Annotated in this window: 55 protein-coding genes and 1 tRNA gene (2 of these 56 running past the window's edge); 40 read left to right on the top strand and 16 right to left on the bottom strand. The window is 62.1% G+C overall.

From position 1 onward, the window contains the following. The 3 genes from ACK2VC_RS13490 to ACK2VC_RS13480 form a co-directional block, all read left to right on the top strand. On the top strand, nt 1-686 hold the 3' portion of the coding sequence (locus ACK2VC_RS13490) for a hypothetical protein (protein ID WP_486730877.1). 532 nt of this gene lie to the left of the window's left edge; the window shows 686 of its 1,218 coding nt (coding positions 533-1,218); its start codon lies off the left edge, out of view; the stop codon is at nt 684-686. A 444-nt stretch (nt 687-1,130) separates the two neighbouring features. Continuing rightward, the gene (locus ACK2VC_RS13485; RefSeq protein WP_486730876.1) at nt 1,131-1,460 is read left to right on the top strand and encodes a helix-turn-helix domain-containing protein; all 330 of its coding nucleotides are present in this window, start codon (nt 1,131-1,133) and stop codon (nt 1,458-1,460) included. Continuing rightward, nucleotides 1,370-2,350 carry a tyrosine-type recombinase/integrase gene (locus ACK2VC_RS13480; protein ID WP_486733243.1) on the top strand — a complete coding sequence of 327 codons (981 nt, stop codon included), beginning with the start codon at nt 1,370-1,372 and terminating at the stop codon, nt 2,348-2,350. The genes ACK2VC_RS13485 and ACK2VC_RS13480 overlap by 91 nt, the downstream gene beginning before the upstream one ends. A gap of 37 nt (nt 2,351-2,387) precedes the next feature. Here the strand turns inward: ACK2VC_RS13480 and ACK2VC_RS13475 are convergent. From ACK2VC_RS13475 to pepN, 3 genes are all read right to left on the bottom strand, one after another. Further along, nucleotides 2,388-2,463 (bottom strand) — tRNA-Thr (locus ACK2VC_RS13475). Nucleotides 2,464-2,540: 77 nt separating this feature from the next. After that, nucleotides 2,541-3,554 (bottom strand): class 1 fructose-bisphosphatase, encoded by a 1,014-nt coding sequence (locus ACK2VC_RS13470; protein ID WP_486730875.1) that lies wholly within the window; start codon nt 3,552-3,554, stop codon nt 2,541-2,543. Between the two features lie 23 nt (nt 3,555-3,577). Next, a complete protein-coding gene (gene pepN, locus ACK2VC_RS13465; RefSeq protein WP_486730874.1) occupies nt 3,578-6,247 on the bottom strand; it encodes an aminopeptidase N in 2,670 nt (889 codons plus the stop codon). Nucleotides 6,248-6,339: 92 nt separating this feature from the next. On the opposite strand from pepN, the gene ACK2VC_RS13460 reads away from it, so the two are divergent. Continuing rightward, nucleotides 6,340-6,978: a DUF4136 domain-containing protein gene (locus tag ACK2VC_RS13460; protein WP_486730872.1), complete on the top strand. Its 639-nt coding sequence runs from the start codon at nt 6,340-6,342 to the stop codon at nt 6,976-6,978. 128 nt (nt 6,979-7,106) lie between these two features. On the opposite strand, the gene ACK2VC_RS13455 is transcribed toward ACK2VC_RS13460, so the two are convergent. The 8 genes from ACK2VC_RS13455 to ACK2VC_RS13420 form a co-directional block, all read right to left on the bottom strand. Further along, entirely contained in the window at nt 7,107-7,502 is a 396-nt protein-coding gene (locus tag ACK2VC_RS13455) for a hypothetical protein (protein WP_486730871.1), read from the bottom strand. A gap of 671 nt (nt 7,503-8,173) precedes the next feature. Further along, nucleotides 8,174-10,003 carry an SLC13 family permease gene (locus tag ACK2VC_RS13450; RefSeq protein WP_486730870.1) on the bottom strand — a complete coding sequence of 610 codons (1,830 nt, stop codon included), beginning with the start codon at nt 10,001-10,003 and terminating at the stop codon, nt 8,174-8,176. A 208-nt stretch (nt 10,004-10,211) separates the two neighbouring features. Further along, a complete protein-coding gene (locus ACK2VC_RS13445) occupies nt 10,212-10,370 on the bottom strand; it encodes a hypothetical protein (protein ID WP_486730869.1) in 159 nt (52 codons plus the stop codon). Between the two features lie 13 nt (nt 10,371-10,383). Next, a complete protein-coding gene (locus tag ACK2VC_RS13440; RefSeq protein WP_486730868.1) occupies nt 10,384-11,358 on the bottom strand; it encodes a quinone oxidoreductase family protein in 975 nt (324 codons plus the stop codon). Between the two features lie 56 nt (nt 11,359-11,414). Further along, nucleotides 11,415-12,191, bottom strand: a complete 777-nt coding sequence (locus ACK2VC_RS13435) for an SDR family NAD(P)-dependent oxidoreductase (RefSeq protein ID WP_486730867.1) — start codon at nt 12,189-12,191, stop codon at nt 11,415-11,417. 21 nt (nt 12,192-12,212) lie between these two features. Continuing rightward, entirely contained in the window at nt 12,213-13,124 is a 912-nt protein-coding gene (locus ACK2VC_RS13430) for a DMT family transporter (RefSeq protein ID WP_486730866.1), read from the bottom strand. An 88-nt stretch (nt 13,125-13,212) separates the two neighbouring features. Continuing rightward, the gene (gene ribA / locus ACK2VC_RS13425) at nt 13,213-13,851 is read right to left on the bottom strand and encodes a GTP cyclohydrolase II (RefSeq protein ID WP_486730865.1); all 639 of its coding nucleotides are present in this window, start codon (nt 13,849-13,851) and stop codon (nt 13,213-13,215) included. Nucleotides 13,852-13,965: 114 nt separating this feature from the next. After that, nucleotides 13,966-14,580, bottom strand: coding sequence for an FMN-dependent NADH-azoreductase (locus ACK2VC_RS13420; protein WP_486730864.1), 615 nt, complete (start codon nt 14,578-14,580; stop codon nt 13,966-13,968). 101 nt (nt 14,581-14,681) lie between these two features. Here ACK2VC_RS13420 and ACK2VC_RS13415 point away from each other — a divergent pair, with 101 nt between their 5' ends. Beyond that, a complete protein-coding gene (locus ACK2VC_RS13415) occupies nt 14,682-15,593 on the top strand; it encodes a LysR family transcriptional regulator (RefSeq protein ID WP_486730863.1) in 912 nt (303 codons plus the stop codon). A 403-nt stretch (nt 15,594-15,996) separates the two neighbouring features. Here ACK2VC_RS13415 and ACK2VC_RS13410 read toward each other — a convergent pair whose 3' ends face one another. Then, nucleotides 15,997-17,517: a helicase HerA-like C-terminal domain-containing protein gene (locus ACK2VC_RS13410; RefSeq protein WP_486730862.1), complete on the bottom strand. Its 1,521-nt coding sequence runs from the start codon at nt 17,515-17,517 to the stop codon at nt 15,997-15,999. Between the two features lie 93 nt (nt 17,518-17,610). On the opposite strand from ACK2VC_RS13410, the gene ACK2VC_RS13405 reads away from it, so the two are divergent. The 9 genes from ACK2VC_RS13405 (at nt 17,611) to ACK2VC_RS13365 (ending at nt 25,124) form a co-directional block, all read left to right on the top strand. Then, the gene (locus ACK2VC_RS13405; protein WP_486730860.1) at nt 17,611-18,336 is read left to right on the top strand and encodes a YebC/PmpR family DNA-binding transcriptional regulator; all 726 of its coding nucleotides are present in this window, start codon (nt 17,611-17,613) and stop codon (nt 18,334-18,336) included. A gap of 58 nt (nt 18,337-18,394) precedes the next feature. Beyond that, nucleotides 18,395-19,666 (top strand): phosphoribosylamine--glycine ligase, encoded by a 1,272-nt coding sequence (purD, locus tag ACK2VC_RS13400; protein WP_486730859.1) that lies wholly within the window; start codon nt 18,395-18,397, stop codon nt 19,664-19,666. A gap of 88 nt (nt 19,667-19,754) precedes the next feature. Next, entirely contained in the window at nt 19,755-20,675 is a 921-nt protein-coding gene (gene hemF, locus ACK2VC_RS13395) for an oxygen-dependent coproporphyrinogen oxidase (RefSeq protein ID WP_486730858.1), read from the top strand. Between the two features lie 61 nt (nt 20,676-20,736). Then, nucleotides 20,737-21,345 carry a nicotinate (nicotinamide) nucleotide adenylyltransferase gene (nadD, locus tag ACK2VC_RS13390; protein WP_486730857.1) on the top strand — a complete coding sequence of 203 codons (609 nt, stop codon included), beginning with the start codon at nt 20,737-20,739 and terminating at the stop codon, nt 21,343-21,345. Further along, nucleotides 21,346-22,014, top strand: a complete 669-nt coding sequence (gene rsfS / locus ACK2VC_RS13385) for a ribosome silencing factor (protein WP_486730856.1) — start codon at nt 21,346-21,348, stop codon at nt 22,012-22,014. A gap of 35 nt (nt 22,015-22,049) precedes the next feature. After that, a complete protein-coding gene (gene rlmH, locus ACK2VC_RS13380; RefSeq protein WP_486730854.1) occupies nt 22,050-22,520 on the top strand; it encodes a 23S rRNA (pseudouridine(1915)-N(3))-methyltransferase RlmH in 471 nt (156 codons plus the stop codon). Nucleotides 22,521-22,526: 6 nt separating this feature from the next. Next, nucleotides 22,527-23,147 (top strand): Maf family protein, encoded by a 621-nt coding sequence (locus ACK2VC_RS13375; protein ID WP_486730853.1) that lies wholly within the window; start codon nt 22,527-22,529, stop codon nt 23,145-23,147. Next, nucleotides 23,144-24,604: a ribonuclease G gene (gene rng, locus ACK2VC_RS13370; RefSeq protein WP_486730852.1), complete on the top strand. Its 1,461-nt coding sequence runs from the start codon at nt 23,144-23,146 to the stop codon at nt 24,602-24,604. Before ACK2VC_RS13375 ends, rng begins: the two co-directional genes overlap by 4 nt. A gap of 190 nt (nt 24,605-24,794) precedes the next feature. Continuing rightward, nucleotides 24,795-25,124 (top strand): hypothetical protein, encoded by a 330-nt coding sequence (locus ACK2VC_RS13365; RefSeq protein ID WP_486730851.1) that lies wholly within the window; start codon nt 24,795-24,797, stop codon nt 25,122-25,124. A gap of 85 nt (nt 25,125-25,209) precedes the next feature. On the opposite strand, the gene hutC is transcribed toward ACK2VC_RS13365, so the two are convergent. Further along, nucleotides 25,210-25,923 carry a histidine utilization transcriptional repressor HutC gene (gene hutC, locus ACK2VC_RS13360; RefSeq protein ID WP_486733242.1) on the bottom strand — a complete coding sequence of 238 codons (714 nt, stop codon included), beginning with the start codon at nt 25,921-25,923 and terminating at the stop codon, nt 25,210-25,212. Between the two features lie 289 nt (nt 25,924-26,212). Between hutC and ACK2VC_RS13355 the strand changes: the two genes are divergently transcribed. From ACK2VC_RS13355 to hutI (ACK2VC_RS13255), 21 genes are all read left to right on the top strand, one after another. Beyond that, entirely contained in the window at nt 26,213-27,370 is a 1,158-nt protein-coding gene (locus ACK2VC_RS13355) for an ABC transporter substrate-binding protein (RefSeq protein ID WP_486730849.1), read from the top strand. 107 nt (nt 27,371-27,477) lie between these two features. Next, nucleotides 27,478-28,338: a branched-chain amino acid ABC transporter permease gene (locus ACK2VC_RS13350; RefSeq protein ID WP_486730848.1), complete on the top strand. Its 861-nt coding sequence runs from the start codon at nt 27,478-27,480 to the stop codon at nt 28,336-28,338. Between the two features lie 20 nt (nt 28,339-28,358). Then, nucleotides 28,359-29,234, top strand: coding sequence for a branched-chain amino acid ABC transporter permease (locus tag ACK2VC_RS13345; protein WP_486730847.1), 876 nt, complete (start codon nt 28,359-28,361; stop codon nt 29,232-29,234). After that, the gene (locus tag ACK2VC_RS13340; protein WP_486730846.1) at nt 29,231-30,052 is read left to right on the top strand and encodes an ABC transporter ATP-binding protein; all 822 of its coding nucleotides are present in this window, start codon (nt 29,231-29,233) and stop codon (nt 30,050-30,052) included. Before ACK2VC_RS13345 ends, ACK2VC_RS13340 begins: the two co-directional genes overlap by 4 nt. Further along, nucleotides 30,045-30,749: an ABC transporter ATP-binding protein gene (locus tag ACK2VC_RS13335; RefSeq protein ID WP_486730845.1), complete on the top strand. Its 705-nt coding sequence runs from the start codon at nt 30,045-30,047 to the stop codon at nt 30,747-30,749. Before ACK2VC_RS13340 ends, ACK2VC_RS13335 begins: the two co-directional genes overlap by 8 nt. 547 nt (nt 30,750-31,296) lie before the next feature. Next, entirely contained in the window at nt 31,297-33,057 is a 1,761-nt protein-coding gene (gene hutU / locus ACK2VC_RS13330; RefSeq protein ID WP_486730844.1) for a urocanate hydratase, read from the top strand. Between the two features lie 10 nt (nt 33,058-33,067). Then, nucleotides 33,068-34,297: an imidazolonepropionase gene (gene hutI, locus ACK2VC_RS13325; protein ID WP_486730843.1), complete on the top strand. Its 1,230-nt coding sequence runs from the start codon at nt 33,068-33,070 to the stop codon at nt 34,295-34,297. Between the two features lie 115 nt (nt 34,298-34,412). Further along, a complete protein-coding gene (gene hutH, locus ACK2VC_RS13320; protein ID WP_486730842.1) occupies nt 34,413-35,966 on the top strand; it encodes a histidine ammonia-lyase in 1,554 nt (517 codons plus the stop codon). Then, complete coding sequence (locus tag ACK2VC_RS13315; protein ID WP_486730841.1) at nt 35,963-37,405, top strand: formimidoylglutamate deiminase; 1,443 nt, start codon at nt 35,963-35,965, stop codon at nt 37,403-37,405. Before hutH (ACK2VC_RS13320) ends, ACK2VC_RS13315 begins: the two co-directional genes overlap by 4 nt. A gap of 46 nt (nt 37,406-37,451) precedes the next feature. Further along, nucleotides 37,452-37,565, top strand: a complete 114-nt coding sequence (locus ACK2VC_RS13310; RefSeq protein WP_486730840.1) for a HutD family protein — start codon at nt 37,452-37,454, stop codon at nt 37,563-37,565. 101 nt (nt 37,566-37,666) lie between these two features. Then, nucleotides 37,667-39,385 (top strand): urocanate hydratase, encoded by a 1,719-nt coding sequence (hutU, locus tag ACK2VC_RS13305; protein WP_486730839.1) that lies wholly within the window; start codon nt 37,667-37,669, stop codon nt 39,383-39,385. Nucleotides 39,386-39,462: 77 nt separating this feature from the next. Next, a complete protein-coding gene (locus ACK2VC_RS13300) occupies nt 39,463-40,209 on the top strand; it encodes an IclR family transcriptional regulator (RefSeq protein ID WP_486730838.1) in 747 nt (248 codons plus the stop codon). 31 nt (nt 40,210-40,240) lie between these two features. Further along, nucleotides 40,241-40,987 (top strand): glutamine ABC transporter substrate-binding protein, encoded by a 747-nt coding sequence (locus tag ACK2VC_RS13295; protein ID WP_486730837.1) that lies wholly within the window; start codon nt 40,241-40,243, stop codon nt 40,985-40,987. Nucleotides 40,988-41,006: 19 nt separating this feature from the next. Continuing rightward, nucleotides 41,007-41,675, top strand: a complete 669-nt coding sequence (locus ACK2VC_RS13290; RefSeq protein ID WP_486730835.1) for an amino acid ABC transporter permease — start codon at nt 41,007-41,009, stop codon at nt 41,673-41,675. Continuing rightward, a complete protein-coding gene (locus tag ACK2VC_RS13285) occupies nt 41,672-42,460 on the top strand; it encodes an amino acid ABC transporter ATP-binding protein (RefSeq protein ID WP_486730834.1) in 789 nt (262 codons plus the stop codon). Before ACK2VC_RS13290 ends, ACK2VC_RS13285 begins: the two co-directional genes overlap by 4 nt. Nucleotides 42,461-42,548: 88 nt before the next feature. Beyond that, complete coding sequence (locus ACK2VC_RS13280; protein WP_486730833.1) at nt 42,549-43,424, top strand: phytanoyl-CoA dioxygenase family protein; 876 nt, start codon at nt 42,549-42,551, stop codon at nt 43,422-43,424. A 77-nt stretch (nt 43,425-43,501) separates the two neighbouring features. Next, on the top strand, nt 43,502-45,052 hold the full coding sequence (gene hutH, locus ACK2VC_RS13275) for a histidine ammonia-lyase (protein WP_486730832.1): 1,551 nt from the start codon (nt 43,502-43,504) through the stop codon (nt 45,050-45,052). An 18-nt stretch (nt 45,053-45,070) separates the two neighbouring features. Beyond that, on the top strand, nt 45,071-45,868 hold the full coding sequence (gene hutG / locus ACK2VC_RS13270) for an N-formylglutamate deformylase (protein WP_486730831.1): 798 nt from the start codon (nt 45,071-45,073) through the stop codon (nt 45,866-45,868). A 40-nt stretch (nt 45,869-45,908) separates the two neighbouring features. Further along, nucleotides 45,909-47,276: a formimidoylglutamate deiminase gene (locus ACK2VC_RS13265; RefSeq protein ID WP_486730830.1), complete on the top strand. Its 1,368-nt coding sequence runs from the start codon at nt 45,909-45,911 to the stop codon at nt 47,274-47,276. A 32-nt stretch (nt 47,277-47,308) separates the two neighbouring features. Next, on the top strand, nt 47,309-47,905 hold the full coding sequence (locus tag ACK2VC_RS13260; protein ID WP_486730829.1) for a HutD/Ves family protein: 597 nt from the start codon (nt 47,309-47,311) through the stop codon (nt 47,903-47,905). Further along, nucleotides 47,898-49,148 (top strand): imidazolonepropionase, encoded by a 1,251-nt coding sequence (hutI, locus tag ACK2VC_RS13255; protein ID WP_486730828.1) that lies wholly within the window; start codon nt 47,898-47,900, stop codon nt 49,146-49,148. The genes ACK2VC_RS13260 and hutI (ACK2VC_RS13255) overlap by 8 nt, the downstream gene beginning before the upstream one ends. 21 nt (nt 49,149-49,169) lie before the next feature. Here hutI (ACK2VC_RS13255) and ACK2VC_RS13250 read toward each other — a convergent pair whose 3' ends face one another. Beyond that, nucleotides 49,170-49,757 (bottom strand): peroxidase-related enzyme, encoded by a 588-nt coding sequence (locus ACK2VC_RS13250; protein WP_486730827.1) that lies wholly within the window; start codon nt 49,755-49,757, stop codon nt 49,170-49,172. 367 nt (nt 49,758-50,124) lie between these two features. Between ACK2VC_RS13250 and rfaE1 the strand changes: the two genes are divergently transcribed. From rfaE1 to ACK2VC_RS13225, 5 genes are all read left to right on the top strand, one after another. Further along, nucleotides 50,125-51,087, top strand: a complete 963-nt coding sequence (rfaE1, locus tag ACK2VC_RS13245; protein WP_486730826.1) for a D-glycero-beta-D-manno-heptose-7-phosphate kinase — start codon at nt 50,125-50,127, stop codon at nt 51,085-51,087. A 1-nt stretch (nt 51,088) separates the two neighbouring features. Continuing rightward, nucleotides 51,089-52,087 (top strand): ADP-glyceromanno-heptose 6-epimerase, encoded by a 999-nt coding sequence (rfaD, locus tag ACK2VC_RS13240; RefSeq protein WP_486730825.1) that lies wholly within the window; start codon nt 51,089-51,091, stop codon nt 52,085-52,087. 47 nt (nt 52,088-52,134) lie between these two features. Next, the gene (locus ACK2VC_RS13235; RefSeq protein WP_486730824.1) at nt 52,135-53,268 is read left to right on the top strand and encodes a glycosyltransferase family 9 protein; all 1,134 of its coding nucleotides are present in this window, start codon (nt 52,135-52,137) and stop codon (nt 53,266-53,268) included. Nucleotides 53,269-53,394: 126 nt separating this feature from the next. Next, nucleotides 53,395-54,903, top strand: a complete 1,509-nt coding sequence (locus ACK2VC_RS13230) for an MBOAT family O-acyltransferase (protein WP_486730823.1) — start codon at nt 53,395-53,397, stop codon at nt 54,901-54,903. A 2-nt stretch (nt 54,904-54,905) separates the two neighbouring features. Further along, nucleotides 54,906-55,928: an alginate O-acetyltransferase AlgX-related protein gene (locus ACK2VC_RS13225; RefSeq protein WP_486730822.1), complete on the top strand. Its 1,023-nt coding sequence runs from the start codon at nt 54,906-54,908 to the stop codon at nt 55,926-55,928. A 47-nt stretch (nt 55,929-55,975) separates the two neighbouring features. Here the strand turns inward: ACK2VC_RS13225 and ACK2VC_RS13220 are convergent, their stop codons facing one another. Both ACK2VC_RS13220 and ACK2VC_RS13215 read right to left on the bottom strand, forming a co-directional pair. Beyond that, nucleotides 55,976-56,800, bottom strand: coding sequence for a glycosyltransferase family 2 protein (locus tag ACK2VC_RS13220; RefSeq protein WP_486730821.1), 825 nt, complete (start codon nt 56,798-56,800; stop codon nt 55,976-55,978). Continuing rightward, nucleotides 56,797-56,876, bottom strand: partial view of an O-antigen ligase family protein gene (locus tag ACK2VC_RS13215; protein WP_486730820.1) — the end only. The gene runs 1,180 nt beyond the window's last position; 80 of the gene's 1,260 nt are visible here — the last part of the coding sequence; its start codon lies off the right edge, out of view; the stop codon is at nt 56,797-56,799. The genes ACK2VC_RS13220 and ACK2VC_RS13215 overlap by 4 nt, the downstream gene beginning before the upstream one ends.

Here is a 56,876-nt window from a genome sequence, read left to right as displayed (position 1 = left end):
CCCTTTCCGGTGACGGAAAAATGAAACGGCAGTACCAATCCAAGGCACGCAGTTTGCGCCGCTTGCCGGACAACTGGCGGGAAGCCGTTGCTGAATTGATGCCGACACCATTAAGGATTTGCTGGCTAACGCAATGCTTGACCGGAGCCCGTCCGGCGGAGATTGCGAAAGGCGTGCAGGTCACGGTCAAAGCCGGCAGACTGATACTGCTGGTAGCCGGTGCCAAAGTGAGAAAAGGCCACGCTGGACAAAGAAAGCGCGAACTGGTCTTTGACGCGGATTCTGGTATGGCGCGGGCGCTGTTAGGGTTGCTAGATGCCGAAACTTCGGAAATCGGTGCCGACCGGAATGCCAATGCCTACCGGTCCCTGGTGGCCTATTACTGCAAAAAGGCGTTCCCGAACCGACGCGGTGCGGCTCGTACAAGTGCTTATAGCGCGCGGCACGCTTTCAAGGCTGACCTGAAGGCGGATAAACGTTCGCCGGTGCAAATCGCGATGGCGATGGGCCACGTTTCTACCGAGAGCGCGAGTTATTATGGCGGGGCCGGGAAACGCGCGGGTGCGGTGACGCCGGTTACGGTCAGGGCGACCGATAAAGTGAAAATCAGAAAACCGTATAACGGTGGCCAGACAAAGGCGCCAACGTCACGAGCCGGATTAAAACCGACGCCGTTCGGCCGGTAGAGAATTGCGCCCCCTATTCCAATAATATATATGGACAGTGCCGCGCTGGGCCATATTGGGTAATCCAATACATTATGTCCAACGCCTCAAGCCGACGACGCCAGCATGTCGGGCCGCCGGCCAGTACGTATCCTATGATTTGAGCGTGAGTTCGAGCCCCCTGGAATCAAACCGCTCGGCACCTCCTCTACCTAGGACCAGGCCCCCCCGCAAACGCCTAAGCCCGCGGTCGGTCCTCGGACTCCTCAAGTAGCGGTTTTTTGACGGATCGTGTAGGTTATAAATTAGAGAAGTCGTTGACTTCTCGCGATACTACTCGAAACGAAAGCACTCGATGAGCGCACAACAGACCGAAGCTGACCTTTTGCGCCGGCAGGGCGTACCGAAGCGCCTTGAGCCTTACCAGGACAATCTGGAAGCCATGTCCGACAGGGGGATCGGCCTGTGAAAACACTCGATCTGAAGGAGGCCGCGCAATTCCTAAAACTGCACTTCGAAGAAGTCCGTCGCCGCGCCAAAGCGGGATATCTGCCAGGGGCAAAACTCGGCAAGCGGTGGGCGTTCCTCGAAGACGACCTTGTCGGCTACATGCGTTCGTTATATGCTCAACCTCGGCAAGCGTTGCAAGTGGGGCATAAGGAGATTCAAATATGTCACTCTCGAAACGCGGTAAGACGTGGTGGATCAGTTTCACCACAACAAGCGGCGAGCGAATTAGACGCTCTGCTGAAACAGAAGACAAAATCCAGGCGCAAGAACTCCACGACAAGCTGAAAGCCGAATCGTGGCGCATTGCAAAACTGGGGGACAAGCCGAAGCGTACCTGGGATCAAGCTGCCTATAAATGGTTGATGGAATCCCAGCTTAAAAAGTCACATCGCGAAGATGTGTCAAAAATAAGCTGGCTCCAGCCCTACTTTAGAGGCAAGTATCTCGATGCCCTGACGCGGGACGTGATCGCCAAGGTGGGCGAATTGAAGTTTAACGAAACGAGTCCGGCCACGGCCAACCGTCTACTTGCTTTGATTCGCGCCATCTTGCGCAAGGCAGCCCTTGATTGGGAGTGGCTCGACAAGCCTCCAGTCATCAAGCTGTATCGCGAATCGAAAAGGCGGGTGCGTTACTTGACACCATTACAGGCGAATACGCTTCTCCAGGAGTTGCCGGAACATCTGGCGGACATGGTGAAGTTCTCGCTGGCGACGGGGTTAAGGCGAGCGAATGTAACAAAGCTGGAATGGTCACAAGTGGATATTGCGCGGCGGGTTGCATGGATTCACGGCGACCAGGCCAAGGCGGGAAAGCCGATTCACGTTACGTTGAACGCTACGGCCATCGATGTGCTGACCAAACAGATTGGCAAACACCCGAAGGCGGTTTTTACCTACAAGGGCAAACCGGTCACCCAGGTCAACACCAAGGCTTGGTACAAAGCATTGGAGCGTGCGGGAATCGAAAATTTCCGCTGGCACGACCTGCGGCACACCTGGGCCAGTTGGTTGACGCAAAACGGTGTACCGCTGAACGTAATTCAGGAAATGGGCGCGTGGGAATCTTCGGAGATGGTGAAACGGTATGCTCACCTGGCACCGGAACAATTTGTACAACACGCGTCTGTGGTCGATGGGATGCTAAATGGCACAAATTTGGCACAACCGGAATGAAAAAAGGGTTAGCAGTGATGCTAACCCTTTGATTTCTTGGTGCTGATGGCCGGAATCGAACTGGCGACCTACTGATTACGAATCAGTTGCTCTACCGACTGAGCTACATCAGCGAAAGCGCGTATTCTATCAAAATATTCGTGCTTCCCGCCATATCAACGCGCATTTTCAATGAACTGGCGCGGCTTCCTCAGTCCGCGTGATAAGCGGTCACGCGCTCGACTTCCGATTTCGACCCGAGGAACACCGCCACCCGCTGGTGCAGCTTTTCCGGCTGGATGTCCAGGATGCGCTGGTGGCCATTGGTGGCGCCGCCGCCGGCCTGCTCGACAATGAAGGCCATCGGGTTGGCTTCATACATCAGGCGCAGCTTGCCGGGCTTGCCCGGTTCGCGGGCGTCGGCCGGGTACATGAAAATGCCGCCGCGGTTCAGAATGCGATGTACGTCGGCCACCATCGAAGCGATCCAGCGCATATTGAAATTCGCACCGCGCGGGCCGGTGCTGCCGGCCAGCAGTTCGTTGACATAACGCGTAACCGGCGGCTGCCAGTGACGCGCGTTGGAAGCGTTGATCGCGTATTCGCGCGTCTCCACCGGGATCTGCATGTCGCGCTGGGTCAGCACCCAGGAACCCATCTCGCGATCCAGCGTGAAGCAATGCACGCCGTTGCCGGTGGTCAGCACCAACACGGTTTGCGGGCCATACACCGCATAGCCGGCGGCGACCTGCTTGGTGCCCGGCTGCAGGAAATCCTGTTCGCTCGGCGCGGTCATGCCTTCCGGCGCCTTCAGCACCGAGAAAATGGTGCCGATCGAAACGTTGACGTCGATGTTGCTTGATCCGTCGAGCGGATCGAACAGCAGCATGTATTCACCCTTCGGATAGCGGTTCGGAATCGGATGGATGCTCTCCATTTCCTCCGATGCCATCGCCGCCAGATGGCCGCCCCATTCATTGGCTTCGAGCAGGATTTCGTTCGAGATCACGTCCAGCTTTTTCTGCACTTCGCCCTGCACGTTTTCACTGCCGGCGCTGCCCAGCACTTCGCCCAGCGCGCCCTTGCCGACCGCGTGGCTGATGGTCTTGCAGGCGCGTGCGACCACTTCGATCAAGAGCCGCAATTCGGCCGGGATGCTGTTGTGCAGCCGTTGCTGCTCGACCAGGTGCTGGGTCAGGCTGATGCGCTTGGTGTGATTGCTCATGGATTCCTTCAATAACAAGAAAATTAATTGGCAAGGGATTTGGTGACGACTTCCAGCACATCCTTGGACAACTTGGGTGCGGCGGCGACGCGCTGCAGCGCGGCGCGCATCGCCTGCTGCTGCGGCGGGGCGAATTTGCGCCAGCGGTCGAGGCTGCGCGCCAGCCGCGCGGCAAGCTGCGGGTTCATCGCATTCAGCGCCAGCACCTGCTCAGCCCAGAAGGCATAGCCGCTGCCGTCGTTCGCATGGAAGGCGGACGGGTTGCCATTGCAGAAACTGAAGATCAGGCTGCGCGCGCGGTTCGGGTTGTGCAGCGTGAACGCCGGATGCCGCATCAGCGCGCGCACCGTGGCGACGTCGGTGGTGCGCGCCAGCGCCTGCAGCGTGAACCACTTGTCGATCACCAGCGCTTCCGACTCGAAATCGGCATAGAACTGCGCCAGCGCGGCGGCGCGCCCCGGCGCTGTACTGTTGACCAGCGCCGACAGCGCGGCCAGGCGGTCGCTCATGTTTCCGGCTTGCTCATACTGTGCTTGCGCCAGCGCATGGGATTCGGCGTCGTCGGCCTCGGTCAGATAGGCCAGCGCGCTGTTTTTCAAGGCGCGGCGGCCGGCCGAGGCCGCGTCCGGCCGGTAGGCGCCCGGCGTCTGGTGTTCCTGATACGCGCGCCGGAAATCGGCGCGCAGCGCGGCACCCAGCGTGCGGCGCAGGAACTGGCGCGCGGCGTGGATCGCCTGCGGGTCGATCACCTCGACTTGCTCGGCCAGCATGGTTTCGGACGGCAGCGCCAGCGCCAGTTCACGAAACGCCGGGTCGAGCGCGGCGTCATTCAGGGTGCTGCGCAAGGCCTCGGCCAGCGCACCGGCATGGGCCGCATCGGCGGCATCCAAAGTCGCACCGCTTTGCTCTTTTTTGGTGAGCGCCAGCAATTGCCGCATCGCCAGCCTCTGCCCGGCTTCCCAGCGGTTGAACGGGTCGCTGTCGTGCGCCATCAGGAACGCCAGCTCGGGGTCGCTGTATTCGAATTCCAGGATCACCGGCGCCGAAAAATCGCGCAACAGCGACGGCAGCGGCTTTTCCGCGACTTGCGTGAAGCGGAAGGTCTGTCGCGCCGCGGTCAGCTCCAGCACGCGCGTGGCTGGCGCGCCGCCGCCGGCGGCGCCTTCCAGGTGCAGCGGCAGATCGCGCCCGGCGGCATCCAGCAGGCCAACCGCGACCGGGATATGGAACGGCAGCTTGTTCGGCTGGCCCGGCGTCGGCGGGCAGCTTTGCGTCAGCGTCAGCTCGTAGGTTTGCTGGGCGGCATCATAGTGCGCCGCCACCGCCACCCGCGGCGTGCCGGCCTGGCTATACCAGCGCTCGAACTGGGACAGGTCGCGGCCGTTGGCGTCCGCCATCGCGGCGCGGAAATCGTCGCAGGTGACAGCCTGGCCGTCATGCCGCGCGAAGTACAGATCCAGCCCGCGCCGAAAGCCGTCGCGGCCGAGCAAGGTCTGGTACATCCGCACCACTTCCGCGCCTTTTTCATACACGGTGACGGTGTAGAAATTGTTGATCTCGACGTAGGAATCGGGCCGCACCGGATGCGCCATCGGCCCGCCGTCTTCCGGGAACTGCGCCTGGCGCAGCACGCGCACGTCGTCGATACGCTTGACCGCGCGCCCCGATTCGCTGCCGACCATGTCGGCCGAAAATTCCTGGTCGCGGAACACCGTCAAGCCTTCCTTCAGCGACAGCTGGAACCAGTCGCGGCAGGTGACGCGGTTGCCGGTCCAGTTGTGGAAATACTCGTGGCCCACCACCGATTCGATACCGGCATAATCGGCGTCGGTGGCGATCTTCGAATTGGCCACCACATACTTGGTGTTGAAGATGTTCAGGCCCTTGTTTTCCATCGCGCCCATGTTGAAATCGCTGACGGCGACGATCATGAAGCGATCCAGATCGAGTTCCAGGCCGAAGCGCTGTTCGTCCCAGCGGATGCTGTTCTTCAGCGAATCCATCGCATGCTGGGTCTTGTCCAGGTTACCTTCCTCGACCCACACCTGCAGCAGCACTTCGCGCCCGGACTGCAGGCGGAATTTTTCCTGCTGGCACACCAGGTCGCCGGCCACCAGCGCGAACAAATAGGACGGTTTCTTGAACGGGTCTTCCCACTTGGCGTAGTGGCGGCCGTCGCCCAAGTTACCCTGCTCGACCAGGTTGCCGTTGGCCAGCAGCACCGGGTATTTTTTCTTGTCGGCGCGCAGCATCACCGTGTATTTCGCCATCACGTCCGGGCGGTCGGGGAAATAGGTGATCTTGCGGAAACCCTCGGCCTCGCATTGGGTGAAGAAGTTGCCGTTCGAGACGTACAAGCCCATCAGCGAGGTGTTCTGCCCGGGATGGGTGATGGTCTCGATTTCCAGCGTCACCTGCTCCGGTGCGTCGGCGATGCGCAACGCGCCGGCTGCCAGATGGTAGGCGCGCTTCGGCAAGACCTTGCCGTTCATGCGCAGCGCCACCAGTTCCAGCGCCTCCCCGTACAGCACCAGTTCACCGCCGGCGGCCGCCGGATTGCGTTGCAGCGTCAGGCGGTTGGCGACGCGGGTCGCGGCCGGGTCGAGGTCGAAACCCAGTTCCACGGTCTGCACCAGATAAGCGGGCGCGGTGTAATTCTGGCGATAGATGGCGGGGGCGGTATCGGTGCGCATGGGATCGGAGAAAACCGGATAATAGGTGAAGGCTCATTTTACCAATCCAGCGCCGGCAAGGCGCCCTTGCTGGCGGTATCGCGGAGCACATCATGAGACACCGGATCATCCTGTTGCTGATCGGCGCCAGCTTGTTGCTGGCGGGCTGCGCGACGACGATACGCAACGAAGTCACCGCGTTCCACGAATGGCCGGCCGCGCTGCCGGACAAGAGCTTCATATTCGAGGGTGATGCGGCACAAGACAATGACCTCGAATATCGCCGCTACGAAAACCTGGTGCGCGAGCAATTGCTGCGGCTGGGTTTTGCCGATGCCGAAACACCGCAGGCGGCGCAACTCAAGGTGGCGCTCGCCTATGGCATCGACAGCCGCGAGGTGCGGGTGGTGGAATCGGTGCCGGTCGACCCCGGCCGGTATGGGCCGCCGTTTTACGATCCGTATTTCGGCCGTCCATGGCGCCGCGGCCACTATGGCCCGTTCTACGATCCGTTCTGGTTTTCGCCGCCGCTGGTGGTGCCGCGCGAGACCAATTACGAAGTGTTCACGCGCCACCTGAAGATCACGATGGCACGCGCGGCCGACGGCCGTAAGCTGTACGAGGTCACGGTACGCAGCGAAGGCCGGATCGGTTCGCTGGCCGCCGTCATGCCAACCATGATTCGCGCCGCCTTTGCCGAATTTCCCGGGCCAAACGGCGTACCGCGCCAGATCGATCTGGCATTGCCGTAAGCGCTGCCACCACGCCGAAAGCAGGAGTATTCTCATACTCACGTTTATTTTTAAACGCAAACGGCGCCGGCATGCAAGAGTATGTGAAGGAGGGAAGTTCGCCGCGAATGGCCGCAGGGCCTTCCCGGCTAATTGCCGGGCGCCGTACGTTGCGGCTGCAGATACAGCGTGTGCGAGGCGCGCGCGGCCTGCATGTAGATGGTCGGCAGCGTCAGTTGTCGCGCGGCGAGACGATGCGGCCGCAGCGCGATCTGGAAGTCGACGCTGGCTTCCGGCGGCGGCAGCGGACCGCCGCGGCGCGCCTCTGCCAGCGTGACCAGTGCCTTGCGCGTCACTTGCTCGCCGATACCTTCCGGCGCCGGTACCACCGCCAGCGCGCCGCCGCCGGCAACATAGCTTTCGCGCACCGCGATCGGCAATGGCTTCGAATTGCGCTCGGTCCAGTCGGACAGCACGCGATCGTCGACTGCACGCGCATCGCCGGCATTTTGCGGCAAGCCGTGAAAACTCAGCACCAGCAGCACGTCGGCATCGCGCGCAGCGGCGCGCAGCGGCGCGCACCGCCTCCTGCCAGGCGCCGTAATCCGGCACCAGTTGCACCGCCACCAACTGATGCGGAGCCCAGGCGAAATCCTGGACTTGCTGCCGCTCGGCCTGGCCGGTGGCATCGTCCATCCCGAGCGCGCGGATGCGCAACCCCGGCCGGTTCAGGTGGCGCAGCACTTCGACGATCTGCGCCAGCGGCAACACTTCGCGCACGCCGGTGACGTTATTCGCCGGCGGGTAGCCGAAGCTGGCCGGGTCCTCCCCCATCGCATACACCACGCGCAGATCGCTCCGGTTGACGTAATAGCGGCCGACATAGTCCTGCGCTTCCTCGCCGATCGCCACCAGCACGTCGGGCTGCCAGGCGTCGATCACGCCGCGGCTGTTCTGGCTGGCCGCAGCCCATTGCCGGGCGCCCATCTGGCTCGAGAACGACATGTAATGCCAGCGCGTGGCGATCGGCTGGCGGTTGCGTGCCAGCTCGCGCCGGATGCCGCCGTCAACCGCGGTCTCCCACGGGCCATCCTCGGCGAAGCTGTGCAGGATCATCAGCCGCGGCTTCTGGTGGTTGAAGGCGACCAGCAGCGCCAGCAACAGCAGCACGAAGCTGCCGGCGAAGATGAGCGTGAGGCGGTTTTTCATGATGGCATCAATACAGGCCGAGCCAGCGCCAGTAAGGAATCGACGCATACGCCAGCAGCACCCGCAGCGGGTTCAGCCACCAGGCGTACTGCAGGAACAGCGCTTCGTTGCAGCGTTGCCGCAGGCCGCCGGCGAGCGCTTGCGCATAAGACGAATTCTGGTGCGGGAAGAACCAGATGTCGGAGAACAGCGAGGCCAGGAACACCACCAGCCACGGATGGATGCCCTGCTCCATGCCGATCGGCAACAGCAGCGTGACCGCCAGCACCATGCCGGCGGTGACCGGCAAAATCAGCCGCAGCAGCACCGTCACCAGCAGCGCCAGCAGGATGAACCAGCCGAGTTCGCCGTTGATCCAGTCCAGCCGGTGGCCAATGGCGCCGACCATGACGTCGCGCAGGCCGAGGTAGTTGATCGCTTCGGTGAAGCCGTCCAGCGCCAGCAGGAAGAAAATGATCGGCCAGTCGATCTTGTTCTGGAACGCCTGCTTGTCGAACATGCCCAGCGCCAACAGACTGATCAGCACGAAGGCCGCCAGCCAGCCGATCTGGGTCTGGTGCCATTGCGGCAGCGCCGCCCCCAGCAGGAACACCGCGAAAGCCAGCAAGGCGACCCACTCGCGCGCGCGCAGCGGGCCGAGCAGCGCCAACTGGCCGGCGATGCGCGCGCGCGGCAATGGCCGGGCGCGTTCCGCCCGCAAGAAAAAACCCATCGCCAGCAGGTGAAACAGCAGCACACCGGCGGCCACGACGCCGGCCGCAACCAGCCACCAAGCGCCCTGGAATTCCAGCCGCACCTGGATCGGCAGCATGGTGTAGGCCGCCAGGTTGGCCGATTTCGAGGTCAACAGCAGCGGCGAAAACAGCGTCGCGCCGGTGAAGGTGGCGACCATCAGTGCGGTCGCTTCGCGGCTCTGCGAGCGGGCGCCAAGGCTGCCGTCCATTTCGCGATACAGCGGCAACAGCAGCGCCAGGCGGGCGTTGGAGGATGGCATCACGATCGACAGCACGCCGCCGAACGCGGTCAGCGCGGCGCGGTGCCAGAACGGCTTGTCGGGCGACTTCAGCAGCACCCACAGCATGAAGCGGTAGGCCAGGCCGGAACTGACCAGCACCGCGGACAAGGCGTACACCCCGAGCAGCAGCAGGAAGGCGCGCGAATAGAAGCCGTGCAGCGCTACCCGCGCCGGCACCAGGTCGATGAACAGCATCGCCACGATCGCGATCAGCGGCGGGATGTATTCGTCCACCACCGCGAACAGCCACATCACCGCCGTCATCGTGAACAGGCCGAGATAGATCGCGCTGTGCTGCGGCAGTCCGGCGCCGGCGGCCGCCAGATAGGCCAGCGGCGGCAGCACCAGGGTCGCGATCCAGCCGAGGCGCTGTTTGAGCGGCATCGTCGCCGCCCTGGCTTCCACCGGCGGCGGCGCGGGTGCCTCCAGTCGGCCCATGCGCGCGGCCAAGTCGACCAGGGCGGCCGATTTCAGATCCGGATTGCCGGCCGCCAGTTCGCGTACCGTGGCGCGCGCAATGCGCAGCACCGAGAGCGCCGTCAGCGCGCGCGCGCCGACCAGATAGCGCGCGACGTCGGCGAATGCCTCGGCGCCGAAACCCTGGCCGGGCGCGACCTGCCAGCTCTGGCCGGCGGCGGCCAGCTCGACTTCTCCGGCCAGCAGCCAGTAGTAGTAGTCGGCCGTGCTGCCGGCCTGGAAAATCTCGCTGCCGGCGGCGATCTCGCACTGCACGGTGCCGGACAGCAGGCGCGCCCGCTCCAGCGGCGTACAGTCGGTCAGGAGCGGGTGTTGTCCGAGGGCGGCGGCGATGGAAGCCTGCATGGCGGCACGGCGGCAAGAGCAAGAAGAACGCTTATGGTAATCGAACTATTGCCGTCCAGATACCAAAAAAACGCCGCGCGACACCTGCACCGGCCACCACGCGCGCCCCGCCCTTCCGCCCGGATTCAGGGGTATATTGAAAACACAACCAGATTACTGGCGGATTCATTACCCCATAGCTTGAGTATATGGAGAGGGAGGGCCGCGCTCAGGAATACAGCGCTTGCGAGGCGTAGGTAATCACGCCCACCAGCAGCACCACCAGGATCAGCACCAGCAGCAGGCGGCCGAATTTCGGCGTGCCATCGCTGCCGGACGCTTGCTCGTCGGGGTGCTGCATGTCGGACGAAGTTCGCTGGTCTTTCATCGGTCGCTCCGGGTCAGGGAATCAGGATGGTCGAGCCGGTGGTCTTGCGCGCTTCCAGGTCACGGTGCGCCTGCGCCACGTCCTGCAGGGGATAGCGCTGGTTGATCTCGATCTTGACCTTGCCGCTTTCCACCATGCCGAACAAATCAGCCGCCATGCGCTCCAGGTCGGCGCGCTGGGCGATATGGGTAAACAGCGTCGGCCGCGTAACGTACAGCGAGCCACGCGACGCCAGTTCATACAGGCCGAACGGCGGCACGGGGCCGGAGGCGCTGCCGAAGGAGACCAGCATGCCGAACGGCGCCAGGCAATCCAGCGAGCCGGTGAAGGTGTCCTTGCCGATCGAGTCGTACACCACCGGCACGCCCTTGCCGCCGGTGATTTCCTTGACCCGCTCGACGAAATTTTCCCTGTTGTAGTTGATGGTGTGGGCGCAGCCGTGGGCCTTGGCCAGCGCCGCCTTTTCATCGGAACCGACGGTACCGATCATCGTCACGCCTAGCGCCCTGGCCCACTGGCAGGCGATCAGGCCGACGCCGCCGGCCGCGGCGTGAAACAGGATGGTTTCGCCACCCTGCAACGGAAAGGTGCGGCGGAACAGGTATTGCACGGTCAGCCCCTGCAGCATCATCGCCGCCGCAGTATCGAAGCCGATCGCGTCCGGAAGCCGGACCAGCATCGCCGCCGGCATCACGCGCGCCTCGGCGTAGGCGCCCGGCGGACGGCTGGCATAGGCGACGCGGTCGCCCGGCTGCACGTGGCTGACGCCGGCACCCACCGCTTCCACCACGCCGGCGCCTTCCATGCCCAGCCCGCCCGGCAGCGGCTGCGGATACTCGCCGGTGCGGAAGTAGACGTCGATGTAATTCAGGCCGCAGGCGGCGTGCCGCACGCGCGCCTCGCCGGGGCCGGGTTCGCCGACTTCAACCTCGACGTACTCCATTACTTCCGGGCCGCCGGTACGGAACATCCTGATTGCTTTGGTCATGGTTTTTTCCTTTCAAGGCACTGAAGTCGAATCGGAATACCGCTAAAAAATATTGGTTAGAAGGTGCCGGGGTAGGCGCCGCCGTCGAGCAGCAGATTCTGCCCGGTCAGATAGCCGGCGTGGCTGCTGCAGATGAAGGCGCAGAAGGCGCCGAACTCCGCGGCGCTGCCGAAGCGCCCAGCCGGCGTTTGCGCGAGGCGCGCGGCGCGCACTTCCTGCAGCGTCTTGCCGCTGCTCCTGGCGCCGGCCGCCAGCGTTGCCGCCAGCCGCTCGGTCTCGAAGGCGCCGGGCAGCAGGTTGTTGATGGTGACGTTGTGCCGCACCGTCTGCCGCGCCAGGCCGGCGACGAAGCCGGTCAGCCCCGACCTGGCGCCGTTCGACAGGCCGAGGATGTCAATCGGCGCCTTCACCGCGCCCGAGGTGATGTTGACGATGCGGCCGAAGCGGCGTTCGATCATGCCGTCGACGGTGGCCTTGATCAGCTCGATCGGGGTCAGCATGTTGGCGTCCAGCGCTGCCAGCCACTCGGCGCGTCCCCAGTTGCGGAAGTCGCCGGGCGGCGGGCCGCCGGCATTGGTCACCAGGATGTCCGGCTGCGGGCAGGCCGCCAGCGCCAGCGCGCGCCCTTCTGCGGTCGTGATGTCGGCCGCCACCGCGGTTACCATGCCGCCGCTGCTACGGATTTCAGCCGCCGCCGCCTGCAGCGCATCGGCATGGCGGGCGACGATCGTCACCACGACCCCTTCTGCCGCCAGCGCCTCGGCGCAAGCGCGCCCGAGCCCCTTGCTGGCGCCGCACACCAGCGCCCGTTTGCCTGCAATCCCGAAATCCATGCCCACTCCCCGTATGAATGACTACCTGCGCTTCTTCGACAGCAGGTAGATGCCGAACAACACCAGCGCGGTACCCAGCAACTGGATGCCGGTGACCGGCTCGCCCAGGATCAGCGCCGCCAGGAACAGCGTCGACACCGGACCCACCATGCCGGCCTGCGAGGCGCTGGTGGCGCCGATGCGCTCCACCGCCAGCATCGTCATGTACACCGGCAGCACCGTGCAGAAGATCGCGTTGATGATCGAGTACCAGTATACCGGCGCCGGCTGGATCAGCATCGATGCCGGCCGCAGCAGGAAAAACTGGCCGATGCAGCAGACGCTGGAAACGCACATCGCATACGCCACCAGCCGCATGCTGCCGACGCGGCGCACCAGCTCGCCGGAGAACAGCAGGTACAGCGCGTATGAAATGGCCGAAGCCAGTACCAGCGCGCTGCCGAGGCCGACATCCTCGCCGCCGATCTGGACGTCGTGCAGGAACACCAGCACCGTACCGAGGTAGGAAGTCAGCAGCGCGGCCCATTCGAAGGGGCCGATCTTCTTCTTGTAGAACAGCACCGAAATCAGCAGCACGAAGGACGGCGTCAGGAACAGGATCAGCCGCTCCAGCCCGGCCGTGATGTATTGCAGACCGAGAAAATCGAGAAAACTCGACAGGTAGTAACCGATCACGCCCAGCACCACCAGTTGCAGCCGGTCGGCGTTCGACAGCGGCGCCCCGATCCGCATCTGCCAGAACGCCACTGCGGCGAAGACCGGGAACGAAAACATCATGCGAAAGCCGATTACCGTGACCGCATCGATGTGGTAGCGGTACAGCAGTTTGGCCACGATGGCCTTGAAGGAGAACAGGATGGCGCCGCAAATGGCAATCGCGAGGCCGCCCAGGAACGTCTTGCGGGCGGCGGAATGGGAGGGGGTTGCCGTCATGCCGGAATTGTAAGTGCTGGGAGTGAATCGCACCGGGCGGCGAAAACCTCCGGCTTCTGCGGCGTCCGGTCCGCAGTGCGCCGCGGCCTCACTCAGACGGAAACAAATGTCCCAGCTTGTCAGCCTTGGTGGACAGGTAGCGCGCATTGTGCGGGTTGCGCTTGATGACCAGCGGCAGCCGCTCGACCACCTCGACGCCGAGCTGGCGCATGGCGTCGACCTTGCGCGGGTTATTGGTCATCAGCCGCAGCGAGCGGATGCCCAGGTGGCGCAGGATCGGCTGGCAAAAATGGTAATTGCGCTGATCCGGCAGGAAACCGAGTTCGACATTGGCTTCCACCGTATCGGCGCCGGCGTCCTGCAAGCGGTAGGCCTGCAGCTTGGCCAAGAGGCCGATGCCGCGCCCTTCCTGGCGCAGATACAGCAGCACGCCGCGCCGTTCGGCGGCGATCTTCCGCAGCGCGGCCTCCAGTTGCGGGCCGCAATCGCAGCGCTGCGAAAACAGCGCGTCGCCGGTCAGGCATTCGGAATGGATGCGCGCCAGCACCGGCGCGCCGTCGCCGACGTCGCCCAGCGTCAGCGCCAGATGCTCCTTGCCGCTGGCCGGGTCGAGAAACGCGTGCAGGCGAAACGTCGCCCACGGCGTCGGCAGGTCGCAACTGGTGACGTACTGCAGGGTGTCCGGCTCGACGGCTGCGGTGGAATCGGCGTTCGGGTTCAAGGGCATGAAAAATCTCGGCAATACGGGCAGGCGGTGGCAAAAACGCATACGAAATGTACAAGCGGCATGGGCGGAAACTCCGCCCATGCCGCATTTTACGGCCAACCGGCTGCGAGCAGTTCAGGCCGCGGCCAATTCAATGATCGCATCCCGCGTCTGGCTCAGCGCGGCGCCGACCGCATCCTCGCCCAAGGCCACGCCTTCGGTATGGACGAAGGTGATGTCGGACAGGCCGATGAAGCCGAGCACCGCGCGCAGATAGGTTTCATGGAAATCCATCGCCTTGCCCGGGCCTGAGCTATAGACGCCGCCGCGCGAGGTAAACACATACACTTTCTTCCCGGTGACCAGGCCGACCGGGCCAGCTTCGGTATATTTGAAGGTCAGGCCGGCGCGCGCGACATGGTCGATCCATGCCTTCAGGCCGGAGCTGATCGAAAAGTTGTACATCGGCGCGCCGATCACGATGACGTCGGCGGCGAACAGTTCGGCGATCAGTTGCTCCGACAGTTGCGCGGCCTGGTTCTGCTCCGGCGTACGGTTGGCGGCCGGGGTGAAGAAGGCGCCCAGCAATTCCTCGTCCAGGTGCGGCACCGGCTGCGTCGCCAGGTCGCGTTCGACGATGGTGTCGGCCGGGTGGCTCGCGCGCCACTGGTCGAGGAATTCGGCGCTCAACTGGCGCGACAAAGAGCCCTCGGTACGGACGCTGCTATTGATGTGAAGAACATTGGCCATGATCGTTTCCTTTCATTCGAGATCGGTTGAGGAAATGATAGGCTGCGATTAATATCGACGGAAGCCACATTATTTAACTTGATAGCATCCATTAAATCGATATGAGAGATCCCGGAAACCCGACGCTGGACCAGTTACGCGTGTTCGTCGCCGTCGTCGACGCCGGCAGCTTTTCGCGCGCGGCGCGCCAGTTGCACCGCACGCAATCGGTGGTCAGCTACACCATCGCCAACCTCGAAGCGCAGTTGAACGTAGCCTTGTTCGACCGCGGCAAGCGCAAGCCGGAACTGACCGAAGCCGGCAAGATGTTGCTGGCCGATGCCCGCACCGTGGCGCTGAAGGTGGACGCGATGCGCGCCCGCGCCAAGAGCCTGGCGGAGGGGCTGGAAGCGGAAGTGGCGCTGGCGGTCGACGTGATGTTTCCGGCCTGCACGCTAGTGCGGATTCTCGATGCGTTTCAGCAACAATTCCCGACCGTCGCCCTGCGGCTGCGCATCGAGGCGCTGGGCGGCGTCCTGCAACTGGTGCTGGACCGGAGTTGCGGCATCGGCGTCAGCGGCTGGATCGTCGAAACGCCGGACGCCATCGAACGCCAGCAAATTGGCCACGTGCTGCTGATCCCGGTGGCGGCCCCCGGCCACCCGCTGGCGCAATATGCCGGCCCGATTCCAACCACGGTGCTGCGCGAACAGACGCAACTGGTGCTGACCGACCGCACCGCGCTGACTGCCGACCGCGACTTCGGCGTCTATGCCGTGCGCGACTGGCGCCTGGGCGACCTCGGCGCCAAGCACGCGCTGCTGCGCGCCGGCCTCGGCTGGGGCAACATGCCGGAACCGCTGGTACGCGAAGACTTGGCCAGCGGCCATCTGGTGCGGTTGCGGCTCGCCGAACAAACCGAAACGCCGTTCCCGCTGTACCTGATCCAGCGCACCGACTCCGCGCCGGGCGAAGCCAGCCGCTGGCTGATGCAGCAATTCGCCGACCGGCCGCCGGAGTCGGCGTTTGAATAAGGAAAGCGTCGGAAGGCGCTTTTGAAGTTGCCGTTGTTTTTGACGTGCCCCCGCTTGGACGCTGCCGTTTGCGCGGATTGGAAAATGGATCAGAAACGAAACATGTTTGAGCGCAGCGAGTTGGTTTCGTTTCCCGTTTTCCAATCCGCGCAAACGGGAAGCCGCAGGCCAGCGTCTTGCGGTCGCCTTTCTTTGCTTACTTTCTTTGGCGAGACAAAGAAAGTAAGTAGCCGCCGGGCTACCCCCGGCTAGTCACCACACAGTAGCGACCGCATCACTTAACTACAAACGGCACTGGGTTCCCGCCTACGCGGGAACGACAAAAATGAGAGTATGTTATATTTTTACAATATTTACGCCCGAGATAGGCACTACATGATGGGAGTATATTATCCCCTTACCCCTACTTCTTTTTCAACAACGACCCCAACACCCCCCGAATAATCTCCCTCCCCACCGTCGACCCCATCGTCCGCGCCGCCGACTTCACCATCGCCTCCACCACCGTATCCTTGCGCCGCGCAATCCCGGAACCGCCAAACAATCCGCCCAGCATGTCGCCAAACCCGCCGCCCGATTCGGCGCCCGCCGATCCGTTCGCCGACGCCTTGGCCGCGCCACCATTGCCGGGCGCCGGCTGGGTTGCCGCCACCCGCCCGCTCAGCTTTTCGTATGCGGAATCGCGATCGATGGTCTTTTCGTAAACGCCAGCCACCACCGAACCGGCGATGATGGCGCTGCGCTCGGCATCGGTGATCGGCCCGATCTGCGACGCCGGCGGCAGGATGAAGGCGCGTTCGACCACGTTGGGCCGCCCTTTTTCATCCAGGAACGACACCAGCGCCTCGCCCACCCCGAGCTCCATGATCGCGCTCGCAGTATCCAGCTTCGGATTGGCGCGGAAGGTTTCGGCCGCCGCCTGCACCGCCTTCTGGTCGCGCGGCGTGTAGGCGCGCAAAGCGTGCTGCACGCGATTGCCGAGCTGGCCCAGCACGGTGTCGGGAATATCGAGCGGATTTTGGGTGACGAAATACACGCCGACACCCTTCGAGCGCACCAGCCGCACCACCTGTTCGATCTTCTGCAGCAATTGCTTCGGCGCCTCGTCGAACAGCAGGTGCGCCTCGTCGAAAAAAAACGCCAGCTTCGGCTGGTCCGGATCGCCCACTTCCGGCAGGCGCTCGAACAGTTCGGACAGCAGCCACAAGAGGAAGGTCGAATACAGCTTGGGCGCATTCAGCAGGCGGTCGGCCGCCAGAATATTGATCACGCCCTGCCCGCTGCCGTCGGTCTGCATGAAATCGTCGATGTTCAGCATCGGCTCACCGAAGAATTTGTCGCCGCCCTGCTGCTCGATATTGATCAGGCCGCGCTGGATCGCGCCGATGCTGGCGGCCGAGATATTGCCGTACTGCGTACGGTAGTCGGCCGCACTATCGCCGACCGCTTGCAGCATCGCCCGCAAATCCTTGGTATCGAGCAGCAGCAAGCCGTGGTCGTCGGCGATCTTGAACACCAGTTGCAGCACCCCTTCCTGGGTTTCGTTCAGATTCAGCATGCGCGAGAGCAACAGTGGCCCGAGGTCCGAGATCGTGGCGCGCACCGGATGCCCCTTTTCGCCGTAGACATCCCAGAACGTCACCGGGCAACCAGCCCAGGCCGGTTCCGGTAGCCCCAGGGAATCCAGCCGCGCTTTCAGCTTCGGATTCGGGGCGCCGGCCTTGGCAATGCCGGACAGGTCGCCCTTGACGTCGGCCATGAACACCGGCACGCCAATTCCCGACAGCGCCTGCGCCAGCACCTGCAGGGTCACCGTCTTGCCGGTGCCGGTGGCGCCGGTAATGCAGCCGTGGCGATTTGCCAGCGCCGGCAGGATGGCCAGTTCATGCTCCTGGTTTTTCGCGATCAGCATTGGATTTGCCATGATTGGAAGCCGTTTCTGGAGGGATTTGAGGGGGTGGCGATATGTTAAAATTGCCCGCTTGATTATAGCGAACCCGCAGACGGAAGACTCATCATGGCTGGACACAGTAAATGGGCCAACATCAAGCATAAGAAGGCTGCGACCGACGCCAAGCGCGGCAAAATCTGGACCCGCCTGATCAAGGAAATCACGGTCGGCACCCGTATGGGCGGCGGCGACATCGCCACCAACCCGCGCCTGCGGCTGGCGGTGGAAAAAGCGGCCGACGCCAACATGCCGAAAGAAAATGTTGCGCGCGCGATCGCGCGCGGCACCGGCAGCCTGGAAGGCGCGACCTATGAGGAAGTGCGCTACGAAGGCTACGGCATCAACGGCGCGGCGGTAATCGTCGAGTGCATGACCGACAACCGGGTGCGCACCGTGGCCGAAGTGCGCCACGCATTCTCCAAGTTCGGCGGCAACATGGGCAGCGAAGGCTCGGTAGCTTTCCTGTTCAAGCATTGCGGCCAACTGTTCTTCGCGCCTGGGACCAACGAGGATGCGCTGATGGAAGCAGCGCTGGAGGCCGGCGCCGAAGACGTGATCGCCGACGACGAAGGCGGCTTTGAAGTGATTTGTTCACCGCACGATTTCGCCACGATCAAGGAAACCCTGGAAAAAGCCGGCTTCAAGGCCGAGATGGCGGAAATCGTGATGAAGCCGGCGACTGAAATCGCATTTTCCGGCGATGACGCGCTGAAAATGCAGAAACTGCTGGATGCGCTGGAAAACCTGGACGACGTGCAAGAGGTTTTCACCAACGCCGTCATCAACGACTAATCCCCGGCGCCGCCGTGGCCAAAGCCAGCGCGGCGCCCAACCCATCTCGATACTTTTCATGAAAATTCTGGTCATCGGCTCAGGCGGTCGCGAACACGCGCTAGCCTGGAAAATCGCCCAGTCCGAGCGGGTACAGACGGTATTTGTCGCCCCCGGCAACGGCGGTACCGCGCTTGACACACGGATGCAGAACATCGCGCTGACCGAGCCGGCGGCGCTGGCCGATTTCGCCGCGCAGGAACAGATCGAACTGACCGTGGTCGGCCCGGAGACGCCGCTGGCGGCTGGTATCGTCAACCTGTTTCGCGAACGCGGCCTGAAGATTTTCGGCCCGACGCGGGAGGCGGCGCAACTGGAAAGCTCGAAGGACTTCGCCAAGGCCTTCATGCAGCGCCACGGCATTCCGACCGCGCGCTACCAGACCTTCACCGACAGCCGCGCCGCGCACGACTATATCGACGCCCAGGGTGCGCCGATAGTGATCAAGGCCGACGGCCTGGCGGCCGGCAAGGGCGTGGTGGTGGCGCTGAGCCTCGACGAAGCGCATGCTGCGGTTGACATGATGCTGTCCGACAACAAATTGGGCGACGCCGGCGCGCGCGTGGTGGTCGAGGAATTCCTGACCGGCGAGGAAGCCAGCTTCATCGTCATGGTGGACGGCCGCAACATCCTGGCGCTGGCCACCAGCCAGGATCACAAGCGCCTGAAGAACAACGACGAGGGGCCGAACACCGGCGGCATGGGCGCCTATTCGCCGGCGCCGATCGTGACACCAGCGCTGCACGCGCGTGTCATGCGCGAAATCATCGACCCCACCGTGCGCGGCATGGCCAGCGACGGTATTGCGTTTACCGGCTTTTTGTACGCCGGCCTGATGATCGACGAGCAGGGCAACCCGAAGACGCTGGAATTCAACTGCCGCATGGGCGACCCGGAGACGCAGCCGATCCTGGCGCGCCTGAAAACCGATCTCGCCGACGTGCTGGAACACGCGGTGAATGGCACGCTGGATCAGGTCGAACTGGAATGGGACCGGCGCACCGCGCTGGGCGTGGTGATGGCAGCCGCCGGCTATCCAGATGCACCAAAAAAAGGCGACGTGATTTCCGGCATCCCGGCCGAAAGCGCCGACTGCGTCACCTTCCATGCCGGCACCGCGCTGGCCGACGGCAAGCTGGTCACCGCCGGCGGCCGCGTGCTGTGCGTGGTCGGACTGGGCGACAGCGTCAGGATGGCGCAGAATCGCGCCTATGCCACGGCCGACATGATCCATTTCGATGGCGTCCAATACCGGCGCGACATCGGCTGGCGGGCCCTGAAGCGGCACTAACCCCGGCTGCCCGCGGATGATGCCGGCAGGCACGATCCGCAGGCTACAATTCCCTCGTCCCCTCTCGCCCTTGACCCCATAGAACGCCATGCCCGCCTCCCCCAACCCCGCAGCCGTTAAAGCCTGGTTACTGGAATTGCACGCCCGCATCGTCGCTGGACTGGAAGAGGTCGACGGCAAGCCGTTTTCCAGCGACGCCTGGCAACGCCCGGAAGGCGGCGGCGGCATTTCGCGCCTGTTGGAGGAAGGCCATGTGTTCGAGCGCGGCGGCGTCGGTTTTTCGCACGTTCTGGGCAGCAGCTTGCCACCCTCGGCCGCCGCCAACCGGCCGGAGATCGCCGGCCGCACGTGGCAGGCGATGGGCGTGTCGCTGGTGCTGCATCCGCGTAACCCATATGCGCCGACGGTGCACATGAACGTGCGCTTTTTCACGGCACATGCCGAAGGCCAGGAACCGGTCTGGTGGTTTGGCGGCGGCATGGACCTGACGCCATACTACGGTTTCGTCGAAGACGCGGTACATTTCCATCACACTTGCGATGCCGCGCTGACCCCCTTCGGCGCCGACCTCTACCCCGGCTTCAAGCAGTGGTGCGACGAGTATTTTTACCTGAAGCACCGGAAGGAAGCACGCGGCATCGGCGGCATCTTCTTCGACGACTTCAACCGCCTCGGCTTCGAGCGCAGCTTCGCCATGACCCAAAGCGTCGGCGACCATTTTCTGGATGCCTACCTGCCGATCCTGCGCCGCCGCAAGGATGCTGCCTACGGCGAGCGCGAACGCGATTTCCAGGCTTACCGGCGTGGCCGCTATGTCGAGTTCAACCTGGTCTACGACCGCGGCACCCTGTTCGGGCTGCAGTCGGGCGGGCGCACCGAGTCAATCCTGATGTCGCTGCCGCCGGTCGTCAAATGGCGCTACGACTGGCAACCACCGGCCGGCAGTGCCGAGGCGCTGCTGTATTCCGATTTCCTGCCGCCGCGCGACTGGATCCAGAGTGCGGCCTGAAGTTCGGCTTCAACCCGGGCGCAGGCCTTGTATTGCGCTGCTGGGCGGCAGTTTCGATCCCGTGCATAACGGCCACGTGGCGCTCGCCGAGTACTTCGTCAAGCTGTTCGCGCCTGACCTGTTGCGCATCATCCCGGCCGGCAACCCCTGGCAAAAACACGGATTGCAGGCCTCGGCCGCGCACCGCGTTGAAATGGTGCGGCGCGCCTTCGACCGCCAGGCCGTGCCGGTCCTGATCGACACCCAGGAAATCGAACGAGCCGGCGCTACCTACACCATCGACACCCTGCGCGCGGTGCGCGCCGAGTTGGGCCCGGAAGTCTGCCTGCTGTTCCTGATGGGCGCGGATCAATTGCAGCAACTGGATACCTGGCAGGGCTGGCGCGAGTTGTTCGATTACGCCCATCTGTGCGCGGCTTCCCGTCCCGGCTTCGCGGTCGATGCGGCGCAAGTGCCGGCCGCGGTCGCCGCCGAATTCGCCCGCCGCCGCGCAAGCCCGGAGCAGATTCGCGGCGCCGCCCACGGGCTGGCGTATCTGGCCCCCAACCTGGCGGTGGACATCTCCTCCACCGCCATCCGCACCGCCCTGCAACACGGCGAGCGGCCAACATTACTGGTGCCGGACACAGTGCTAGACTATATTCAACAACATTACCTCTATCGAAACTAAATGGACATCAAAAAACTGCAAAGCACCGTCGTCGCCGCGCTGGAAGACATCAAGGCGCAAGACATTCGCGTGTACGACACCGTCCATCTGACCAGCCTGTTCGACCGCATCGCGATCGCTTCCGGCACCTCGAATCGGCAAACCAAGGCGCTGGCCGCGTCGGTGCGTGACAAGGTCAAGGAACAGGGCGGTGCCGTCCTCAGCGTTGAAGGCGAAGACACCGGGGAATGGGTGCTGGTCGATCTGGGCGACATGATCGTCCACATCATGCAGCCGGCGATCCGCGAGTACTACCGGCTGGAAGAAATCTGGGGCGACAAGGAAGTCAAGCTGGGCGCTGCCAAGCGGCTCGCCAAGCGCAGCGCGGCGCCCGATGGCGCGGCGCCGAAGAAAGCGGGCCGGCATTTGACCGTCACCCAGACTGCGAGCGACGAAGCACCGAAGAAGCGGGTCGCCAAAAAACCGGCGGCCGACAGCGGCGAAGTGGCACCGCGCGCCAGGAAAGCTGTGCCGAAAGCCCCTGCGGCCAAGAAAGCGGCGCCCAAAACCCCCGCCGCCAAAAAACCCGCGGCCGGCAAGAGCGCCGCGGCCAGCACCGGAAGCGCGGCGGGCGCAGCAAAAAAAACACCGGCCAAGCGCGCGCCGGCCAAAGCCAAGCCCACCGAATAAATGCGCTGGTCGGCAACACGCCCCCGAACCTGGCCATGCAACTGATCATCGCCGCCGTCGGCCACCGGATGCCGGCCTGGATTGAAGCCGGCTTCGATGAATACGCGAAGCGCATGCCGCCCGAAAGCCGGATTCACTTGAAGGAAATCAAGCCGATCGAACGCGCCGGCAGCAAGAACGCGGAAACCGTGATGCAGCAGGAACGCAACCGCATCGAGGCGGTGCTGCCCAAAGGCGCGCGTATCGTCGCCCTTGACGAGCGCGGGCGCGACCTCACCAGCATACAACTGGCCGAGTGCCTGGTGCGCTGGCAGCAGGATGGGCGTGATGTCGCCTTCGTAATCGGCGGCGCCGATGGCCTCGACCCCGGCTTCAAGGCCGGCGCCGATACGCTGTTGCGCATTTCCAGCCTGACCCTGCCGCACGGCATGGTGCGCGTGCTGCTGGCCGAACAACTGTACCGGGCCTGGTCGATCACGCACAACCATCCTTACCACCGGGCCTGAGCCGCCATGAAATCACCGTCAAACAAAATCTACCTGGCATCCAAGAGCCCACGCCGGCGCGAGCTGCTGCGTCAGATCGGGGTCGAGTTTTCGCTGCTGATGCTGCGCGAGCGGAGCGCACATGGCCCTGAAGTGACGGAAGCCGAGTTACCGGGTGAAGTTCCGGGGGATTATGTATGGCGCGTGGCCCGCGAAAAAGCGGTTTGCGCGCAACAGACGATGCTGCTGCGCACGCTGCCGATACATCCGATCCTGGCCGCCGACACCACCGTCGCCATCGACGGCAGGATACTCGGCAAGCCGGCCGGCCCGACCGAGGCGGCAGCGATGCTGCAAGCACTATCCGGACGCACGCACCAGGTTCTAACGTCGGTCTGCGTCTGCCATGAGCAGCAAATCTGGCAACTCACGCAAACTTCCGAAGTCGCCTTCTGCAACCTGTCGGAGGACACGATCAGGGCCTATTGCGCCAGCCCCGAGCCATACGACAAGGCGGGCGGCTACGGCATCCAGGGCCTGGCCGCAGTATTCGTTCAGGAAATTTCCGGCAGCTATTCCAGCATCATGGGCCTGCCGCTGTTCGAGACCGCACAATTACTACAACAGGCCGGAGTCCGCATCCTATGAGCGAAGACATCCTGATCAACGTCACGCCGCAGGAAACCCGGGTGGCGCTGATGCTGCAAGGCGCGGTGCAGGAACTGCACATCGAACGCACGCTGTCGCGCGGGCTGGCCGGCAACGTTTACCTGGGCAAGGTAGTGCGCGTGCTGCCCGGCATGCAGTCGGCCTTCATCGACATCGGCCTGGAACGCGCAGCATTCTTGCACGTGGCCGACATCTGGACCGCGCGCACGCACGACAGCTCGGCGCCGGCACTGCCGATCGAGAAACTGCTGTTCGATGGCCAGGCGCTGACGGTGCAGGTGATCAAGGACCCGATCGGCACCAAGGGTGCGCGGCTGTCGACCCAGATCTCGATCGCCGGCCGCATGCTGGTCTACCTGCCGCAGGATCCGCACATCGGCATTTCGCAGCGGATCGAGAATGAAGCCGGGCGCGAACAGCTCAAAAGCCGGGTGCAGCGCCTGCTTCCGGCCGAAGAAAAAGGCGGATTCATCATCCGCACCATGGCCGAAGATGCGTCCGACGCCGACCTGGAAATGGATATCGAATACCTGCGCAAGACCTGGGCCGCAGTCACCCAGCAAGCCAAGCAGAAGCCGGCGCCGACGCTGCTGTACCAGGACCTGAACCTGGCGCAGCGCGTGCTGCGCGACTTCGTCAGCGTCGAGACCGCCAGCATCCAGATCGATTCGCGTGAAAACTTCAACCGGCTGCAGGAGTTCGGCGCGCTGTATACGCCGTCGGTGCTGCCGCGACTGGTGCACTACACCGGCGAGCGCCCGCTGTTCGACCTGTACGGCGTCGAAGAAGAAATCCAGCGCGCGCTGGGGCGTCGTGTCGATCTCAAGTCCGGCGGCTACCTGATCGTCGACCAGACCGAGGCGATGACCACAGTCGACGTCAATACCGGCAGCTTCGTCACCGGCCGCAATTTCGACGACACCATCTTCAAGACCAACCTCGAGGCGGCGCATGCGATCGCGCGCCAACTGCGGCTGCGTAACCTGGGCGGCATCATCATCCTCGATTTCATCGACATGGAGAACGTCGAGCACCAGAATGCGGTGCTGACCGAATTGAACAAGGCGCTGGCGCGCGACCGCACCAAGATTTCCATCTCCGGCTTCTCTGCGCTGGGGCTGGTGGAAATGACGCGCAAGCGCACCCGCGAATCGCTGGCGCACATCCTGTGCGAACCCTGTCCGGCCTGCGCTGGCCGCGGCCAGGTGAAAACCGCGCGCACCATCTGCTACGAAATCCTGCGCGAACTGCTGCGCGAAGCCAAGCAGTTCAACCCGCGCGAATTCCGCATCCTTGCCTCGCAAGTGGTGGTCGACATGTTCCTCGAGGAAGAATCACAGCATCTGGCGATGCTGGGCGACTTCATCGGCAAGCCAATCTCGTTGCAGGTGGAGACGGTTTATCAGCAGGAACAATACGACATCATCTTGATATAAAACGGCGCAACGCCCTGCTGACTATCGTCGGAACTTAGCGTTTTCGCATCGCTCCAACTCCGTGCTGAACCAGTACGGGCACGTCCTTTATTCCTGCTTCAAGCGCCCCGCCGCGCACCTTGCCCGGAGTTGACTTCGGTTCAGTTCCGTCCGTTCATTCACGCAACAATGTTCGCAAAGGAATCTCACCATGATGCAAACCAACGAAATCAGGCAGCGTTTTGACCATATCGAACGCAGCATTCACCAGGCTGCGCAAGCGTGTGCGTCGGATAGCAGCGTTCCGAAGGATTTGAAGCAATGCGTGACGCAGCTCGATCAGGAATCCTCGAAGGCTAAGCAGGTCATGCAATCTCAGGATGAATCCCGGATTCGGCAGTGCATCGATCAAATGGAAGAATTGGGCGACCGCGCCAAGATGGCGTGCCAAAAGTCTGGCAACAATGTGAACGATGAATTGAAGAGCGCAGTGATGCAGGCGCATAGCGAATTGTCATCGCTGAAGCAGCAATTACATTAGGCATTCATCGTTTTGATGCGGGCGGCAATGCCGCCCTTCATGCACCTCGCCCAGGCCTAGGCGCCGAGCTCCTTCGATTGCTGCATCAGAAATTGCCGGCGAACTGATAGCGGTCGCCCGGGTGCCACATGGTGACGATGGACGCGATCTGGCCTTGCGACAGGGTTTTCCGGTGCAGGACCAGGCAGGGTTCGCCGGTGCGCATTTGCAGCATGGCCGCGATTTCGCCTGGCGCATTGAGCGCTTCGATGCGGTAACTCACACCTTGCAGCGGCCCCGCCACCATCAAGTACTCATTTGGTGTCAACGCCGAGAAATCCTGCTGCAGGTAATCCGGTGCAAACGACGAATTGACCCAGCGATCCTCGACCTGGATTGGAAGATTGTTGTCGTAGTGGACAATAATCGAGTGAAACAGCGGGTGACCGGCGCGAACCTCGAATTGACCAGTCAGCGGCTCGTGCGCTTTCTCGCGCTCCAGCAGATGCAGCTTGCTATGATGCCGGTGGCCCCGCGCACGCACCTCGTCGGCGATGCTCTTGAGCGCCACCAGCGTGGTCTGGTATTTCTGTTGCGCGACATAGGTGCCGGAACCCTGGACCCGTTTCAGTATCTGCTCCGCGGTCAGTTCACGCACGGCACGGTTGACCGTCATGCGTGACACGCCAAACTGACGCGCCAGCATGTGCTCGGACGGGATCGCCTCGCCTTCCTTCCAATGCCCGGCATGGATTTCCGCCAGCAGGTAATCCTTGATGCGCTGGTAAATCGGAATTTCGCCCTGTTCCGCTGCATCCAAATTTTCTGCCACACCCAAATCGCTCTCCTCCAGATATCGCCGCCAGCGCACTATTTACGGCGCAAAAATTCACGGAATACGGCCAGCCGACAACCCGCTTGCCAGCAAAAATTTTCTTTGCTAAAGTTGTATATACAGCTTATTATAAGCGAACAAGAACAATTAATCGCACCCGTTGTTTATTGGTTGTCGATCAGCATTTTACGCACCATGCGCGCTTGACGACCGGCCTCGATTTAACGGCCGGCCAGCTGGAGCGCCTGGCCTTTAGATGTAATTAGGAGGAGTCATGATTCAGTTCAATCAGAAAAAATTGGTCGCCGCATTGCTGGTCTGCGGAGCGTTGTCCACTTCGGCTGCTTTTGCCGATATCAAAATCGGTTTCAATGTACCGTTGACCGGCTTTGCTGCCTACGACGGCAGATCGGCGCTGGAGGGCGCCAAGTTGGCGGTCGCCCAGGCCAATGCCAAGGGTGGCGTCAATGGCGAAAAAATCGAACTGGTCGTCTATGACGATCAGGCATCCCCGAAAGAAGCTACCCCGGTAGCGACCAAGCTGGTCGAAAAAGATCAAGTGGTCGGCGCGGTTTCAGGTTCATACTCGGCATCGACGCGGGCTGCAGCAGGTATTTTTCAGAGCGCAAAAACCCCCTACCTGGTGGCATACGCGATCGACCCCAGCATCACACAGACCGGCGACTACATGTTCCGCGTATCCGCAATGGGCGAGGTACAGGGGCGCGGCGGTGCCAAGCTGGTCAGCAATCTGGGCAAAAAACGCGTGGTTATCGTGACGCTGAAAAACGACTTCGGCCAGACCCTTGCGGCCGGCTTCAAGGATGCGGCACCCAAGTTCGGTATCCAGATCGCCAACGAGTATGAGTATGGCTTGCAGGACCGCCAGTTTGGCGCACTCGTCGCCAAGATCAAATCCGACAACCCCGAGCTGATCTATGCGTCCGGCTACTATTTCAATGCCGGTCCCCTGATTTCGCAGTTACGGGCAGCCGGCATCACCGTTCCGGTGATCGGTCAGGAAGGCTACGACGGCGATAAATTCATTGAAATCGCCGGGCCCGCAGCGGAAGGCACACTAATCACGACATCGCTGGACCGCGACTCGACCAATCCTGTGACGCATGCATTCCTGACCGATTTCCGCAAGTCGGCCGGTTTCGGCGCTGACATGGTCGCGGCATCGTCCTTCAGCGCCACCACCATTATGATCGACGGCTTGCGCAAAACCGGCGGCAAAGGCGGCGAAGCCCTGAAAAATGCAATCGCGGCCGGCAGCTATGAAATGCCCATCGGGAAATTAGTCTTCAATGACCTCCACGAGGTGAACAAGGACATCCAGGTACAGGTGGTCAAAGACAAAGCCTGGCACCGGCATTCGGTAATTTCCGATCCGGTCTTGCTAGCTGCCCCCACCAAGGCCAACAAGTAATCCGCAGCTCGAAACACGCCGGCAAATTTGCCGGCGAATAAGGAACCGCAGGCGGCGCAACGCGGCCTGCGCACAGATTCCCTTTTCTGATCGACCAAGGAAACCGCATGCTTTTTCTGGAGCTGATAGCGCAAGGGCTGGTGCAAGGCAGTATCTACGCCTTGATCGCACTGGGCCTGACGCTGGTATACGGGCTGCTGCGCATCCTGCACGTGGCGCATGCGGCACTCTTCACGCTCGGCGGTTACGTCGGCGTGCTGGTCACGAACGCAAGCGGCAGCCTGCCGCTGGCGATGCTGCTGGCGATGCTGGCCGCCGGCGCAATGGGCGTGGCCATGTACCGGCTGTGCTACGAACCCATCCTGAAGCAGCCGCCGTTCGTCGCGCTGATCGCCTCGATCGGCCTGTATATCGCATTTGAAGAATTATTTCGTATCATCTTCGGCGCTTCCGGCTTGTCCTATCAGGCGCCGCCACTGCAGGAGCAGATCGAGCTATTCGGCTTGCGTTTCAAGCAGGCGGAGCTGATGGTGATGGCCGGCACCGTCATCATCATCGCCGCCCTCGGCTATCTGCAAACCAAGACCCGGATCGGTGTCGCCTGCCAGGCCACCGTGTCCGATCCGCAGATGGCCGAGTCGTTCGGCATCAAGCTGCGCACGGTACGCGACCTGAATTTCTTCATCGGCTCGGCACTGGCCGGTTTCGCCGGCGTCTGGGTTGCACTCTTGAACAACCTGGTGGAGCCGACCATGGGCAGTGTCCCCTCGTACAAAGGGCTGGCGATCATCGTGCTGGGCGGCATGGGCTCGGTGCGCGGCACCTTGCTGGCGGCACTGGTACTCGGCATCGTCGAATCGTTCGGCACCATTTATCTCGGTCAATTCCTGGACCGTAACGCAATCGCCTTTGCGTTTCTAATCCTGGTACTGATGTTCCGTCCGCAAGGACTGTTCGCGAAACATTGAAAACCCGCTGAGGACTTGCAATGGCTTATGAGATTTCCCTTCTGACCGCGATGGGCATCAGCGTCCTGTTCGCGCTCTCGCTCAACTTGATCACCGGTTTTTGCGGCCAGATCAGTCTCGGCCATGCTGCCTTCCTCGGCGTCGGCGCCTATACCTCGGCGCTGCTGTGCAAGGCCGGTGTGCCGTTCTTCGCCACCATGCCGCTGGCGATGCTGGCGGCCGGCGTACTGGGCGTGATCGTCGGCATCGCCAGCCTGCGCGTGCGCGCCGACTTCCTCGCCATCACGACCATGGGCGTGGTATTCCTGTTCGTCGGCGTAGTACGGCAGCAGGGCTGGCTCGGCGGCGAGCTCGGGGTATCCGGTTTCCCCGGCTCCGGCCTCGAGAAACCTGCTTTCATGTGGCTGACGCTGGGCATGGCTGCAGCCACCGCGGCGCTCTGCATTTACATCCGCAAGTCATGGATGGGTCGCGTCTTCAACGGCATCGCCGAAGACGAGGACACCATGCGCGTGCTCGGTATCGACGTCCCGCGCTACAAGCTGGCGGCATTTGCCATCGGCACCGCCTTGGCCGGCCTGGCAGGTGCGCTGTACGCGCAGCACTTCAAGTTCATCGGCCCCGACAGCTTCGGCTTCATCGAATCGATCACGGTACTGTCGATGGTGGTGTTCGGCGGTATCGGTTCGGTCGCCGGCGTGGTGTTTGGCGCCGCAGTGCTGTCGGCGCTGCCAGCCTGGTTCCAGTTCATCGGCGACTACAAACTGCTGGTTTACGGCGGACTGCTGTTCCTGATGATGCGCTTCTCTCCGACCGGCGTAGCCGGCATCGTGCGCGGTGTGTTCCAGCGTAAGACGAGCAACGCCAAACCGGCTGTCGAAGGAGCACGGCCATGACGACCTCCACTGCCTTGCTGCAAGTGTCCGGCGTCACGGTTCGGTTCGGCGGCCTGTCTGCGGTCAGCAATGTCTCGTTCGAAGTGGAATCGGGCGAACTGCTGGGCCTGATCGGTCCCAACGGCGCCGGCAAGACCACGCTGATGCGTTCGATCACCGGCGTGGTGCGGCCGACTGAAGGCAGCGTGCATCTGGCCGGAGAAAATCTGAACGAGCTGCCAATCCACAAGCGGATTCAAAAAGGCCTGGCGCTGTCGCAACAGCTTGTCAAGCCGTTTCGCGAAATCTCGGTGCTTGAAAACGTCGCGCTGGCGGCCGGCGCCGAGCGCACCCGCTCGCCACTGAAGGCGCTGATGCACGTCTCGCAACGCGACGAAAATGAGATCGGCAACGACATGCTGGCACGGGTTGGCATCGCCGACTACGCCGATCAGATGCCTGGTATCCAACCACTCGGCATCCTGAAGCGAATGGAGATGGCGCGTGCGCTGGCGCTGAAACCCAAGCTGCTGCTGCTGGACGAGCCGCTGGCCGGGCTGAATTCGAGGGAAGCCCATGCTCTGGCGACCACCATCGCCGACATCAACCGCCAGGGGATGACCATCATCCTGATCGAACACAACCTGGGTGAAGTGATGCGCATCTGCCAAAGGCTGGTGGTGCTCGATAACGGCCGCAAGATCGCCAGCGGCGCGCCGCGCGAAGTGATGGAACAGCCTGCGGTGCGCGCCGCCTATCTCGGCAACGACACCATCGCCGAAGCGGGAGGCAACGGCACGGCAGATGGAACCACAAACGTGGGGGATATCCATGCTTGAACTCAAAAACCTGTCCTGTGGCTACGGCGCCTTCCATGCGGTCGGTGACCTGTCGTTGACGCTGCGGCCCGGCACCATCACTGGCCTGTTGGGCGCCAATGGCGCCGGTAAATCCTCGACCCTGATGTGCCTGGCTGGCCACGTCGCACTGCAAGGCGGCCAGGTCCTGTTCGAGGGCCAGGACATCGGCCGCATGCCGCCAAATGAACGGGTACGGCGCGGCATCGCGATTTCACCGGAAGGCCGACGCCTATTCAAGGACTTGAGCGTCGAAGACAACCTGCGCGTCGGCGGCCTGATCCGCCCCGCAGCTGACTTCACCCGCGATCGCGATTACGTGCTGGAGCTATTTCCACGCCTGGGAGAACGGCTGGACTCGCTGGCTGCCAATCTCTCCGGCGGCGAGCAGCAAATGTTGGCGATCGGCCGCGCGCTGATGACGCGGCCGAAACTGGTCATGATCGACGAACTGTCGCTCGGCCTGATGCCGAAGGTGATCGATCTCTGCTACCGCGCACTACAGCAGTTGCGCGCAGAAGGCATGACGATCCTGCTGGTCGAGCAAAACACCGACCGCGTACTGGCAGTGGCCGATGACGTCTGCGTTCTGGAATCCGGCCGCACCGTCTGGCAAGGCAGTGCCGCTGCCGCGCGTGACGATCCGGCGCTGGCGGCGGCGTATCTGGGATTGCATTGAGCCAGATTGCCGGGCCTCAAGGATCAATTTGAAGCGATTCTTCCAATTGATTCGTAGTCGAAGTTGAAATTTTTTTGAATCTGTAATCCGGCTTGTGGCTTATGCCCCCGGAGGGGGAAGTATTGCCTTGAAAATCCCACCACTCCGCCGATACGGATTGGTACTGCGCAAGCCTTCTGCCATACCACTGCCATTTGAGAGCAATAGGAACAGATCAGCAATGAAACACAGGAATGCTCCAATTGTGAATGCCTCATGCATCTTCATGAAGCTTTTCGCAATCTACTTTGAAGCTGAAATTGCCTCGCATGTTCAAGAGGGAGCCGGTGCGTCAGGCTCATAAAAATGACGCAAACAAGCCCCGAACTACGTATGGTTAGAAGGAGGAGGAAGATCAGATATAGATGAACAATTATAGCAGAAATAGTAATTAGCTATTTCTATGTTTTGGCTTCCTCAGGACAAACTGAGTGCACAAACTAGCATTGGACTAAAACTAGGTGAGAGATTTTTCTCGATATTAAAAATAGACAAATGAGGTTTTTTTATGAAACAGAATGAAGCTGGAACCGTAAAGAACGACGTCCTCTATTCCATCCAGGCTCAGCGTGGCAATACCTTGCGCTGCAAGGGCTGGAAGCAGGAATCCATCTTGCGTATGCTTGAGAACAATATGGATGTATCCGAGTGTTGCGAACGTCTGGTGGTCTATGGCGGAATCGGCAAGGCGGCGCGCAACTGGGAGTCTTACCATGCGATCGTGGACTCTCTGAAAAATCTGGAAAACAATGAAACGCTAGTAGTCCAATCCGGCATGCCGGTGGCTATCTTCAAGACCCACAAGCTGGCTCCCCGGGTCGTCATGGCGACCACCAATATCATGAAGGCCAACTGGCCTACCTTCTATGATCTGCAGGACAAGAATCTCACCATTTTTGCGAACTACACTGCCGCGCCGTGGGAATACATCGGCACCCAGGGAGTGATTCAAGGCACCTTCGAAACCCTCGGCGCAATCGCCGAGCAGCGTTTCAACGGCTCTCTGGTGGGACGCATCCTTCTGACTGCCGGTCAAGGCGGTATGGGCGCCAACCAGCCTCGAGCGATGGCAATGCATGGTGGCGTCTGCATCGACGTCGATGTTAATGAAGGCACCATCGACAAGCGGATCGAGATCGGCTTTACCGACGTCAAAGCCGACAACCTCGATCATGCGATTGAACTTGCCAAGCAAGCCGCTGCCGCCAAGAAGCCTCTGGGCATCGGTCTCGTAGGCAATGCCGCAACCGTGTTCCAGGAAGCGTACGACAAGGGCTTTATGCCCGACATCCTTACCGAGATGTGTCCCTGCCACGATCCTATCTCGTATATCCCCGAAGGATACGATGCCTATGAGGCGGAAGGCTTCCGCGTCCGGGACCGCGAAGGCTACCTGAAAGCGGCGGGCGAATCGATGAAAAAACAGCTGCGCACCATGATTGCCTACTCCAAGAAAGGGGTTGAAGTATTCGAGTACGGCACCTCCATCCGGAAAGAAGCGCGCGATGCCGGCATGCCGGAAGCGGAAGCAATGCAGATTCCCGGTTTCGTATCCAAGTACATTCGTCCGTTATTCTGCGAGGGCCGTGGTCCCTTCCGTTGGACATGCCTGTCTGGCGAGGCATCGGATCTGGCCCGGCTGGACGATCTTGTCCTTGAAATGTTCCCCCACGACAAGTTGGCGGTCAAATGGATCACGCTCGCGCGCAAGGCTTTACCGATCGAAGGTTTGCCGGCCCGTATCTGTTATCTCGGATTCGGCGAGCGTAAAGCATTTGCCTTGAAGGTGAATGAATTGATCAGGAATGGCGAGCTAAAAGGACCGGTCGGCTTCTCCCGCGACAACCTGGACTCCGGCTCGATCGTCAACCCGACTTTCGAATCCGAAAACATGAAGGATGGTTCGGATCTGATTTCCGACTGGCCGTACCTGAACGCCCTGCTGAATTGTGCCGGCATGTGCGATCTGATCGCGATTCAGGCAAATTATTCCATGGGCGAGGCCGTTCATACCGGCGTGACCATGGTTGCCGATGGCAGCGAGGAAGCGGACCTGCGTCTCGATGCTTGCATGACGGTCGATTCTGGTATCGGCGTGGTTCGCCATGCGCAGGCCGGTTACGAAATTGCGCGCGATGTGGCCAACGGCAAAGGCAAGCTGACCAGCGAAGGGATCAAGATCCCATTGTGGTGGAAACCGGCGTCCGAAGTTACCTTCGGACCCGATGGCGGTGGTGCAGACCGCCGCGTTTCACACTCCAAAGACTAAGGGGCAAGACATGAAGCTACGCGCAGACCTGTTGATTGAACATGCCGCAGAACTGATCACATGCGCCGAGGGTTCCAGCGATCTCATAGGACGTATCTATGACGGCGCCGTGGCGGTAGCGGGCAAGCATATTATTGCTGTCGGACAAACTGCCCGGGTTCGTCAGCAGGTCGACACCAGCCATGCCAAGGTAATCAACGCCAGCGGCAAAGTGGTGGCGCCTGGCTTCGTGGATTGTCACACACACCTTGTTTTTGGCGGATCACGCGTCAAGGAGTATGCCGCCCGCATGACCCATACCGCCGCGGAAACGGCAGCTATGGGTATACCGTGTGGCATACCATCGACGGTGCTAATGACTCGGGCAGAAAGCGAGCCGATGCTCGCCGCAAGTGCGTTGGATCGGCTTGACCATATGCTTCGGTCCGGAAGTACCACGGTCGAAATCAAGAGCGGCTATGGATTGAGCCTTGGCGAAGAGCTGAAAATGTTAAGGGTCAATAAGCTGCTGCAGGAGCAGCAGCCCATCGATATCGTCAGCACCTTCCTAGGAGCTCACGATTTTCCGCCCGACATGCCCCGAGACGACTATGTCGAAAACATCATCAACCAGCAGTTGCCGGCGATTGCCGACCAGGGTATCGCCACGTTTTGCGATGTGTATTGCGACACCGGCTATTACACCGTCGAAGAGTCCAGGAGAATCTTGGGAGCCGGATTGGACTTGGGCCTAAAGCCCAAGATACATACCGAGGCCTATTCAAACGTAGGCGGCTCGGAACTGGCGGCGGAAATGAGGATGATCTCCGCCGACCATTTAAATTACTGCAATCCGTCCCAAATGAGAAAGCTGGCGGAAGCCGGGGTGGTGGGAGTCATCATGCCCGCCCTGGATTTTGCGGTCGCACACTCTCGCCCGTTCGATGCCCGGGCAATGATCGATCAAGGCATGACGCTTGCGCTGGCAACCGACCTCTGTCCCGGCTGCTGGACCGAGTCCCAACATTTTGTCATGGTCCTTGCGTGCAGATCATATGGAATGTCGCCGGAAGAGGCGATGGTCGCAACGACACTTGGGGGCGCCAAAGCCCTGGCACTCGGTGGCGATCGGGGAAGCCTGGAGGCGGGAAAACTCGCCGATATACAGATATGGGACATACCGACGTTCGAGGACGTTATCTATCGGCTCGACAGAAATGTAGTGGACAGCGTTATTAAAGGCGGGATTGTCTGTTTCTGAGCGGAGCAGACCCATGTGTTGGGCCGCAGGGCGCGTACATCTACGGTAGAGCTGGTCGGAGCGGCATATTCACTGTAGATGATTCCTTGATACTGGAAAGATAAGGGTTTTTGAGATGATTGAGATTAACGGGAATTCCCTGACTATCGAGCAAGTTATAGCCGTGGCCAGGCATGGAGAGAAAGTCGCGCCGCTATCCGAAGAAGTGCGCCATCGCATGATGAAAAGTTATCACTGGGTCGAATCGGCGATACGCGAAAATAAGGTCATCTACGGTATTAATACCGGTTTCGGACCTCTGGCGACGACAACGATCAAGGCGGATGAAGCGAGCCAACTGTCGCGCAACGTCATTCTGGCCTGTATTGTCGGCGTCGGTGCACCGCTCAGCCAGGAAGTGGCGCGGGCGCTGATGCTGGTCCGGGCCAATGCCCTGGCAAAAGGGTTTTCCGGGATTCGCCCTCTATTGGTTCAGACATTGATTGACATGCTGAACGCTGGAGTAACCCCTCATATTCCCTGCAAAGGATCGCTAGGCGCCAGCGGTGACTTGGCTCCATTGGCGCATTTGGCCGTGGTACTCACCCGAGATGCCACGGGCGACGGCGGCTACAGTGGGCAAGCCTGGTACCAAGATCGACTGGTTTCGGGCGCGCAAGCCATGGCCGAGGCCGGAATTGAAAGGGTCACCCCGCAGGCTAAAGAGGGGCTGGCACTGACCAATGGCACAACCTTCATGGTTGCCGCTGGCGCAATCGCAGTCCATGATGCAGAAAAATTGCTCTCTCACGCGGAAATTTCAGCGGCGCTGAGCATGGAAGCGCTCACTGGCCTCTCCTCGGCATTCCATCCGTCCATTCAACATGCCAACGGCATGCAGGGGCAGGCCGAAGTCGCCGCCAACATGCTCAAGCTGATGGAGGGCAGTGATTTGGTGGATTCAATTGCAGGCCGCGTGCAGGACGCATACAGCATTCGCTGCATTCCACAAGTCCTGGGTCCCGTTCGTGAAACCATCGCCTTCGTGCGCGCCAATTTTTCCAGGGCGCTGAACGGTGCAACGGACAACCCGCTGATCATAGAGGACGAGAAGGAAGGATACATCTCCGTTTCTGGGGGTAATTTCCACGGCGAAGGCCCTGCGCTGTGGCTCGATTTTCTAAGCATCGCGATTGCGGAAGTTGCGAGCCTGGCAGAGCGGCGCATTTTCCGTCTGGTCACTCCCGAATTGAGCAACGGCCTGCCATCCATGCTGGTATCCAGGCCGGGACTCAATAGCGGACTGATGATGCCTCAATACACCGCCGCGGCTCTGGTTTCGGACAATAAAACGCTATGCCATCCGGATAGCGTCGATTCCATTCCGTCCAGCGGCAATCAGGAAGACCATGTCAGCATGGGTGCAAACGGCGCTCGCCACGCCCTCGAAGTTATAGACAATGTCAGGGACGTCATCGCGATTGAATTGCTGACAGCGGCGCAAGGTATCGATTTACGCGATCGAGGTCCGATGCGGCTTGGGAGAGGCACCAAGGCGGCTTATGAACTCATCAGGAAGCATGTGAAAACGGTCGATGTGGACCGAGAGCTGACCCCGGATCTGGTGAAGCTGTCAGCGTTAATCCGTTCCGAAAAACTGGTGGCGGCCCGAATCGCCGATAAGCCATGAAATTCGAGAGCATCGCCCAGCCGCTATTGAAGAAGGACACCATGTCTAGAACCTACAAGATCGAACATCTGCATCAGCCCGACGGCTGGTTATCTCCTGGATACATAACGATTGGCCACGATGGACAGATCGAGGCCGTTGATTCCGAACTGCCTGCCGGGATGTCGGTTCACGAGGAATTATCCGGCTATTGCATTCCCGGCTTGCCAAATCTCCACTCGCATGCCTTTCAGCGTGCGCTGGCCGGCCGTACCGAATGCATATCCGACGGCGTTGCCGACACGTTCTGGACATGGCGCACGTTCATGTACGATTTCGTGTCCCGCCTGGAACCGCACGACTATGCGGCGATTGCGGCATTCGTCTACCTTGAAATGGTCAAATTCGGTATGACATCGGTGGCCGAATTCCATTACGTGCACCATGACAGCAAGGGGAAAAGGTACGCCAATCATGCTGAAATGTCGGATCAGCTGTTTGCGGCGGCGGAGAGAGCGGGGATAGCAATCACGATGCTACCCGTTCTGTACGCTCATGCAGGCATCGGATTGCCTCCCACCGAGCAGCAGAGGCGCTTCGTGCACACGGATGTGGACGACTATCTGAACCTCGTGAATCAGCTCAAAAAGGCAAGACATGGCAACAGCAAACAGGCGGTAGGCATGGCCTTGCATAGCTTGAGGGCTGTGGCACCAGCCGAATTGCGGCAGGCCGTCCAGGGCGTGTTGCAGATGGATGCTGATACCCGGATTCACATTCACGTTTCGGAACAGCCTCGAGAAGTCGAGGAGGTTGTCGCCGGACTCGGCGCCAGACCTGTCGAGTGGTTGCTCGACAATGTCGGATTGGACGACAAATGGTCGCTGATTCACGCAACCCATATCAACGAGTACGAGCGCAAAGGAATGGCTGCAAGCGGCGTCGTTGCCGGTATCTGCCCCGTCACTGAAGCGACATTGGGAGACGGAATTTTCCCGTTGGTCGAATATCAACAGGAAGGTGGACGCTGGGGAATCGGAACCGACAGCCATTACACGACCTCAACCGCGGAGGAGTTACGCATCCTGGAGTGCGGATTGCGGCTTCAGGCAGGCCGGAGAAACATGCTGGTCACGCCCGAGAGTTCATTGACCAGACGAAGCGGTCGCCGCCTTTTCGATTTGTCTCTGGCGGGCGGCAGGCAATCCCTGGGGATGCCTGTGGGCAGCATCGCTCCCGGACAGCGCGCGGATCTGGTGGTGCTGGACTCAGACCATCCAACCATACTCGGACATACGATCGAAACCGTCCTCGACGCCTGGATATTATCGGCAACCGGCAATCCGGTGCGGGACGTGATGGTTGCGGGCGACTGGATGGTACGTAATGGAGTGCATGAGAATGAAGATGCGATCTTGCGTGACTATCGAGAGACGATGCGTCGGGTGTTGGCCGCTTGATTGCCCGTTTTCGTCGTAATCGGCAAGGAAAATATCCAGGCAAAACGTGATTCCTGCGCGGCACTCGCCGGAGACGATTGCCCACTCAGGCGTTTTTTCCATCTTTCCCGGGGTCAACCGCACGCTGGCGCTGGTCGACGGCGATACTGTTCATCGTTAACCTGATGAAGAAAGGCCTCTCAATTCGCGCTTCGTTGGGAACGACAAACATAAATACATGATCTCCGCTACAAATCTTCATTCAACTTGAAGGAACTCGACATGAACACCGCAATCGCCCCCACCCCGCTCTCCGCCGACCCGCGCTTCGACGCCAGCCGCGAAATTCGCGCCCCGCGCGGCAGCGCTCTGACCTGCAAGAACTGGGTGACCGAAGCCGCCTACCGCATGCTGCAAAACAACCTCGACCCCGAAGTCGCGGAAAACCCCCAGCACCTGGTGGTGTACGGCGGCATCGGCCGCGCCGCGCGCGACTGGGCCTGCTACGACCAGATCCTGGCCAGCCTGAAAGACTTGAACGAGGACGAGTCGCTGCTGATCCAGTCCGGCAAGCCGGTCGGTATCTTCAAGACCCATGCGGACGCGCCGCGCGTGCTGATCGCGAATTCGAACCTGGTGCCGAAGTGGGCCAACTGGGAACACTTCAACGAACTCGACCGCAAGGGCTTGTTCATGTACGGCCAGATGACCGCCGGTTCCTGGATCTACATCGGCAGCCAGGGCATCGTGCAGGGCACCTATGAAACCTTCGTCGAAGCCGGGCGTCGGCACTTCAACGGCGACTGGACCGGGCGCTGGATCGTCACCGCCGGCCTGGGCGGCATGGGCGGCGCCCAACCGCTGGCGGCCACGCTGGCCGGCGCGGTGTCGCTGAACATCGAATGCCAGCAGTCGAGCATCGACTTCCGCCTGCGCACGCGCTATGTCGACAAGCAAGCCAGGGACCTGGATGACGCCATCGCCCTGATCCAGCATCACACCGCAAAGAAAGAAGCGGTCTCGATCGCGCTCTTGGGCAACGCCGCCGAAATCCTGCCGCAACTGGTCCAGCGCGCGAAGGCCGGCGGCGTCCGTCCGGACCTGGTGACCGACCAGACCTCGGCGCACGACTTGATCAACGGCTACCTGCCCACCGGCTGGAGCGTGGCGCAATGGAAGGCGGCGCAGCACGACCCGAGCCAGCACGCCCAACTGGCCGCCGACGCCGCCCGCTCCTGCGCACAGCACGTGCAGGCGATGCTGGACTTCCATGCGATGGGGATCCCGACCGTGGACTACGGCAACAACATCCGCCAGGTTGCCTTCGACCAGGGTGTCAAGAACGCCTTCGACTTCCCGGGCTTCGTGCCGGCCTACATCCGCCCGCTGTTTTGCGACGGCAAGGGGCCGTTCCGCTGGGTCGCCTTGTCGGGCGACCCGGAAGACATTTACAAGACCGACGCCAAGATCAAGGAATTGTTTCCGGATAACAAGCATGCGCACCACTGGCTGGACATGGCGCGCGAACGGATCGCGTTCCAGGGCTTGCCGGCGCGCATCTGCTGGCTTGGCCTGGGCGAGCGCCACCTGGCGGGCCTGGCCTTCAATGAAATGGTGAGAAATGGGGAGTTGAAGGCGCCGATCGTGATCGGGCGCGACCATCTGGATACCGGCTCCGTCGCCAGCCCGAACCGCGAGACCGAAAGCATGCGCGACGGCACCGATGCGGTGTCCGACTGGCCGCTGCTGAATGCCTTGCTGAACACCGCCGGCGGCGCCAGCTGGGTTTCGCTGCACCACGGCGGCGGCGTCGGCATGGGTTATTCGCAGCATGCCGGCATGGTGATCGTGGCCGACGGCAGCGAGGCCGCCGCCCAGCGCCTGGCCCGCGTGCTGGTCAACGATTGCGGCTCGGGCGTGATGCGGCATGCGGATGCCGGCTACGAAACGGCAATTGCTTGTGCCCAACGCAACGGATTGAAGCTGCCGATGATTCGCTGAGAAAAAAGGGAATTCAATTCCCACTGATTGGGATTTTTAGGGTTTCAAGAGTGGCCGAACCCTTTGATACTGCGGACATGTTGACCAACGCCTCCACTTCCGTAGCTTCCACCGACCGGGTCCTGCAGATACTGGCGGTACTGGCCCAGCACGGGCGTGCCATGAGCGCGGCCGAACTGATGCAGTGCACCGGGCTGGCGCGCAGCACGCTGTACCGGCAGCTTGGACGGCTCAAGGACTGGGGTTTCGTGTCGGAAATCGACGCGAACTACGCCCCGGGTCCGCTGAGCCTGCAGCTGGCGTTGGGATTCGACATGGCTTCCAACGTCATGCGCGTCGCCCGGCCCGAGATGGAGGCGCTATCGCGCCAGTCGAACGAAAGTGTGGGGCTGATCGTCGCGGTCAATGACCGTGCGGTTTGCCTGGACATGGTGGAGAGTTCGCAATCGCTGCGCTGCTCGTTCGAAAAAGGCCGCAGCGTGCCGCTACGCGCGGGCGCATCGGCCAAGTGCGTGCTGGCGCACTTGCCCGAGACGACGCGGCACGCGGTACTGGACGTGCATTACGCGGCCGGCAGCCCTGAATGGGCGGCCGCCAGGCAGGAACTCGACTCGATTCGCCAGGCCGGCTTTGCAGCCAGCGCGGGCGAGGTCGATGCCGGGGTCTGGGGCGTAAGCGCCCCGGTGTTCGCGGCGCCCCGCCATGCGGCGGGCGCCATCACGCTGATGGCCCCGATCTCACGTGCCCAGGGACAGGAAACGTCCCTGACGCGGATGACGGTCGTGGCCGCTGCACGTATTTCGCGCCTGCTCAGCGCTTCTTGATTCCCTTCCCCCAACCACAGGAGACTTTCCGATGAACTTCCGCCGCTACTTCCTGCTTGCTGCCACTGCCGTCGCACTGGCCACCGGCGCCGCGCACGCCCAGGACAAGGTTCTGCGCGTGGGCACCGACGCCACGTTCCCCCCGATGGAATTCGTCGAGAACGGCAAGCGCACCGGCTTCGATATCGAACTGGTCGAGGCCATGGCCAAGACCATGGGCAAGCAGGTCGAATGGGTCGACATCGACTTCAAGGGCCTGATCCCGGGCCTGATCTCCAGGCGTTTCGACGTCGCTGTCTCGGCCATCTACATCACCGACGAGCGCAAGAAAGTCGTCGACTTCAGTGACACCTACTACGCCGGCGGCCTGGTCGCGCTGGTCAAGGACAACAACACCAGCATCAAGAAACTGGCGGACCTCGACGGCAAGAAGGTCGCGGTGCAGGTGGGCACCAAGTCGGTCGGCTACCTGACCGAGAAGCACCCCAAGATACAGCGCATCGAAGTCGAGAAGAACCAGGAAATGTTCAATCTGGTCGACATCGGCCGCGCCGACGCCGCCGTCACCGGCAAGCCCGCCGCCTACCAGTACGTGCGCACCCGTCCGGGCTTGCGCGTGCTCGAGGAGCAGTTCACGACCGAGGAATACGGCATGGCGCTACGCAAGGACACGCCCGAACTGACCAAGCAAGTCAACGCGGCGCTCGCCACGCTCAAGGCCAATGGCACCTACGCAGCCATCGTCAAGAAGTGGTTCAGCGGCGATACCGCCAAATAATCGCGCACCGGCATAAACTATGGAACTTGATTTTTCGCCCGTCTGGACGGGCTGGAGCCAGCTACTTTCCGGCACACTGGTGACCGTGGAGATCACCTCGGTGTCGCTGCTGCTGGGCTGCGTGCTGGGACTGTTGATCGGCATCGGCCGGCTGCGCCCGCAACGCCGGCTGGTGTATGGCTTCTGCACCGCGTACGTGGCCGCGATCCGTGGCACGCCGCTGCTGGTGCAGTTGTTCATCCTGTTCTTCGGCCTGCCCCAGTTCGGTCTCCTGCTGCCAGCCTTTCTCTGCGGCATGTTGGGCCTGGGCATCTACTCGGGTGCATATGTATCCGAGATCGTGCGCGGCGCGATCCAGTCGGTCGACCGCGGCCAGATGGAAGCAGCGCGCTCGCTCGGCATGTCGTCGGGCCAGGCCATGCGCAACGTCGTATTGCCGCAAGCGCTAGTCCGCATGATCCCGCCGCTGGGCAACGAGTTCATCGCACTGATCAAGAACTCCGCGCTGGTGTCGCTGCTGACCATCCACGACATCATGCACGAAGGGCAAAAGATCATCAGCGTGTCCTACCGCTCGCTGGAAGTCTACCTCGCAATCGCCGTCGTCTACTTCGTACTGACCGGCCTGACCACCCTGGCCTTGCGCCGCATCGAACTGCGCCTGCGCGCTGGAGGAATGGTGCAATGAACACCGCTGTCAACCCCGACACCCACACCGCTACACCCATCGTATCCATACGCGGGCTGCGCAAGTCCTTCGGCAACCACGTGGTGCTCAATGGCATCGACTTCGATGTCCAGCCCTCGCAGGTAGTGGTCGTGATCGGCCCGAGCGGATCGGGAAAGAGCACCTTCCTGCGCTGCTGCAACGGCCTGGAATTGCCAGAAGGCGGGCGCATCGATATCTGCGGCCATACCCTGGTGAACGCCGGGAAGGTGCTGGCCGAGGCCGACCTCAACGCGCTGCGCCAGGAAGTGGGCATGGTATTCCAGTCGTTCAACCTGTTCCCTCACCTGTCGGTGCTGGAAAACGTGACGCTGGGCCCGCGCAAGCTGCGCGGCCTATCGCGCGCCGAGGCCGAGATCGAAGCACGGGCACTGCTCGAAAAAGTCGGCCTCGCACACAAGGCCGAGGCCATGCCGGCCAGTCTGTCGGGCGGCCAGAAACAGCGGGTGGCGATTGCGCGTGCGCTGGCCATGAAGCCACGCGTGATGCTGTTCGACGAACCCACCTCGGCGCTCGATCCCGAACTGGTGGGTGAAGTGCTGCAGGTCATGAAGCTGCTGGCCGGCGAAGGCATGACCATGATGGTCGTGACTCACGAGATGGACTTCGCACGTGAAGTCGGTGACGTGGTCGTGGTCATGGACGGCGGCGGCATCATCGAAGCCGGTCCTCCCGCCACCATCTTCACCAACCCGAGCCAGGAGCGCACGCGCTCGTTCCTGCAGGCCGTGCTGACGCGTACATGATTCCACACCCAAGCCCGCTCGCGCCGCGCCACTAGGCGGCATGGGCAGCTTTGGCAACTGCACCCACTCCCGTGGAAGAAAGACTGCCATGACCGCCGTGTCCTCCGTCCTTTCCGCCGAATTGCAGCGCCGCCTGCGCGAGCGCGTGACCGATGCGCTCGTGGCCGACTTCCAGCGCGACGGCGCGATCTGCCTGCGCCAGCTGTTGAATGCGGAAGAAGTCGAGTTGCTGCGCACCGGCATCGACGCCAACATCGCCGCGCCCAGCCCGCGCGCCAAGGTCGCCAGTCAGCCCGGCGATCCGGGCTTCTTCCTGGAAGATTTCTGCAACTGGCAGGAAAACGATGGCTACCGGCGCGTGATCATGGACGGCCCGCTTGGCGCCGCCGCCGGCCTTCTGATGCAGAGTACGACCGCGCGCCTGTATCACGACCACATGCTGGTCAAGGAGCCTGGCACGCGTCAGCGCACGCCGTGGCATCAGGACCAGCCTTATTACAACATCGAAGGCCGGCAGAACGTCAGCATGTGGATTCCGGTCGATCCGGTGCGCCGCCACTCGACGCTGGAATTCGTCGCCGGCTCGCACCTGGGGCCGTGGCTGATGCCACGCTCGTTCATGCAGAACGAAGCCAAATGGTTTCCGGAAGGCAGCCTGGCCGACCTGCCGGACATCGAAGCCGACCCCTCCCAGTTCCCGATCATCGGCTGGGAAATCGCGCCGGGCGACGTGGTCTGCTTCCACATGCTGGCCTTGCACGCGGCCGGCGGCGTCGATGGCGACCGCCGCCGGCGCGTGTTCTCGGTGCGCTTCCTGGGCGACGACATCCGCCATGCGCCGCGGCCGTGGGTGACGTCGCCGGAATTTCCCGGCCTGGCGCAAGAACTGCCGGCCGGCGCGGCGATGGAGCATGCGCTGTTCCCGTTGCTGTGGAAGGCCGGCGCCGATGGCGCCTATCGCTGACCAGCCGCCCCAGATACTCCCATAAGTTACACCTATTTCCGGTTATAAATAAATATAATTTCTAACATACTCCGATCATGAAGCCAGAGACAGAGACTTTGACGATCCAGCCGGGACGATTCGCCCTCTCCGATTTGCGCGCAATCTGGGCCGGCGCGGTGCCGTTGACGCTGACACCCGAGGCCTACCCGGCAATCGCCGCCTCGGCGACGCTGATCGGCCGGATCGTGGCCAAGGGCGACGCCGCCTACGGCATCAACACCGGCTTCGGCAAGCTGGCGAAAACGCGCATCCCCGACGAACAGCTGGAACTGCTGCAGCGCAACCTGATCCTGTCACATTCGGTCGGCACCGGCGCGCTGCTGGACGACGCCGTGACGCGGCTGGTGCTGGCATTGAAGATCGGCAGCCTGGCGCGCGGCTACTCCGGCATCCGGCCGCAGGTAATCGACGCCCTGCTGGCGCTGTACAACGCCGGCATCCTGCCGTGCATCCCCCAACAAGGCTCGGTCGGCGCCTCCGGCGACCTGGCGCCGCTGGCGCACATGACGCTGGCGCTGCTGGGCGAAGGCGAGGTGCGCGTCAACGGCCAACTGGTGGCGGCACGCACCGCCTTGGAACAGGCCGGCATCGCGCCGGTGGTGCTGGCGGCCAAGGAAGGACTGGCGCTGATCAACGGCACCCAGGTCTCGACCGCGCTGGCGCTGCATGGACTGTTCATGGCCGAGCGCCTGCTGCAGGCGGCCACCGTCAGCGGCGCGCTGGCGGTCGATGCCGCCAAGGGCAGCGACGCGCCGTTCGATCCGCGCGTGCATGAAGTGCGCGGCCAGCCGGGCCAGATCGCGCTGGCCAGGATCTACCGCGAGCTGTTGGCCGGCAGCGCGATCCGCCGCTCTCACTTGGAACACGACGAACGGGTCCAAGACCCGTACAGCCTGCGCTGCCAGCCGCAGGTGATGGGCGCCTGCCTCGATTTGATCGGCAATGCCGCGCGCACCCTGCTGATCGAAGCCAACGCGGTGACCGACAATCCGCTGGTGTTTGCCGACCAGGGCGACGTGCTGTCGGGCGGCAACTTCCACGCAGAACCGGTCGCCTTCGCCGCCGACACCTTGGCGCTGGCGATTGCCGAAATCGGCGCGCTGGCCGAGCGCCGCATCGCCTTGCTGATCGACGCCTCGCTGTCGGGCCTGCCGCCGTTCCTGGTGGACGAGCCGGGCGTCAATTCCGGCTTCATGATCGCCCACGTCACGGCCGCCGCGCTGGCCTCGGAAAACAAGTCGCTGGCGCACCCGGCCTCGGTCGACAGCCTGCCGACCTCGGCCAACCAGGAAGACCACGTCAGCATGGCCACCTTCGCCGGCCGCCGCCTGCACCAGATGGCGCACAACACTGCCGCCATCATCGGCATCGAATTGCTGGCGGCGGCGCAAGGGGTGGATTTCCATGCGCCGTTGCAAACCTCGCCGGCGCTGGCCGCAGTCCATCAACGCTTGCGCGCGCAAGTGCCGTTCTATGCGCGCGACCGCCTGTTCGCCCCGGACATCGAAGCCGCCAAACAATTGGTCATGCGCGGCAAGGTCAGCGCATCCTGCCCGGCGCTGTTTGCCAACCTCTATTCCGCATAAACAAGGAAGGACAAGTTCATGAATTTTCATTTCAAACCAGGCTCGACGCCGCTCTTGGTGTCGATGCCGCACGTCGGCACCGACATCCCCGATGACATCGCCAAGCGGCTGAGCGCCGACGGCCGCGACAAGCCCGACACCGACTGGCATCTGACGCGGCTGTACGACTTTGCCGAAGAAATCGGCGCCTCCACCCTCTCCGCCCGCTGGTCGCGCTATGTGATCGACCTCAACCGGCCGCCGGAAAACGCCAACCTGTATCCGGGCCAGGACACCACCGGGCTGTGCCCGGTCGACACCTTCCACAAGACGCCCTTGTACCTGCCTGGCGAAGAGCCGGACGACGCGGAAATCCAGCAGCGCCTGACTACTTACTGGCAGCCGTATCACCAGCAGTTGCAAAGCGAAGTGGCGCGCCTGGTGCAGGCGCATGGCGTGGCGGTGGTATGGGATGCGCACTCGATCGCCTCGGTGCTGCCGCGCTTTTTCGAGGGCAAGCTGCCCGACCTGAACTTCGGCACCGCCGCCGGCAAGTCGTGCGCGCCGGCCATGAGCGACGCCATCCTGGGCCTGGCCGCGGCCCAATCGACTTACAGCCACGTGCTGAACGGCCGCTTCAAGGGCGGCTACATCACGCGCCAGTACGGCCAGCCGCAGGACCGGGTGCACGCGATCCAGCTGGAAATGGCGCAATGCATTTACATGAACGAAGCCGCGCCCTACGACTATCGCAGCGATCTGGCGCAAGGCGTGCAGCCGTTGTTACGCCAGATGCTGGAAGCGACCATCGCCTGGGCGCAAGCACAGGCGCGTTGAAGCGCACCGCGGCAAGATCAATCACAGGACTACTGCATCGATGAAAGACAATTCCCTTTTTGCGCGCCACGCGCTGTTGCCAGAAGGCTGGCGCCGCAACGTCCGGCTCGCCTGGAACCAGGACGGCGAGCTGACCGGCGTCCAGCCGGACAGCACCTTTATCGCCGGCGAAGCCAGTGCCGAGTATGTATTGCCGGGCATGGTCAACCTGCACTCGCACACCTTCCAGCGCGCGCTGGGCGGCTTGACCGAAAAGGCCGGAGACGGCCCGGACAGCTTCTGGACCTGGCGCGACCTGATGTACCGCTTTGCGCGCCACATCACGCCCGAGCATATCGAGGCGATCGCGGCCCAACTGTTTGCCGAATGCCTGCGCTACGGCTACACCGCGGTCTGCGAATTCCATTACGTGCACCGGGCGCCGGACGGTTCGTTCTATGCGCGCCCGGCGGAAACCGCCGAACGCGTGATCGCGGCGGCGCGCGCGACCGGGATCGGCATCACCATGCTTCCGGTGCTGTACAGCTATTCCAATTTCGGCCAACTACCGCTGAACGAAGGCCAGAAGCGCTTCCGCACCGATGCCGACGACATCCTGCGGCTGGTGGGCGAACTGGAGCGCCAACGCGACGGCCAGACCGAAGTCGGGGTCGCCCCGCATTCGCTGCGCGCCGCTTCGACCGAGCAGATAGCCGAACTGCTAGCGACGCTGCCGGTCGAGCGGCCATTGCACCTGCATATCGCAGAGCAGCGCAAGGAAGTCGACGACTGCGTCGCCTGGAGCGGCCGGCGGCCGGTGCAATGGCTGTATGAGCGCCTGCCGGTTGACGCGCGCTGGTGCCTGGTGCATGCGACCCACCTCGCCGCCGACGAAGTCCAGCAGATCGCCGCCAGCGGCGCGGTGGCCGGCCTGTGCCTGACCACCGAAGGCAACCTGGGCGACGGCCATTTCCCGCTGGCCGATTTCCTGGCCGCCAACGGCCGCTTCGGCGTCGGCAGCGACAGCCATATTTCGCATAGCCCCATCGAGGAATTGCGCTGGCTCGAATACGGCCAGCGCAATCTGCACGGCCGGCGCAACATCGCGGCCTCGCCGCAGCAGCGCAATGTCGGCGACTTCCTATGGAACGCCGCGCTGACCGGCGGCGCGCAAGCCTCGGGTCGGCCGCTGGGCGCGCTGGCACCCGGCAAGCGGGCCGACCTGCTGGTACTCGACGGCGACCACCCGAACCTGTACGGCCGGGCTGAGGAAGACGTGCTGAATACCTTCGTCTTCTGCGGCAACGACAACCTGGTGCGCGACGTGATGGTCGGCGGCCGCTGGGTGGTGCGCGAGCAGCGCCACGTGGCGCAGGAGGCGATTGCCGAGCGCTTCAAGCAAGCGCTGGCGGACCTGCGGCAGCATTGATCCAACATTGACCCAATCGACAGGGAGTTCTCGTGCCGCACTTGTTGTGCAAGGAAAACCATCTCATCACGCCCTGGAAGAACGGCGGCGGCCAGACTACCGAAATCGCCATCGCCCCGGCCAGCGCGACGCTGGATAGCTTCGACTGGCGCATCAGCCTGGCGACGATAGCCCAGAGTGGCGCGTTCTCCTCGTTTCCCGGTATCGACCGCACCCTGACCCTGGTCGAAGGCGCCGGCGTGGCCTTGCAGATCGACGGTCAGTCGGTTGACCTGTCGGCCGAGCATCCTACCGTCGTCTTTGCCGGCGAATCCGTGGTGCACGCCACCATCGTCGGCGGCGCCACCACCGACTTCAATGTCATGAGCCGCCGCTCGCGCTATCGGCACCGGTTCGAGCGCCTGAGCTTTTCCGGGACGAAGACCGTGGTACGCCAGTCCAGCGCGCTGCTGCTGTTCCTCGCGGCCGGCGAACGGCTGGATTGCCGGTGCGAGGATGGCGCCCAGCTCACCCTGGGGCGCTTCGACGGCGTGCTGATCAGCGCCGAGGACGCTGCCGAATGGCGATTGCAAACCACCGAGGCCGCAATCGTGTTCGCGGTCGATTTGATGGAAATTCAAGATGACTGACCCGACCACGCACGCTACCGCTCCCTCCTGGGACCTGCTGCTGACCAATGTCCACCTGGCGACGCTGGCCGGCGAGGGCTACGGCGAAATCCACGACGGCGCGATCGCCGTCAAGGATGGCCGCATCGCCTGGCTCGGCCGGCGCGCAGCACTGCCCGCCGGCTATCGCGCAAAAGACGAACAGGATGGCGCCGGCTGCTGGCTAACGCCGGGCCTGATCGACTGCCATACCCATGTCGTGTATGCGGGAAATCGCAGCGATGAATTCGAGGATCGCTTGAACGGCGTCGCCTATGAAGCCATCTCCCGCCGCGGCGGCGGCATCCTGTCGACGGTGCGGGCGACACGGGCCGCCTCCGAGGACGGCTTGTACAGTGCCTCCCTGCCGCGCGTGCGCAACCTTCTGGCCGAAGGCGTGACCACGCTGGAAATCAAATCCGGCTACGGGCTCGACCTGGCGTCCGAGACCAAGATGCTGCAGGTGGCGCGCCAGATCGGCGCCACCCTGCCGGTGCGCGTCAAGACTACTTTCCTCGGCGCCCACGCGCTGCCGCCAGAATATGCCGGCCAGGCCGACGCCTATGTCGATCTGGTGTGCGATGACATGCTGCCGAAGCTGGCGGCGCTAGGGCTGGTCGATGCGGTCGATGCCTTCTGCGAAAACATCGGCTTTTCCAACGCCCAGACCGAACGCGTGTTCCAGGCCGCGCAAAAGCACAGGCTGCCGGTCAAGCTGCATGCGGAGCAATTGTCGGATCAAGGCGGCGCCGCGCTCACCGCGCGCTACCGCGGGCTGTCGGCCGACCACCTGGAACACCTGTCGGAACAAGGCATCGCCGCGATGGCGGCGGCCGGCACGGTCGCCGTGCTGCTGCCGGGCGCGTTCTATTTTCTGCGCGAAACCAAATACCCGCCGCTCCAGGGTTTGCGCGATACCGGCGTACCGATCGCCATTTCCACCGACTGCAATCCGGGCACCTCGCCGATGACTTCGCTGCTGCTGGCGATGAACATGGCATGCACGCTGTTCCGCATGACGCCGCAGGAAGCGCTGGCCGGCGCCACGATCCACGCTGCACGCGCGCTCGGCATGGCGAACACGCTGGGCAGCCTGGAGGTGGGCAAGATCGCCGATTTCGCGCTGTGGGAAATCGATCGGCCCGGTGATCTGGCCTATGCGATCGGCGGCAATCCCTGCCGCCAGGTGGTCAACGCCGGCGTGCCGCGCGCGCCGCTGGTCTGACGGCCGGCGCGGATTGCGAGGCTAGCTGCGCGGCACGCGCCCCATCAGGAAAAATTCGTCGTTCGGCCGCATCGAGATCGCATTCGCGATCCGGTTCGACATCCCAAAAAACGCGGTGATGGCGGAGATGTCCCAGATGTCCTCGTCGTCGAAGCCGTGCGCGCGCAGCGCCACGTAGTCGCCCTCGTCCACCTGCTCCGAATGCAGGCAGACCTTCAACGCAAAATCCAGCATCGCGCGCTGGCGCGGCGTGATGTCGGCTTTCCGGTGGTTGACCGCAACTTGGTCCGCCACCAGCGGATTTTTGGCGTAGATCCGCAGCAGCGCGCCGTGCGCCACCACGCAGTACAGGCAACCGTTCCTGGCGCTGGTGGCGGTCACGATCATTTCGCGGTCGGCCTTGGTCAGGCTGCCGCTCTCCTTTTGCATCAGCGCATCGTGATAGGCAAAAAACGCGCGGAATTCGGCTGGCCGGTGCGCCAACGTCAGAAACACGTTCGGCACGAAACCGGCCTTTTCCTGTACCGCCAGAATGGTTTGCCGGATGTCGTCCGGCAAGCTCGTCAGTTCTGGGGCTGGGAAACGGGAGATCGCTTGATCAACAGGCATCGGTGATTTCCTTTTCGATTGACGGCGGCCATGACAAGGCCGCCGTGGACACAACGACGGAAGTAGCCACTCAAGGCACGAGCGGACTATGTCTCATAATATCGCCTTGAAACAGACTCTGCGGGACCAAGCCACCCGACTGCCGGAGAAATATTGGGCCAGCCAGCGGTACGACCCGCGGGAATTTACGGCAAAGTCAAGTAAACTGCTCGGGGTAGGTACCCGCCCACAGGGCGCGATATGTACGATTTGCCAATGAATGTTGCGTCACGCCGCGCGATTCGAAGTGAAAACCTTCGGCAACGGGAATGTGAACTGCATATTTTTACAGACAAGCAAGCTTAGTCAGAGGAAAGCGAAAGCAAGCATGGGTGTGTTGCCGATATTTGATGGCGCGAAAATACTGGTGATCGGCGACGTGATGCTGGATCGCTACTGGTTCGGTGACGTCAGGCGCATTTCACCGGAAGCGCCGGTTCCCGTCCTGCGGGTCACGCGCGTGGAGGAGCGCCCCGGCGGTGCGGCCAATGTGGCGAACAACATCGCCGCGCTCGGCGCGCAGGCAACGTTGCTGTCGGTGGTCGGCGCCGACGAGGCCGGCGACGCACTGGAACGACTGCTCAACCAACCCGGCAACCTGGCTGCGCAGTTGCATCGGGACGACAGCATTTCGACCACCATCAAATTGCGCGCCGTCGCCCGGCATCAGCAATTGCTGAGGGTGGACTTTGAAACCGCGCCCAGTCACGAAGTGCTGCACGCCGTCCTCGCCGATTTCCGCATGCAGTTGCCGCTGGCCGATGTGGTGATCCTGTCCGATTACGGCAAGGGCGGGCTGGCGCACATTGGCGAGATGATCCGGCTGGCGCGCGCGGCAGGAAAGCCGGTGCTGGTCGATCCCAAGGGGGGCGACTACCAGCGCTATCGCGGCGCCACCCTGCTGACGCCGAATCTGGCCGAGTTCCGCGAAGCGGCGGGAAGCTGGAAAGACGAAGCGGACTTCGGCGCGAAGGCGGAAAAGCTGCGCGCCGAACTGGGGCTCGATGCCTTGCTGGTCACGCGCAGCGAAGATGGCATGAGTCTGTTTCATGCTCAACAGGCGTTGCACGAGCCGGCCAGAACGCGCGAAGTATTCGACGTTAGTGGCGCCGGCGATACCGTGGTCGCCACGTTGGCAGTCATGCTGGCTTCCGGCGCGGCGTTGCCGGAGGCCATGCGCATCGCCAATCGCGCCGCCGGCATCGTGGTGGGGAAGCTGGGCACAGCCTCGATCACCCGGGCGGAAATCGTGCGCGAGATGGAACAAACGCGCACAAACGGAGTGCAATAACATGCTTTATATCGTCACCGGCGCCGCCGGCTTCATCGGCTCCAACCTGGTCAAGGCGTTGAACCAGCGCGGCGAGTACAACATCGTCGCGGTCGACAACCTGAAGAAGGCCGACAAGTTCAGAAATCTGGCCGATTGTGAAATCGCCGACTATCTGGACAAGGAAGATTTCCTGGTAAAAGTGCGCGACGGTTCCTTCGACGGCAAGCTGCGCGCAGTGCTGCATCAGGGCGCGTGCTCCGACACCATGGAAACCGACGGCCGCTACATGATGGAAAACAATTACCGCTACACGCTGGCCTTGTTCGAACATTGCCAGCGCGAGCGGGTGCCGTTCCTGTATGCCTCGTCCGCCTCGGTATACGGCGGCGGCAGCGTGTTTCGCGAGAGCCGGGAATGCGAAGCGCCGCTGAATGTCTACGCCTACTCCAAGCTCCTGTTCGACCAAGTCATGCGGCGGCGCTGGCAGACGCTCGGCGCTCAGGTGGTCGGGCTGCGCTATTTCAACGTCTATGGCCCACGCGAGGCACACAAGGGGCGCATGGCTTCGGTCGCCCACCATTTCTTTCACCAGTACCGCGCCGAAGGCCGGGTGAAGCTGTTCGAAGGCTGCGACGGCTATGCCGACGGCGGGCAGTTGCGCGATTTTGTCTCGGTCGAGGACGTGGTCAAGGTAAACATGCATTTTCTCGACCATCCGGCGCAGTCGGGCATCTTCAATCTCGGCACCGGACGGGCGCAGAGTTTCAACGATATGGCTGCGGCCACCATCAACGCGCTGCGCGCTGCCGAAGGCGCGCAAACCACCAGCCTGGAGCAACTGCAACAAGAGGGCGCGATCAGCTACATCCCGTTCCCCGAGCAATTGCGCGGCAAGTACCAGAGCTATACCCAGGCCGACATCGGCGCCTTGCGCAGTGCCGGCTATACCGATTACTTCCTCAGCGTCGAGCAAGGCGTCGCCCGTTACGTGCAGCAGATGCTGCAAGCCGCCGCCTAGGCACGCCGCACCCTTTAGCCAACGACATCCTGCCGCATCCGCGCTTCATGCCGCTCCCGCCTTTCGATCGCAGCCCACCGCGCCGCATTCTGCTGGTCTGCACGCAACGCATCGGCGACGTGCTGCTGGCGACGCCGCTGGCGCGCTCGCTGAAGCAGGCTTGGCCGCAGGCGGAACTGCATTTCCTGGCATTCCAGGGCACCGAAGGCGTGCTTGCCGGCAACCCGGACATCGACAGGATCATCGCCTATCCGCAACGTACCGGCTGGCGCGGCACGCTAGCGCAACTGCGCGAATTGTGGCGGCGCTACGACCTGGCGCTCGGCACCCAGGCCTCCGACCGTACGCGCCTGTATGGCTGGGTCGGCGCCCGCTTCCGGGTCGGCTTCGTCAACGAATGGGAAACCGGCAAGACGTTGCTGCTCGACCGCTGGCAGACCTTCGACGACCTGCATACCCACACCGTAAGCTTGAACTTACAGCTGGCCGAGCTGCTCGGCGTCCCCCCCTGCTACCAGGTGGTACCGCCGGCGCTGGCGCCCGAACAGCGCGATGCCTTGCACACCCGGTTCGCTGCGCTGGAGGGCAAGCGGTATGTGGTGCTGCACCCGTCTCCCAAATTCGCCTACAAGATGTGGCGCCAGGACGGCTGGGTCGTCTTTGCGCACTGGCTACAGGAGCAGGGCTTGCAAGTGGTCCTGACCGGCGGCCCGGATCCGGACGAGCGCAACTATGTCGCCGCCATCGCGCGCCAAACGCAAGCCCTTGATTTCGCCGGGAAATTGTCGCTGGCGGAGACCGCGGAACTGCTCGGCCGCGCCAACCTGTTCGCCGGCCCCGACACCGCCGTCACCCATCTCGCGGCAGCCGTCGGCAGCCCCACGATCGCCTTGTTCGGCCCCTCCAATCCGGTCAAGTGGGGGCCCTGGCCCAAGGACTGGCGGGGGCCGGACAGCCCTTGGCCATGGCGCGGCGGCGGGCGGCGCGGCAACGTCTGGCTGATCCAGGGGCCGGGCGACTGCGTGCCCTGCCTGCAGGAAGGCTGCGACCGACACCCTGGCAGCAGCAGCTTGTGCCTGCAGCGGATTACGGTCGCCAGCCTCGTCGCTGCGGCCCGCACGCTGCTTGGCGAACGCGCCGCAGTCACGTCCGCTCCGATCAATGGCGGAGCGCCGGCGTGAACCGGAATCCGAGCGATCGCAGCGCGCCGGCGACGCCATTCATGAAGACTTCAGGCCTGGCTCGCGGTCAACCATGCGGCACACGGGCCCGCGCTGCCATTGACTCCCTCATTTTCCCGGTGCAGGATGCTATTCAATTCCTATAGCTTCATCTTCCTGTACTTGCCCATCGTATTTTTCGGCATGTTTTACCTGGGGCGGTATAGCCATCGCCTGGCTGCAATGTGGCTGGGGGTGGCTTCGCTCGGCTTCTATGCGATGTGGGATGTGCGCTTCGTCGCGCTGCTCGTCGCCTCCATCGTGTTCAACTATGGCGCCGGCTACTGGCTAGGCCTGTGCCACGCCGCCGGCGAACATCGTCGAGCCAAATATTCGCTGGCGATCGCGATTGCCGCCAACTTGGCGCTGCTCGGATATTTCAAGTATGCGAATTTCTTCATCGCCGCCGTGAACCCGCTGTTGGAGCAACCGTTTCCGGTATTCGACATTATCCTGCCGCTGGGCATTTCCTTTTTTACGTTCACGCAAATCGCTTTCCTGATGGATGTCCATCGCGGCATCAGCCGCGAATACAACTTCACCCACTATCTGCTGTTCGTTACCTATTTCCCGCACTTGATCGCCGGGCCGGTATTGCATCACAAGCAGATGATGCCGCAGTTTTCCAATCCTGCGACCTATCGCATCAACCGCGAACACGTCGCCATCGGCATCACGATATTCGTGCTGGGCCTGGCAAAGAAGGTACTGATCGCCGACAGTCTGGCCACGCACGCGACTCCGCTTTTCAGCGCCGTCAGGGACGGACAAATTCTCACGCTGCTGGAGAGCTGGGTTGGCGCGCTTGCCTACACCCTGCAAATTTATTTCGATTTTTCCGGCTACTCGGACATGGCGATCGGGCTGTCGCTCCTGTTCAACATACGCTTGCCGCTGAACTTCGATTCTCCCTACAAAGCCACCAGCATCATCGATTTCTGGCGCCGCTGGCACATCACGCTGTCGAGCTTCCTGCGCGACTATCTGTACGTTTCCCTCGGCGGAAACCGCCGCGGGAAAACGCGCCGTTACATGAATTTGAGCATCACCATGCTGCTGGGCGGCTTGTGGCATGGCGCCGGCTGGACCTTCATCATCTGGGGCGGCCTGCACGGCCTGTATTTGATGATCAACCATGGCTGGCGGGAAATCAAAACCCGTCTCGGCTGGACCCGCAGCAGCTCCATTGAACGACTGACCGGCGGCACATTGACCTTTGTCGCTGTGGTAGTCGCCTGGGTCTTCTTCCGGGCGGACAATCTCGCCGCGGCGCAGTCGATGCTGGCAAGCATGTTCGGCGCGCATGCGTTCATGCCCGAGGCATGGGTGCCGTCGCGCGAAGCCTTGAAAATCATCATTCCATCTTTGGCACTGGCCTGGTTGATGCCAAACGTGCGGCAAATGCTGGCCCGTTACAAGCCCACCTGGGAAGACATGGCGGGAGTAAAAACGCCGTCAAGCTTCTCATCAGGACGCCTGGCGACACGGCTGGCCTGGAAAATCGATGCTATGCATGCCATCGCGCTCGCCCTCTTGTTCATCTTTTGTCTCAATAGCTTGACCAAAGTGAGCGAGTTCCTTTATTTCAGGTTTTGACTATGCGCAACTACCTGCTTATCTTTGGCGCGACGGTTTCCCTCGCGCTCGGACTGACGGCCGGTCTCGGCCTGATTTTTGAGCCCTTCGAGCCATTGGTGGGTGACCTGACCCGCGTCGGCGGTTACGCCGAAAAGGATTTCGGATGGAGCGCGCCGCAACCGGTAATCGAAGTTGCGGGCAACGGCAAATTCATGTCCGATCCCGAAATTCTGGTATTGGGAGATTCGTTTTCCAGGAGTAATCTCTGGCAATCGGTCGTAGGCGGAAAATCCAATAAAAAAATCCAGAGCTTTGAATTCGCCCAAGTGGGCTGCATCCGGAACTGGCTTGCATACGCACTGGCTCATCCGTCTGTACAAACCATCATCATCGAGACGGTCGAAAGATCCGTCTTGGCCAATTTCGGCGATCTGCCATCCTGCAAATCCGCCACGCCGGCGCCCTTCGAGAGCGGTCCTTGGACCACTGCCGCCAATCGGAGCACTTGGCCGCCGGAATGGCATATCTATCGCACCCTGCGGGTCAGCCTTAATACATTGTCAATGCGGATGCATGCGGACTCCGCAATCCGCGACGATACGGTTGTGAATGCGCCGATCGACACTCGTTGTGCCAAATTCTCGAATCGCCGCCCGGATCGCATGCTGTATTTTTCCCAGGATGAAGAAAAATTCGGATGGAAGCATGACGATCTGGCCAGCGCCATTGCAAACATCCTGTACATCCAGAAAGCAGCACGGGAGCATGGCAAGCAATTTATCTTGATGGTCGTACCCGACAAACTGACGACCTATCGCAAGTGCCTGTCGAACCCGGAAGATTTCGGCGCGGGCAACGGCAGGGACATCACGGCTTCGTTCATCGCCGCGGGCGTGCACACTCCCGACCTGCTGAGCGCCTTCAGGGAGAACGCCGATAAAACCATCGATTTATACCTGCCGAACGATACTCACCTTGGCGTCGCCGGCTATCTCCTGATGGGCGAAAAATTGTCGCAATTCTTGTCCGACCAACGGCCGTGAGCGGCCGGTGCACGCAGCCCGATTGCCGCTCTTCGCGTATGACGAGATCAAATCCAGACGAAATCCCCGCGCGCTCTCACGCCATGCAGCGACATGCGATGGCGTGACACCTCTTGCTCTCGCCATGCCCGTCGCTGCCGGTTCCGGCGCATCTTTTTCAGTTTACGTTCCAGCCAGCCTTGCTGCAACAGGCGATAGTTATACCGATTGGCCAGGCCGTCTTTTTCGGACAATCCTCTTTCCTGCTTCATGGCGTTTTGGGTGATCGAGCCATAGTGGTGCAGCCAGGATGAGCCGGTGATACCCATCGCAATCCCGGCTTTTTCGGCGGTATGGAAAAACAGGGTGTCTTCAAAGCCCAGCAATTTCGGCACCGGCGCAAAATAGCCGATTTCCATCCAGACCGAATGATGGATCGCCATGCACACCGCATGACAAGTTCCGACGCGCAAAACGTCTTTCATCTCGCTTGAAGCGGTCGCCGCAAACGCGTCGAAATCATAATCCAACTCACCCTCGACCAGTGCCGGCGAAATCACTTTCAAGCCACGCCGTTCGGCGGTTTCAATCATGTTTTCGATCCATCCAGCCGACACCAGGACATCGTTGTTCATGACGATCGTCCATTCCGCCTGCTGCGCCAGCGCGCCCTGGTTCCAGGCCACGCCGCAGCCCAGATTGGCATGATTGAAGATCGCTCCTCCCAGCGGCAGGCTGCGCAGATAGTCGCGTGTCGCGTCGGTGGAGCCGTTGTCGACCGCCACCAGCCGCCCCAGATCTAGGCCGTGCCGGACCATGCTCTCGACGCATTGCCGGGTGTAATCAACCTGGTTATAGCAGGCGAAGGTAATCGAATATTTTTGCGGATTCATGATTTGTGCGGAGAGTGCTCGCTGCGCATCAGCATCAACAGCGTGCCGGCGAAACCAGCCAGCATCATGGCGTGAA

It is taken from the genome of Herbaspirillum sp. WTB6, from assembly GCF_057457785.1.
This window is presented reverse-complemented; position numbering and strand designations above follow the sequence as displayed.

Excerpts from the sequence above, each read along its gene's own strand:
- pepN (WP_486730874.1), bottom strand. The coding sequence starts at position 6,247 with ATGCGCACCGATACCGCCCCCGCCATCTATCGCCAGAATTACACCGCG.
- ACK2VC_RS13290 (WP_486730835.1), top strand. The coding sequence starts at position 41,007 with ATGGAACTTGATTTTTCGCCCGTCTGGACGGGCTGGAGCCAGCTACTT.
- ACK2VC_RS13440 (WP_486730868.1), bottom strand. The coding sequence starts at position 11,358 with ATGACCAAAGCAATCAGGATGTTCCGTACCGGCGGCCCGGAAGTAATG.
- ACK2VC_RS13285 (WP_486730834.1), top strand. The coding sequence starts at position 41,672 with ATGAACACCGCTGTCAACCCCGACACCCACACCGCTACACCCATCGTA.
- ribA (WP_486730865.1), bottom strand. The coding sequence starts at position 13,851 with ATGCCCTTGAACCCGAACGCCGATTCCACCGCAGCCGTCGAGCCGGAC.
- ACK2VC_RS13300 (WP_486730838.1), top strand. The coding sequence starts at position 39,463 with ATGTTGACCAACGCCTCCACTTCCGTAGCTTCCACCGACCGGGTCCTG.
- ACK2VC_RS13430 (WP_486730866.1), bottom strand. The coding sequence starts at position 13,124 with ATGACGGCAACCCCCTCCCATTCCGCCGCCCGCAAGACGTTCCTGGGC.
- ACK2VC_RS13230 (WP_486730823.1), top strand. The coding sequence starts at position 53,395 with ATGCTATTCAATTCCTATAGCTTCATCTTCCTGTACTTGCCCATCGTA.
- ACK2VC_RS13345 (WP_486730847.1), top strand. The coding sequence starts at position 28,359 with ATGGCTTATGAGATTTCCCTTCTGACCGCGATGGGCATCAGCGTCCTG.
- ACK2VC_RS13355 (WP_486730849.1), top strand. The coding sequence starts at position 26,213 with ATGATTCAGTTCAATCAGAAAAAATTGGTCGCCGCATTGCTGGTCTGC.
- ACK2VC_RS13420 (WP_486730864.1), bottom strand. The coding sequence starts at position 14,580 with ATGGCCAATGTTCTTCACATCAATAGCAGCGTCCGTACCGAGGGCTCT.
- ACK2VC_RS13220 (WP_486730821.1), bottom strand. The coding sequence starts at position 56,800 with ATGAATCCGCAAAAATATTCGATTACCTTCGCCTGCTATAACCAGGTT.
- ACK2VC_RS13470 (WP_486730875.1), bottom strand. The coding sequence starts at position 3,554 with ATGAGCAATCACACCAAGCGCATCAGCCTGACCCAGCACCTGGTCGAG.
- ACK2VC_RS13265 (WP_486730830.1), top strand. The coding sequence starts at position 45,909 with ATGAAAGACAATTCCCTTTTTGCGCGCCACGCGCTGTTGCCAGAAGGC.
- ACK2VC_RS13445 (WP_486730869.1), bottom strand. The coding sequence starts at position 10,370 with ATGAAAGACCAGCGAACTTCGTCCGACATGCAGCACCCCGACGAGCAA.
- rfaD (WP_486730825.1), top strand. The coding sequence starts at position 51,089 with ATGCTTTATATCGTCACCGGCGCCGCCGGCTTCATCGGCTCCAACCTG.
- ACK2VC_RS13435 (WP_486730867.1), bottom strand. The coding sequence starts at position 12,191 with ATGGATTTCGGGATTGCAGGCAAACGGGCGCTGGTGTGCGGCGCCAGC.
- ACK2VC_RS13235 (WP_486730824.1), top strand. The coding sequence starts at position 52,135 with ATGCCGCTCCCGCCTTTCGATCGCAGCCCACCGCGCCGCATTCTGCTG.
- ACK2VC_RS13405 (WP_486730860.1), top strand. The coding sequence starts at position 17,611 with ATGGCTGGACACAGTAAATGGGCCAACATCAAGCATAAGAAGGCTGCG.
- rlmH (WP_486730854.1), top strand. The coding sequence starts at position 22,050 with ATGCAACTGATCATCGCCGCCGTCGGCCACCGGATGCCGGCCTGGATT.
- ACK2VC_RS13225 (WP_486730822.1), top strand. The coding sequence starts at position 54,906 with ATGCGCAACTACCTGCTTATCTTTGGCGCGACGGTTTCCCTCGCGCTC.
- ACK2VC_RS13450 (WP_486730870.1), bottom strand. The coding sequence starts at position 10,003 with ATGCAGGCTTCCATCGCCGCCGCCCTCGGACAACACCCGCTCCTGACC.
- purD (WP_486730859.1), top strand. The coding sequence starts at position 18,395 with ATGAAAATTCTGGTCATCGGCTCAGGCGGTCGCGAACACGCGCTAGCC.
- ACK2VC_RS13365 (WP_486730851.1), top strand. The coding sequence starts at position 24,795 with ATGATGCAAACCAACGAAATCAGGCAGCGTTTTGACCATATCGAACGC.
- ACK2VC_RS13410 (WP_486730862.1), bottom strand. The coding sequence starts at position 17,517 with ATGGCAAATCCAATGCTGATCGCGAAAAACCAGGAGCATGAACTGGCC.
- ACK2VC_RS13250 (WP_486730827.1), bottom strand. The coding sequence starts at position 49,757 with ATGCCTGTTGATCAAGCGATCTCCCGTTTCCCAGCCCCAGAACTGACG.
- hutU (WP_486730839.1), top strand. The coding sequence starts at position 37,667 with ATGAACACCGCAATCGCCCCCACCCCGCTCTCCGCCGACCCGCGCTTC.
- ACK2VC_RS13375 (WP_486730853.1), top strand. The coding sequence starts at position 22,527 with ATGAAATCACCGTCAAACAAAATCTACCTGGCATCCAAGAGCCCACGC.
- rfaE1 (WP_486730826.1), top strand. The coding sequence starts at position 50,125 with ATGGGTGTGTTGCCGATATTTGATGGCGCGAAAATACTGGTGATCGGC.
- hutG (WP_486730831.1), top strand. The coding sequence starts at position 45,071 with ATGAATTTTCATTTCAAACCAGGCTCGACGCCGCTCTTGGTGTCGATG.
- hutI (WP_486730828.1), top strand. The coding sequence starts at position 47,898 with ATGACTGACCCGACCACGCACGCTACCGCTCCCTCCTGGGACCTGCTG.
- hutH (WP_486730842.1), top strand. The coding sequence starts at position 34,413 with ATGATTGAGATTAACGGGAATTCCCTGACTATCGAGCAAGTTATAGCC.
- rsfS (WP_486730856.1), top strand. The coding sequence starts at position 21,346 with ATGGACATCAAAAAACTGCAAAGCACCGTCGTCGCCGCGCTGGAAGAC.
- hutU (WP_486730844.1), top strand. The coding sequence starts at position 31,297 with ATGAAACAGAATGAAGCTGGAACCGTAAAGAACGACGTCCTCTATTCC.
- ACK2VC_RS13315 (WP_486730841.1), top strand. The coding sequence starts at position 35,963 with ATGAAATTCGAGAGCATCGCCCAGCCGCTATTGAAGAAGGACACCATG.
- ACK2VC_RS13460 (WP_486730872.1), top strand. The coding sequence starts at position 6,340 with ATGAGACACCGGATCATCCTGTTGCTGATCGGCGCCAGCTTGTTGCTG.
- rng (WP_486730852.1), top strand. The coding sequence starts at position 23,144 with ATGAGCGAAGACATCCTGATCAACGTCACGCCGCAGGAAACCCGGGTG.
- hutH (WP_486730832.1), top strand. The coding sequence starts at position 43,502 with ATGAAGCCAGAGACAGAGACTTTGACGATCCAGCCGGGACGATTCGCC.
- hemF (WP_486730858.1), top strand. The coding sequence starts at position 19,755 with ATGCCCGCCTCCCCCAACCCCGCAGCCGTTAAAGCCTGGTTACTGGAA.
- ACK2VC_RS13350 (WP_486730848.1), top strand. The coding sequence starts at position 27,478 with ATGCTTTTTCTGGAGCTGATAGCGCAAGGGCTGGTGCAAGGCAGTATC.
- ACK2VC_RS13340 (WP_486730846.1), top strand. The coding sequence starts at position 29,231 with ATGACGACCTCCACTGCCTTGCTGCAAGTGTCCGGCGTCACGGTTCGG.
- ACK2VC_RS13280 (WP_486730833.1), top strand. The coding sequence starts at position 42,549 with ATGACCGCCGTGTCCTCCGTCCTTTCCGCCGAATTGCAGCGCCGCCTG.
- hutI (WP_486730843.1), top strand. The coding sequence starts at position 33,068 with ATGAAGCTACGCGCAGACCTGTTGATTGAACATGCCGCAGAACTGATC.
- ACK2VC_RS13335 (WP_486730845.1), top strand. The coding sequence starts at position 30,045 with ATGCTTGAACTCAAAAACCTGTCCTGTGGCTACGGCGCCTTCCATGCG.
- ACK2VC_RS13415 (WP_486730863.1), top strand. The coding sequence starts at position 14,682 with ATGAGAGATCCCGGAAACCCGACGCTGGACCAGTTACGCGTGTTCGTC.
- ACK2VC_RS13295 (WP_486730837.1), top strand. The coding sequence starts at position 40,241 with ATGAACTTCCGCCGCTACTTCCTGCTTGCTGCCACTGCCGTCGCACTG.